The sequence below is a fragment of the Glutamicibacter sp. NPDC090743 genome (assembly GCF_044769125.1).
Taxonomy (GTDB): domain Bacteria; phylum Actinomycetota; class Actinomycetes; order Actinomycetales; family Micrococcaceae; genus Glutamicibacter.
Window position 1 is genome coordinate 1 of the sequence record NZ_JBIVXE010000002.1, and the last position, 57,671, is coordinate 57,671.

46 protein-coding genes and 1 pseudogene are annotated in these 57,671 nt (G+C 62.8%); 17 read left to right on the top strand and 30 right to left on the bottom strand.

Annotation, left to right across the window (positions count from 1 at the left end):
- Positions 1-314: 314 nt before the first annotated feature.
- The 6 genes from ACIQTS_RS03350 to ACIQTS_RS03375 all read right to left on the bottom strand — a co-directional run bounded on the left by ACIQTS_RS03350 (position 315) and on the right by ACIQTS_RS03375 (position 4,370).
- Positions 315-815, bottom strand: a complete 501-nt coding sequence (locus ACIQTS_RS03350; protein WP_402471226.1) for a hypothetical protein — start codon at positions 813-815, stop codon at positions 315-317.
- 116 nt (positions 816-931) lie between these two features.
- Positions 932-1,534 (bottom strand): hypothetical protein, encoded by a 603-nt coding sequence (locus ACIQTS_RS03355; RefSeq protein ID WP_402471228.1) that lies wholly within the window; start codon positions 1,532-1,534, stop codon positions 932-934.
- Positions 1,531-2,157, bottom strand: coding sequence for a hypothetical protein (locus ACIQTS_RS03360; protein WP_402471231.1), 627 nt, complete (start codon positions 2,155-2,157; stop codon positions 1,531-1,533). The genes ACIQTS_RS03355 and ACIQTS_RS03360 overlap by 4 nt, the downstream gene beginning before the upstream one ends.
- A gap of 64 nt (positions 2,158-2,221) precedes the next feature.
- A complete protein-coding gene (locus tag ACIQTS_RS03365) occupies positions 2,222-3,607 on the bottom strand; it encodes a hypothetical protein (RefSeq protein WP_402471233.1) in 1,386 nt (461 codons plus the stop codon).
- Positions 3,608-3,625: 18 nt separating this feature from the next.
- Positions 3,626-3,949: a hypothetical protein gene (locus ACIQTS_RS03370; RefSeq protein WP_105656206.1), complete on the bottom strand. Its 324-nt coding sequence runs from the start codon at positions 3,947-3,949 to the stop codon at positions 3,626-3,628.
- Between the two features lie 133 nt (positions 3,950-4,082).
- Positions 4,083-4,370, bottom strand: coding sequence for a WXG100 family type VII secretion target (locus ACIQTS_RS03375; protein ID WP_066141890.1), 288 nt, complete (start codon positions 4,368-4,370; stop codon positions 4,083-4,085).
- A 145-nt stretch (positions 4,371-4,515) separates the two neighbouring features.
- Between ACIQTS_RS03375 and ACIQTS_RS03380 the strand changes: the two genes are divergently transcribed.
- Together ACIQTS_RS03380 and ACIQTS_RS03385 are read left to right on the top strand one after the other, a co-directional pair.
- Entirely contained in the window at positions 4,516-5,562 is a 1,047-nt protein-coding gene (locus ACIQTS_RS03380) for an RDD family protein (RefSeq protein WP_332595097.1), read from the top strand.
- Positions 5,559-10,013 (top strand): FtsK/SpoIIIE domain-containing protein, encoded by a 4,455-nt coding sequence (locus ACIQTS_RS03385; protein WP_402471236.1) that lies wholly within the window; start codon positions 5,559-5,561, stop codon positions 10,011-10,013. The genes ACIQTS_RS03380 and ACIQTS_RS03385 overlap by 4 nt, the downstream gene beginning before the upstream one ends.
- Before the next feature lie 22 nt (positions 10,014-10,035).
- On the opposite strand, the gene ACIQTS_RS03390 is transcribed toward ACIQTS_RS03385, so the two are convergent.
- Positions 10,036-11,484 carry an amino acid permease gene (locus ACIQTS_RS03390; protein ID WP_402471239.1) on the bottom strand — a complete coding sequence of 483 codons (1,449 nt, stop codon included), beginning with the start codon at positions 11,482-11,484 and terminating at the stop codon, positions 10,036-10,038.
- A gap of 130 nt (positions 11,485-11,614) precedes the next feature.
- On the opposite strand from ACIQTS_RS03390, the gene mmuM reads away from it, so the two are divergent.
- Positions 11,615-12,562, top strand: a complete 948-nt coding sequence (mmuM, locus tag ACIQTS_RS03395) for a homocysteine S-methyltransferase (RefSeq protein ID WP_402471240.1) — start codon at positions 11,615-11,617, stop codon at positions 12,560-12,562.
- 114 nt (positions 12,563-12,676) lie between these two features.
- Here the strand turns inward: mmuM and ACIQTS_RS03400 are convergent, their stop codons facing one another.
- The 6 genes from ACIQTS_RS03400 to ACIQTS_RS03425 form a co-directional block, all read right to left on the bottom strand.
- Entirely contained in the window at positions 12,677-13,441 is a 765-nt protein-coding gene (locus tag ACIQTS_RS03400; RefSeq protein WP_402471243.1) for a hypothetical protein, read from the bottom strand.
- A 126-nt stretch (positions 13,442-13,567) separates the two neighbouring features.
- On the bottom strand, positions 13,568-14,386 hold the full coding sequence (xdhC, locus tag ACIQTS_RS03405) for a xanthine dehydrogenase accessory protein XdhC (protein ID WP_402471245.1): 819 nt from the start codon (positions 14,384-14,386) through the stop codon (positions 13,568-13,570).
- 2 nt (positions 14,387-14,388) lie between these two features.
- Entirely contained in the window at positions 14,389-16,722 is a 2,334-nt protein-coding gene (gene xdhB, locus ACIQTS_RS03410) for a xanthine dehydrogenase molybdopterin binding subunit (RefSeq protein ID WP_402471247.1), read from the bottom strand.
- Complete coding sequence (locus ACIQTS_RS03415) at positions 16,719-18,224, bottom strand: xanthine dehydrogenase small subunit (protein WP_402471249.1); 1,506 nt, start codon at positions 18,222-18,224, stop codon at positions 16,719-16,721. The genes xdhB and ACIQTS_RS03415 overlap by 4 nt, the downstream gene beginning before the upstream one ends.
- 272 nt (positions 18,225-18,496) lie before the next feature.
- Positions 18,497-19,999, bottom strand: a complete 1,503-nt coding sequence (locus ACIQTS_RS03420) for an NCS2 family permease (protein ID WP_402471252.1) — start codon at positions 19,997-19,999, stop codon at positions 18,497-18,499.
- A 12-nt stretch (positions 20,000-20,011) separates the two neighbouring features.
- Entirely contained in the window at positions 20,012-20,497 is a 486-nt protein-coding gene (locus ACIQTS_RS03425) for a nucleoside deaminase (RefSeq protein WP_105656196.1), read from the bottom strand.
- A 435-nt stretch (positions 20,498-20,932) separates the two neighbouring features.
- On the opposite strand from ACIQTS_RS03425, the gene ACIQTS_RS03430 reads away from it, so the two are divergent.
- Genes ACIQTS_RS03430 through ACIQTS_RS03440 form a run of 3 tightly spaced genes read left to right on the top strand, consistent with a single transcriptional unit; the run spans position 20,933 to position 25,969 of the window.
- The gene (locus ACIQTS_RS03430) at positions 20,933-22,342 is read left to right on the top strand and encodes an MFS transporter (protein WP_133834109.1); all 1,410 of its coding nucleotides are present in this window, start codon (positions 20,933-20,935) and stop codon (positions 22,340-22,342) included.
- A 1-nt stretch (position 22,343) separates the two neighbouring features.
- Positions 22,344-24,479, top strand: a complete 2,136-nt coding sequence (locus tag ACIQTS_RS03435) for a molybdopterin oxidoreductase family protein (RefSeq protein ID WP_402471256.1) — start codon at positions 22,344-22,346, stop codon at positions 24,477-24,479.
- Positions 24,476-25,969 (top strand): FAD-dependent oxidoreductase, encoded by a 1,494-nt coding sequence (locus tag ACIQTS_RS03440; RefSeq protein ID WP_402471259.1) that lies wholly within the window; start codon positions 24,476-24,478, stop codon positions 25,967-25,969. The genes ACIQTS_RS03435 and ACIQTS_RS03440 overlap by 4 nt, the downstream gene beginning before the upstream one ends.
- A 260-nt stretch (positions 25,970-26,229) precedes the next feature.
- On the opposite strand, the gene nirD is transcribed toward ACIQTS_RS03440, so the two are convergent.
- A complete protein-coding gene (gene nirD / locus ACIQTS_RS03445) occupies positions 26,230-26,607 on the bottom strand; it encodes a nitrite reductase small subunit NirD (RefSeq protein WP_105662151.1) in 378 nt (125 codons plus the stop codon).
- A 358-nt stretch (positions 26,608-26,965) separates the two neighbouring features.
- Between nirD and nirB the strand changes: the two genes are divergently transcribed.
- A complete protein-coding gene (gene nirB, locus ACIQTS_RS03450; RefSeq protein WP_402471262.1) occupies positions 26,966-29,581 on the top strand; it encodes a nitrite reductase large subunit NirB in 2,616 nt (871 codons plus the stop codon).
- Positions 29,582-29,603: 22 nt separating this feature from the next.
- On the opposite strand, the gene ACIQTS_RS03455 is transcribed toward nirB, so the two are convergent.
- Positions 29,604-30,593 carry an aldo/keto reductase gene (locus tag ACIQTS_RS03455; protein ID WP_402471264.1) on the bottom strand — a complete coding sequence of 330 codons (990 nt, stop codon included), beginning with the start codon at positions 30,591-30,593 and terminating at the stop codon, positions 29,604-29,606.
- A 133-nt stretch (positions 30,594-30,726) separates the two neighbouring features.
- On the opposite strand from ACIQTS_RS03455, the gene ACIQTS_RS03460 reads away from it, so the two are divergent.
- Complete coding sequence (locus tag ACIQTS_RS03460) at positions 30,727-31,617, top strand: SPFH domain-containing protein (RefSeq protein WP_105656190.1); 891 nt, start codon at positions 30,727-30,729, stop codon at positions 31,615-31,617.
- Positions 31,618-31,690: 73 nt separating this feature from the next.
- Here the strand turns inward: ACIQTS_RS03460 and ACIQTS_RS03465 are convergent, their stop codons facing one another.
- The 5 genes from ACIQTS_RS03465 to ACIQTS_RS03485 form a co-directional block, all read right to left on the bottom strand.
- Positions 31,691-33,172 (bottom strand): nucleobase:cation symporter-2 family protein, encoded by a 1,482-nt coding sequence (locus ACIQTS_RS03465; protein WP_105656189.1) that lies wholly within the window; start codon positions 33,170-33,172, stop codon positions 31,691-31,693.
- 158 nt (positions 33,173-33,330) lie between these two features.
- A complete protein-coding gene (locus ACIQTS_RS03470) occupies positions 33,331-35,652 on the bottom strand; it encodes an FdhF/YdeP family oxidoreductase (protein ID WP_365942740.1) in 2,322 nt (773 codons plus the stop codon).
- 57 nt (positions 35,653-35,709) lie between these two features.
- A complete protein-coding gene (gene fdhD, locus ACIQTS_RS03475; RefSeq protein ID WP_402471267.1) occupies positions 35,710-36,537 on the bottom strand; it encodes a formate dehydrogenase accessory sulfurtransferase FdhD in 828 nt (275 codons plus the stop codon).
- A 170-nt stretch (positions 36,538-36,707) separates the two neighbouring features.
- Positions 36,708-38,366 (bottom strand): BCCT family transporter, encoded by a 1,659-nt coding sequence (locus ACIQTS_RS03480; protein ID WP_402471270.1) that lies wholly within the window; start codon positions 38,364-38,366, stop codon positions 36,708-36,710.
- A 44-nt stretch (positions 38,367-38,410) separates the two neighbouring features.
- The gene (locus ACIQTS_RS03485) at positions 38,411-39,385 is read right to left on the bottom strand and encodes a flavin reductase (RefSeq protein WP_402471272.1); all 975 of its coding nucleotides are present in this window, start codon (positions 39,383-39,385) and stop codon (positions 38,411-38,413) included.
- Between the two features lie 128 nt (positions 39,386-39,513).
- Here ACIQTS_RS03485 and ACIQTS_RS03490 point away from each other — a divergent pair, with 128 nt between their 5' ends.
- From ACIQTS_RS03490 to ACIQTS_RS03520, 7 genes and pseudogenes are all read left to right on the top strand, one after another.
- Complete coding sequence (locus ACIQTS_RS03490) at positions 39,514-40,212, top strand: GntR family transcriptional regulator (protein WP_105656184.1); 699 nt, start codon at positions 39,514-39,516, stop codon at positions 40,210-40,212.
- A 30-nt stretch (positions 40,213-40,242) separates the two neighbouring features.
- Complete coding sequence (locus ACIQTS_RS03495; RefSeq protein WP_105656183.1) at positions 40,243-40,911, top strand: amino acid synthesis family protein; 669 nt, start codon at positions 40,243-40,245, stop codon at positions 40,909-40,911.
- Entirely contained in the window at positions 40,908-41,459 is a 552-nt protein-coding gene (locus tag ACIQTS_RS03500) for an amino acid synthesis family protein (protein WP_133834116.1), read from the top strand. The genes ACIQTS_RS03495 and ACIQTS_RS03500 overlap by 4 nt, the downstream gene beginning before the upstream one ends.
- A 34-nt stretch (positions 41,460-41,493) precedes the next feature.
- Positions 41,494-42,246, top strand: coding sequence for an alpha/beta fold hydrolase (locus tag ACIQTS_RS03505; RefSeq protein ID WP_402471276.1), 753 nt, complete (start codon positions 41,494-41,496; stop codon positions 42,244-42,246).
- Positions 42,247-42,257: 11 nt separating this feature from the next.
- Positions 42,258-43,727: pseudogene (locus ACIQTS_RS03510) on the top strand (aldehyde dehydrogenase).
- Between the two features lie 14 nt (positions 43,728-43,741).
- A complete protein-coding gene (locus tag ACIQTS_RS03515; RefSeq protein WP_286172207.1) occupies positions 43,742-43,948 on the top strand; it encodes a tautomerase family protein in 207 nt (68 codons plus the stop codon).
- 30 nt (positions 43,949-43,978) lie between these two features.
- Positions 43,979-45,025, top strand: a complete 1,047-nt coding sequence (locus ACIQTS_RS03520; protein WP_402471280.1) for an LLM class flavin-dependent oxidoreductase — start codon at positions 43,979-43,981, stop codon at positions 45,023-45,025.
- 68 nt (positions 45,026-45,093) lie between these two features.
- On the opposite strand, the gene ACIQTS_RS03525 is transcribed toward ACIQTS_RS03520, so the two are convergent.
- Positions 45,094-45,879, bottom strand: coding sequence for a VOC family protein (locus tag ACIQTS_RS03525; RefSeq protein WP_402471283.1), 786 nt, complete (start codon positions 45,877-45,879; stop codon positions 45,094-45,096).
- Between the two features lie 191 nt (positions 45,880-46,070).
- Between ACIQTS_RS03525 and ACIQTS_RS03530 the strand changes: the two genes are divergently transcribed.
- The gene (locus ACIQTS_RS03530) at positions 46,071-47,630 is read left to right on the top strand and encodes a long-chain fatty acid--CoA ligase (protein WP_402471285.1); all 1,560 of its coding nucleotides are present in this window, start codon (positions 46,071-46,073) and stop codon (positions 47,628-47,630) included.
- Between the two features lie 6 nt (positions 47,631-47,636).
- Here ACIQTS_RS03530 and ACIQTS_RS03535 read toward each other — a convergent pair whose 3' ends face one another.
- The 5 genes from ACIQTS_RS03535 to ACIQTS_RS03555 all read right to left on the bottom strand — a co-directional run bounded on the left by ACIQTS_RS03535 (position 47,637) and on the right by ACIQTS_RS03555 (position 53,312).
- Positions 47,637-48,431 (bottom strand): enoyl-CoA hydratase/isomerase family protein, encoded by a 795-nt coding sequence (locus ACIQTS_RS03535; RefSeq protein ID WP_402471287.1) that lies wholly within the window; start codon positions 48,429-48,431, stop codon positions 47,637-47,639.
- Between the two features lie 213 nt (positions 48,432-48,644).
- Entirely contained in the window at positions 48,645-49,634 is a 990-nt protein-coding gene (gene yjfF, locus ACIQTS_RS03540) for a galactofuranose ABC transporter, permease protein YjfF (protein WP_402471289.1), read from the bottom strand.
- On the bottom strand, positions 49,631-50,653 hold the full coding sequence (locus ACIQTS_RS03545; protein WP_332499296.1) for an ABC transporter permease: 1,023 nt from the start codon (positions 50,651-50,653) through the stop codon (positions 49,631-49,633). The genes yjfF and ACIQTS_RS03545 overlap by 4 nt, the downstream gene beginning before the upstream one ends.
- Positions 50,650-52,212 (bottom strand): sugar ABC transporter ATP-binding protein, encoded by a 1,563-nt coding sequence (locus ACIQTS_RS03550; RefSeq protein WP_402471291.1) that lies wholly within the window; start codon positions 52,210-52,212, stop codon positions 50,650-50,652. The genes ACIQTS_RS03545 and ACIQTS_RS03550 overlap by 4 nt, the downstream gene beginning before the upstream one ends.
- Positions 52,213-52,322: 110 nt before the next feature.
- On the bottom strand, positions 52,323-53,312 hold the full coding sequence (locus ACIQTS_RS03555; RefSeq protein ID WP_402471294.1) for an ABC transporter substrate-binding protein: 990 nt from the start codon (positions 53,310-53,312) through the stop codon (positions 52,323-52,325).
- A gap of 336 nt (positions 53,313-53,648) precedes the next feature.
- Between ACIQTS_RS03555 and ACIQTS_RS03560 the strand changes: the two genes are divergently transcribed.
- Positions 53,649-54,149 carry a DUF456 domain-containing protein gene (locus tag ACIQTS_RS03560; protein ID WP_208294262.1) on the top strand — a complete coding sequence of 167 codons (501 nt, stop codon included), beginning with the start codon at positions 53,649-53,651 and terminating at the stop codon, positions 54,147-54,149.
- Here the strand turns inward: ACIQTS_RS03560 and ACIQTS_RS03565 are convergent.
- Genes ACIQTS_RS03565 through ACIQTS_RS03580 form a run of 4 tightly spaced genes read right to left on the bottom strand, consistent with a single transcriptional unit; the run spans position 54,146 to position 57,568 of the window.
- Positions 54,146-54,751 (bottom strand): response regulator transcription factor, encoded by a 606-nt coding sequence (locus ACIQTS_RS03565; RefSeq protein ID WP_105656169.1) that lies wholly within the window; start codon positions 54,749-54,751, stop codon positions 54,146-54,148. The two genes, ACIQTS_RS03560 and ACIQTS_RS03565, sit on opposite strands and share 4 nt — an antisense overlap.
- A complete protein-coding gene (locus tag ACIQTS_RS03570; protein ID WP_365942749.1) occupies positions 54,748-55,902 on the bottom strand; it encodes a histidine kinase in 1,155 nt (384 codons plus the stop codon). Before ACIQTS_RS03570 ends, ACIQTS_RS03565 begins: the two co-directional genes overlap by 4 nt.
- A complete protein-coding gene (locus ACIQTS_RS03575; RefSeq protein ID WP_402471298.1) occupies positions 55,899-56,654 on the bottom strand; it encodes an ABC transporter permease in 756 nt (251 codons plus the stop codon). Before ACIQTS_RS03575 ends, ACIQTS_RS03570 begins: the two co-directional genes overlap by 4 nt.
- A complete protein-coding gene (locus tag ACIQTS_RS03580) occupies positions 56,651-57,568 on the bottom strand; it encodes an ABC transporter ATP-binding protein (protein ID WP_402471301.1) in 918 nt (305 codons plus the stop codon). The genes ACIQTS_RS03575 and ACIQTS_RS03580 overlap by 4 nt, the downstream gene beginning before the upstream one ends.
- Positions 57,569-57,671: the final 103 nt, after the last annotated feature.

Below are 57,671 nucleotides of genomic sequence, written 5' to 3' on the forward strand. Positions count from 1 at the left end.
GCCCGTCCCTCTAGCTAACCCAACCAAAACAATCCCACAATATAACCCCCCCCCCCCCCCCCCCCGCGCCGCGCCCCCCCCCCCCCCCCCCCCCCCCCCCCCGCTTCTGTCGTAATGCATGTCGGGCATGATGGCTCAGAACTGCTTGCGTTCGATCAGTGTGCTTTCGATTTTGTGAAACCGACAGCGGACCGCTCCGCTTCTAGCAACGTGCTGAGCCGCAGACCATTACAGCCCCGGGCGTTTTGCAGGATTCTCAACCGCTTGAAATAACGGTTAGCGGCATCGGCGATGGAGCTCCAGTACGCGGAGATTCAGAACTGCGTAGCTCGTGCCTCGAATACAAGGGGTATGCCGCGTTTTTCGAATTGGTCCAGCATTTGCTCATAAAGGGTCCGGTACTCTATGGCAGGGTAATGGCGAAGCGAAACCCGAACGTATGTCGTTCCATCCTTGGAGTTTCCAATGGGGCCATCCACGGAATCATCAACATAAATTTCCAATGACCGGTTCAGATCGGCTCGGTCCCAAAGGACTTTGACTTTCGCATTATTTACATGCTCGATACCTGTCACCGAGGTAATCGAATCCCAGTTGATCTTGCGACCGCCCCGAACGGTCAGGCCGCTGGCTTTGAATCTCAGGTCGATCGCCTCGTTGCCCTTGCGTGCCGCGCCTTTTAGTGCGGTGACAAGTGCGACGACTCCGAAAATAGCAAGAATGGCTCCGATCACGGTCGGAATTCCTTGCAAAACAATCTGGGATAGATAACTTGATGTCGAGGGTAAATCATTCGCGATTAGATAGATTCCCACGATGCACAGAATCCCGCCCAACAGCACTAGGGAAAACCCCTTGTCGATTCTTGGATATAGATGCAAGGAGTTAGTTACAAAATCTTTGTGTTCGGGGAGCCTGGATCTGGCAGTATTCAATTCTCATCCATTTCACTATCGAATTCATCCTCTTCAAAGTTGACGGCTTCGAAAAAGTCGATCATAGGGTCCATCATGAAGCTCAACGCAGACAGGTCCGAGTCGTAGGCTTCCAGCAGGAATACCAGCCCGTGCGAACGCGCAACGGTCCTCACATGCCCTACGGCAGGCATGACTGCTGTGTCCGCATCTCCTGACCGCGCGTCCATCGCTATGACCGACGTCAACTGGAGAATCTGGCCAACCGACTCCGATTGGTATTCGCTGGTTTGGACAGGCGTGGCTGGCTCGTAAATCGGCATGGCCAATTCCGCCAAGCTCTTTTCTGGCTCATCGTCCAGAACTATCAAGTGGGCAGTGCCCAGTGCGTGTCCATCTTCAGGCGAAAACCAGAGTGTATGCTCGGCTTCGGCTATCTGGTTGTTCGCCACGTCCAAAGCCAGCTGCTCATAGACCTTCCGCAGCTCAGGATCTTCCGGGATGGCCAATTCCGCAAGGTCCTGTGCCCATTGCTCCGCCGTCTCCCAATTATCTTCAGGAAATGAGCGAGGTACTGGAATCCAGAATTCCAGATCCGGTTCAATCTCGTATGTTGTCATTGAATTGGCACCCATTTGAAAGTTCCCAGTATCGACAAGCCCAACGACCTTAATCCTTCGGCGAATGCCTCACCATTCTCCGACTCAACGTGCGCGTAGGAATAAAGCAACCACAATCCAGCTTTTGGATCCGGATCGATGCTTCCATCCGGCAAAGGACGAGGAACAACCATGTTCAGGCCATTGTTCTTGAGCTCGGGAGCTTCGGCGGTTTGCTCCGCGGAAGACCAGAGGTACCAGTCTGCTCCGTCGGCATCTTCGATTTCGATCTGGTTGCCGCCTGCGGCCTTTCGCGCAGCATCCAGCAAAGTGCCGGAGGGCCCCACCTTGAGTGGTGTCAGGATCACGGAAACCGGCATTGCACCGACGGCAAGTTTCTCTACCGGCATTGCGAAACCAAGTGATCCACGGCGCCTCAAGTACTCGAATGTCTGGTGCATTTGCCGTCGAAGCATCAATACCAGGTCTGCGCGCCCAAGTGCCTTGGGCTCAGCAGTCACCAGCTTCGTCAAAGCCTGCTCGTGCTCCACACTGCTGTTGAATTCGCGCCAACCTGCCGGATAAAGCAAGCTATATCCGATGCCTCGGGGACGCGCCATCGACGCTGGTGGTGTTGCGCTCATCGTTTCTCCCGCCAATTCAATGTGTAGCTCGGATGTTCACTTTACGGATTGCTCCGCGCCGAAGCTACTTCTCGCGAGTCAGGTCCCAGAGGCTAGGAGGCGCGGTTACTATGACGTTGCCCCGGTCTTCCCAGTTCCCGTGCTTCGCAATCTTTTCCGCCCAGGCTCTGGCCTGAGGACCCATGTCGTCAGGGTTCTTCAGTATGTAGGCAGCCATTTCGCGATGCTTTGTTGCGCTTCCCTCCGAGATGTACTTAACGTATGTCTTCCAGTCGCCTTTGAATTCCTTATTGAAACCATCCAAATACTTATTGCTCTTGCCGGAAACGGTCTGCTGGTACTTTTGCTCGATCTTGCGGTTATTTCGCCGGATCTTGGCTTTGGTCGGACGGTTTCCACGGATCGTAGTTTTCGGTGGGCGCTTGGTGCCCGACTTGATGGAAGACCTGACAATGCCGCGCCCCGTGCTGGAACGCGTTTTGCTAAAGGCCTTGATGATGTTCCGAGGTCCTGCTTTGGATCCTGCCTTGATCCCCGAGGGAAATGCCTTGCTTAAGCCGGAGAAGGCTTTTCCAGCAAAACGGCCGAAGGGGATAATTCCGACTACCGCTATCAGCAAACTGGTCCAGTCGCCATCGCCTTGGACCATCTTGATGACCTCGATTGCCACCACGGCAACGGCAGCGATCACCGCAATTGCTGATGCGATCGGTCCCCACACCGGCGAAGTGATGAACAAGGCCGCAATACCCACGCCCAAGGCAATCCAGCCTAGAACCGAACCCAGGGTGGAGAGGAACTTGTCATCGTTGTCCGCGGCTTTGAAGGCATCCTCGATTTCGCCGACTGCCTCATCGTAGGCATCTTCCCAATAGGAAACGCGACCGTCGAATTTGCCCCACAGCTCACGCAGTTCTTCTTCGGCTTCTTCGCGCGCAGCGGTTGCTTCTGTCAGGTCGCTTTTGGCTTCCGCTTTTTCCTCGTCGGTCCCTTCGCTGAAGCCGAGGAATCCGTCGGCATCATCTACCGCGCCTTCGGCAGTGTCTTCTTGGCTTCTCTTGGTTTGCACGCTCTGGTGCGCATCCTCGATGTCCGTGATCAGCGCGTTCAAGCTCGTGTACGAATCCACTCCGCCCTCAGCGGTGCACATTTGGAGCGCGCCTTGGACCCGGTCCAAAGCATAGGAATATTTCTTCAGGGCCTGGCCTGTGCCGTCGTATCGGATGGCCGCCTTGCGCAACTCGGGAAATACGTCTCCAGCGTTCTCACGCAGCTTGGCGATAGCTTCAGACTTCAGATCCGACGTCCCGTTACTGATGTCTTCCAGCCTGGCCGCAGAGCGTTCCATCTCCTCGCCCGAGGTGATCAAGTCCTTGGCGCTCCGGAGCAGGTCATCAGGATTTCCGTCGATGAGCTGCAGGGTTGTACCCTTTGGCGATTCCAAGGTCATGTCGTCAACTCTCTCAGTTTACTTAGCTTCTTTGGGGGCATCGGAAGCACGTGAATTCAAGAAGGCCTTCTTCGTTTCCAGATCCCACTCTTCGAATCCATCCTTGATGTCCTTCAAGCCGGTATGCACTCCTTCAAGATTCTTGAGGAGGTCATCTCGGGTATCGTTCCAGTTGTCTTCGAAGTCCTTGACTCGGTCTTTCAGATCGCCTTTGCCCATCGGGTCTCCCACTGAGCCGGCCATGCCCTTGGCAAAGTCAGACGCATTCTCGAAATCCTTAATACTATTGCCTAGCTCCGTGACAATTTCTTCCAGGCGCGCCAAATAGATTTCATCGGCCATAGTGCAAACGACTCCTCAGGTATCCAGCGACGACGCTGCAGGACAATTCGGTATTCAAGGATCAGGCGGTGCAAGAAAAATGTGGCCGCCCGTAATTTCCCAAGGCGGCCACATTACCCCGTAAAAAACGGTCCTACTTGCCAGCCATGGAACGGTCGGTGTCCTGGATCTGCTCCATCATGTCGCGCAGGGCGATGGCCATGTCATTAATGCCGTCGAAAGCCTTCTTCAAGCCATCGTTCAGGTCCTTGTAGCCTTCGCCGAACTGGCCCGAAGCGTGCTCGGTGGTGAAGTCTTCGCCCAGCAGCTTGTCCACGCCGGACTGCAGCTGCTCAAGAACGCCATCCAGGTCTTCGCGCCCGGTATCAAGCTTCGATGCCATGGCTTCCATTTCGCCGTAATTGGCCTTGAAATCAGTCACAACAATGCTCCTCAACTCGTCGACTGGCCCGCTTGCCGGGCCACTCTAGTTCGTTCACAGTCTAGAATAATGTGGCAGATGGCCTCCGTTCAATGGGGAGAACTCCCCGTGGCAGGCCGGCATTGAACTGAAGTAGAAAGGTCCCATGGACGTCGTTTCAGCAGCAGCCCTCGCCAAATCCTCCACCCTCGGAATGCGGCCGGCCGAAGCACGCCTGCGCATTTGGTCCTACCTTATCGACTACGCTATTTCGCTGGCTGCATTGCTGCCCGCCGGCATCGGCTACGTGATTTTCCGGGTGACTGGGCAGTACTCCACCGTTCCGCTGGTCCTGTCCGCGGTCAGCGCCCTGCTATTGCTGGTCTACCTGATTGTCTTGCTCACGATGAACAGCCGCAAGGGCTCTTCGCCCGGCAAGTCCGCCATGCGACTGCGCGCCACCGGACTGGGCCGCTTCGCCGCACCGGGTATCCCCCGCGTTATGGCCGCGTCTTTCGCCTTCCTGCTCAGCCATCTCATCCCGCTCATCGGCCCCGTCCTGCTACTGGTCTCCTGCCTGTTCGACAAGGAGCACGGCCGCGGCTGGCTGGACAAGATTGCCCAGACCTATGTGGTCGATATCCGCAATGGACTGGACCCCACCAACCCGCGGGCGCTGGCCCGTGCCGAATACCTGCTCTCGCGCCCGGACCGGGACATTTCCGAGCATCTGCCGCCGCTGGGCACGATCGAAGATGACGCCGGGCGCGAAGAGGCCGCCGTGCCTTCGCGTGCCCGGTCCACCGCTGGCATTGTCGGAGCGCAAAACAGCGACTGGCATTCGCCTTCGGAGCAAGGGCTGGGAATCGTCCGCCGCGCGGCCTTCGCCTTCGACGACGGGTCCTACATCCCGGTTCCCGAATCCGGGCTGATCGGGCGTGCGCCCCAGGCCACCGCGGGCACCGGCAATGAACTGCTGGTCGCGCTGAAGGACCCGGAACGTCTGATGTCCAAAACGCACCTGGCCTTCGGCTGCGACGGGGCGAATGCCTGGATCATGGACCTGGGATCCAGCAATGGCACCCAGGTCATCGTCGCCTCCCGCGCCCCTCACAATGCACCGCCCCATGTCCGCCTGCATCTGAATGACGGTGACGTCGTCCAAGTCGGCAGCCGCACCTTCCGCATTACCTTCCAGGAGACCGCCAAGTGAAAATCAAGGCCACGCTCAGGCGACCGGACACCAGCACCGTGGACGTCATCCTGACCTGCGATGCGACCGCCACCGTGGGAGATGCCGCCCGCGCCCTGGCCGGGGAGCAGGTTCCCGAGCATCCCACGCTGCTGGCCACGGCCACCGGCACCGCCCCGGTGCAGCTCGATCCGCACACCCCGCTGGCCGAAGCGGAACTGGGTTCGGGCTTCGCCATCGAAGTCGTGCCGACTACCGACGCCTTCGTCTCGGGCGGCTCGGCGGCCGCGGTGCTGCGCGTGGCCAACGGCCCGGATGCCGGCATGGCCTTCGCGCTGCCCGCCGGCACCTCCTATGTGGGGCGCTCGGAGAAGGCCACCGTGGTGCTCAACGACCGCATGGTCTCCACCCGGCATGCGCGCATCGAGGTGGGCAGCAAGATCGAGCTGGTCGACCTGAACTCCGCCAATGGCATCCTGGTGGATGGCGGGCTGGCCCAGCGCGTCTCGGTGATCCCCGGCCAGCTGATCACCCTGGGCGCCACGGATGTCTACTTCGAGCTGCTGCAGGCGAACACCACCGGGCAGTCCCCGGTTTACGAGAAGGGCGGCTCGATCCTCTTCAACCGCTCGCCGCGGGTGGAGATCCGCTACCCCGGCGAGGAACTGCCTCGCCCGGCGATCCCGCAGGAAGCCAGCCCCAAGCTCTTCCCCTGGCCGATGATCTTCGCACCGCTGATCATGGGCCTGACCATTTTCTCGCTGACCCAGCGAGCGCTGTCGCTGATCGTGGTGCTGGTCTCGCCGCTGATGATGCTGGGCAACCTGATCGGCCAGCGCACCCAGAACAACAACAAGCTGCGCCTGGAAATCGAGACCTTCGAACGGCAATTCGAAGTGCTGGAAGATGACCTGCTGGCCGGGGAGGAAGCCGAACGCTCCCACCGGCGCAGCGAAGCCCCAGCCACCGCAACGGTCTTCGAGCAGGCCGAGTCCCTGGGCCAGCTGCTCTGGACCCGGCGCCCGGAGCACTGGAACTTCCTCTCCCTGCGGCTGGGCTCGGGAACCGCCCGCAGCCGCACCACCGTGGCCCCGCTGGCGGACCGGGCAGGACTGCAGGAATACGTCGAACGGGTCGAAGAGCTCACCGAGCAATACCGGATGATCGACGATGTGCCGATCATCGAGCTGCTGCCCTCTGCCGGCGCCATCGGCATTGCCGGGCCCCGGTTGCAGTCCGCCGATGTCCTGCGCTCGCTGGCCGTGCAGCTTTTCGGCCTGCACGCCCCCAACGACCTGTGCACCGCCGCGATCATCGACCCGGCCTGGACCGGGGACCTGGAATGGTTCAAGTGGCTGCCGCACACCACCGGGCCGCGCTCCCCGCTGGCCCAGCTGGCGCTGGCCGATACCCAGACCTCGGGCACCGTGCTGCTCAACGCCCTGGAAGAGCTCATCGCCCGGCGCAACGACCCGGCTTCCTACCGGCTGGGCCCGCTGTCCACCCGCAATTCCTCCATGGAGCTGGGCAAGGAAGCCGGCGAGCAGAACACCAGCGTGCCGTTAGCCAAGGACCTCTCGCTGGTGCTGTTCGTCAGCAATGACGCCCCGGTGGACCGCGCTCGGCTCTCGCAGATCATCGAGCGGGGACCGGCCGTGGGCATCTACACGATTTTCGTGGCCCCCACCGTCCAGTCCCTGCCCGCGGCCTGCCGCACCTTCGTGGATGTCACCCGGGGCCTGGAGGATGCCCGCGTGGGCTGGGTGCGCGCCGGCGAAGAAGCCCGCCAGGTGACCGTGGAAGGAGTCTCGCGCGAGCATGCAGAGCACTTCGCCCGTCGGCTGGCTCCGATCGTTGACTCCAGCTCGCTGGTCCCGGACTCTTCGGATATCCCGGACTCGGTGTCGCTGCTGCGCATCCTGGGCACTGATCTGGCCGAAGCACCGGACGCGGTGCTCGAGCGCTGGAAGCAGAACAACTCGGTGATCGACCGCGCCTCCACCGGGCCCCGGCCGCGGCTCAAGCGCGCCGGAACCCTGCGCGCCTACATCGGCCAGAGCACCCCGGATGCGATGAGCCTGGATCTGCGCACCCAGGGCCCGCACGCCCTGGTAGGCGGCACCACCGGCTCGGGCAAGTCCGAATTCCTGCAGGCCTGGGTGCTGGCGATGGCCGCCGAATACAGCCCCGACCGGGTCACCTTCCTCTTCGTGGATTACAAGGGCGGCTCGGCCTTCGCCGACTGCGTGGAGCTGCCGCACTGCGTCGGGCTGGTCACTGATCTCTCCCCGCACCTGGTCCGCCGCGCGCTGACCAGCCTGCGTGCCGAGCTGCACCACCGCGAGAAGCTCTTCCACCGCAAGAAGGCCAAGGACCTGCTGGAGCTGGAAAAGCGCCAGGACCCGGAGACCCCTCCAGCGCTGGTCCTGGTGGTCGACGAGTTCGCCGCCCTGGCCGGGGAGGTCCCGGAATTCGTGGACGGCGTAGTGGACATCGCCCAGCGCGGCCGTTCATTGGGCATCCACCTGATCCTGGCCACCCAGCGCCCGGCCGGGGTGATCAAGGACAACCTGCGCGCCAACACCAACCTGCGCGTGGCCCTGCGCATGGCCGACGCCGCCGACTCCAATGACGTGGTGGAGGACCCCATCGCCGCCGGCTTCGATCCGTCGTTGCCCGGCCGCGGCATCGCCAAGACCGGCCCGGGCCGGCTGGTGCCCTTCCAATCCGGCTACGCCGGAGGCTGGACCACCGATGAGCCCGAAGCGGCCGAAGTGCGGGTTGAGGACCTGCGCTTCGGCGGCGCGCGCGTCTGGGAGCAGCCTGATGCGGGGTCCGAGGAAATCGAGGAGAACAGCGGCCCGAACGACCAGAAGCGCCTGGTCTCCAGCTTCATCGCCGCATCCAACGGGGCCGGGATCCCGGCACCCCGCCGGCCCTGGCTCGATGACCTCTCGGCCACTGTGGACTTGCGCGAGCTCGCCCCGGACTCGGACAGCCGGATCCCGCTGGCCCTGGCCGACATCCCCGAGCACCAGGCCCAGGAAACCGCCTGGTTCAAACCCGATACCGACGGCCACCTGCTGGTCTACGGCACCTCCGGCGCGGGCAAGTCTGCGGCCCTGCGCAGCATCGCGATCGCCGCGGGAGCCAACCCTTCGGCCGGCACCGCAGCGGTGTACGCACTGGAATTCGGCACCAGCTCGCTGCGGTCGCTCGATCCGCTGCCGCATGTCGGCGCGGTGATTGGCGGCGATGACGTGGAGCGCATCCAGCGCGTCTTCCGCATCCTGGCCGAGCACCTCGATGAGCGCTCGGCCCGGTACGCGGCCGCAAACGCCGCCTCTCTGAGCGAATACCGCCAGGTCACCGGAGACTTGTCCGAGCCGCGCATCTTCTTGCTGATCGACGGCTTCGGCCAGTTCCGCAGCGACTGGGAGCTGGGCCACGGCCGCGGCGAGTACTACCAGGTGTTCATGCGCATCGTGGGCGAAGGCCGCCCGCTAGGCGTGCACGTGGTCACCACCGCCGACCGCTTCGGCGCGGTGCCCACCGCGATCAGCGCGAACATCACCCAGCGCGTGGTGCTGCGCATGGCCGACGAGCAGGCCTACAACGTGCTGGGCGTGGCCAAGGATGTGCTGGGCGAACGCAGTGCCCCGGGTCGCGCCATCATCAAGGGCCACGAGGCGCAGATCGCCGTGCTGGGCGGCACCGCGAACGTGGCCGAGCAGACCGCGCTGACCACCAGCTGGGCCCAAGAGCTGGCAGCTTCCGGTGCCCCGCAGGCGGCCGGAGTCGAGTCGCTGCCGCAGGAATTCTCCGCGGCGGCGCTGCCCGACACGGTCAACGGGCAGCCGGCCATCGGTCTGTCGGATGCCACCCTCGCACCCTGCGGCTTCGAGCCCATCGGCACCTTCGTCATCGCCGGGCCGCCGCAAAGCGGGAAGACCAACACCATGCGCGCCATGGTCACCGCGCTGGAACGCGCCAACCCGGCCACCCAGTTCTTCCACATTGGCGGCCGGCGCGCCGAGCTGCGCGGCTGGCGGACTTGGAACGGCGCGGCCTCGGGCCCGGCCGAGACCCGGCAGTTCGCCAAGGACATGCTGGATCTGGTCGCCGACGATTCCATGCCGGGCAAGATCGTGTTCGTTGTGGAGAACTTCACCGAGTTCGCCGATTCGGATGCCGAGCGCCCGCTCAAGGAACTGCTCAAGGCCATCAACCGCTCCGACCACTTGTTGATCGCCGACGGAGACATCAACGCGTTCTCCTCCAGCTTCGGACTGCTCGGCGAACTGAAGTCCAACCGCCACGGCATCGCGCTCAAGCCCGACGCCTACGACGGGGACTCGCTGTTCAAGGTGCCCTTCCCGCGCGTCAAGCGCCACGAATTCCCGCCGGGCCGCGGATTCATGGTGCAAAACGGGCAACGCACCCTGGTCCACCTTCCACTCGTGGAACAGTAGGGCCGCAGGACTCTGCGCCGGTTCAGTTTCCCGCGAACGATCCCGCACTTTCGGCTTCACGCTGCGGGCTGAACACCCCAGCGCCATGGCGCCAGCGGTAATAGGCCAAGCAGGCAAGCGTGAACGGAACACCGAAGTACAGTGCTGGACGCTGCACTGGATCAAAAGCCACGCCCACCAGCGAAGTGCCAAGCAGCACCAAGGCGATGATCGGCAGAATCGGGAACAACGGTGCCCGATAGGGCAGGGAATCGGTGGATCCATGCAGGGCAACGTAGTGCCGGCGGAACGACAGGTGCGATGCGCAGATCACGATCCACACCGCTACTACCGCAAACCCGGCAATGGATACCAAAGCCATGAAGAGCGACTGCGCCGCGATAAAGCTGGAGAACAGCGATACCAGTCCGCCGAGGATCGACAGGCTCAGGGCCAGCATCGGAATGCCCCTGCTGTTGGTCTTGGACAGGGCCTTGGGCGCCTGGCCTGCGGCTCCCATGGAATGCAGCATGCGAGCGCATGAGTACAGTCCGGAGTTTCCTGCCGAGAGCAGGGCGGTGATGATCACGAAGTTCATGATGTCCGCACCGGCTGGCAGGCCGGCGACATCCAGGACCGTGACGAAGGGACTTTCATTCGCGCCCGCCTCGGCAAACGGGATGATTGCGGCTACGACCACGATGGCACCGATGAAGAACACCGCCAGGCGAACAACGGCGGTGCGGATGGCCCGCGGAATGCTCAGCTGCGGGTTCTTCGCCTCGCCGGCAGCTACGCCGATCAGCTCGGTACCGCTGAATGCGTAGAACACCGACAGGACAGTGAGCAGTACTCCGGTAATCCCCGCAGGGAACAGTCCCCCTTCGGTGCTGAAGTTGGACAGGCCAATCACGCCGGCGTCACTGGCTGGGTTGATGCCGATGATCGTGGCGGCGCCAACGACAATCACCAGCAGCACCGCCACCACCTTGATCAGCGCAAACCAGAATTCGGTTTCGCCGAAGACCCGCGATGAAGTCGCATTCAGCGCAAATAGCAAAGCAGCGAAAACCAGTGAGAAAACCCAGACGGAAATCGAGGGGAACCAACGTTGCATCAGCAGCCCGGCTGCGGTGAATTCGCTGGCCAGGGCTACCGCCCAGCACAGCCAGTAGAGCCACGCCGTGGCAAAACCCCACGCTGGTCCAAGATCACGGGTGGCGTGTGCATGGAATCCTCCTGCCACCGGATGCCGCGCCGACAGCTCTCCCAGCCCGCTCATCACCATGTAGGCCACCAAGGCTCCGACTGCATAGGCCAGCACCGCGCCCAGCGGCCCGGCTTGGGCAATGGTGTATCCGGAGGAAACGAACAGGCCCGAACCGATCACCCCGCCCAAAGCGATCATCACCAGATGACGCGAGGTCATGGTTCTTAGCAGTCCGGAATCGGCTGGTGCAGTCTCGTTGGTGCTGACGATGCTCTCGGTCATGGGGCTCCTTGTGGAATGAATGCGCTTGCAGGATATCGAGCTTGGACGGCAGTCCCGGACGGGCATGTCATCTGTGGTCACACGGCGTCAAGGTCGGTCATCCAAGCACTCGGCGTGTACCCTCGATGACGTGCATATCCCAAACCACCCCAGCAATTTCCGTGACGCATTGTGCGCCGAAGGCAGCCCGCCAATCATCCTCGACGGCGGTCTCGGCACCCATCTGGCCGATCGCGGCAATGACGTGACCGGGCACCTGTGGTCAGCGCAGATCCTCATGGACCGTCCCGAAGAGGTCCGCGCGGCGCACCAGGACTTTTTCGCTGCCGGTGCCCAAGTTGCCACGACCTGCTCCTACCAGGTCAGCTATGACGGCCTGGCTCAGGTGGGCTCCGAGCAGCAGATGGAACAAATGCTGCGCACCAGCGTGCGCCTGGCGCGAGAAGCCTCCAGCGTTGGGAGCGCGGACGCAGCACGCTGGGTGGCCGCCTCGGTGGGTCCCTACGGTGCCGGACCGGGCGCCGGGACCGAATACGACGGCGCCTATCGCAAGACGGCCTCCGAGCTGGCCAACTGGCACCGCAAGCGCTTGGAAATCCTGGCTGATGCCGGTGCCGATCTGGTCATCTTTGAAACCGTGCCAAGCCTGGGAGAAGCAGAAGCATTGACCGTATTGGCTCGGGAGCTGCAGCTGCCGGCGTTGCTCAGCCTTGCGGTGCGCGCCGATGACCAAGGCCGAGTGGTTCTGGGCGATGGCACCGATCTTCGAGTCGTAGCCGGAATCGTTCAGGAATCCGGCGTGTGGGACGCAGTCGGCGTGAACTGCTGCCCGGTACCCCAAGCGGTGGCCGCATTGCAGATCCTGGGAGAAGAAACCGGCTTGCCGCTGTCGGCCTACCCGAATAGCGGAGAAATTTGGGACCACGAAGCTCGTGTGTGGGTCCCAGGAACTGAAGGCAATGATTTGCCCGGAGCGGTTCCCGAACTCGTGGCCGCAGGCGCTCGTCTGATCGGCGGTTGCTGCCAGGTCACCCCGGGACAGATCACCCGGGTCCGCGAAGCCATCCAGCCCGGCTAAGGCCCGTCCAGGCACTTCGGCTTCCGCTGAACCAGCGGCTTGTCCGCAGGCCTGGACAGCGCGCGAAAAAGCCGGCAGCAACACGCAGTTGCTGCCGGCTTGAGACCGGTTGCTTTAGAACTCGAAGTCGCCGAAGTCCCCACCGGCGCCGCCCAGGAAGTCCCCGAACATGCCTTCGGCCTGGCCGCCCAGGCCTTCACCGGCCGCGGAGAGCTGTTCCCCGGCACCGGATACGGTATCGCCCAGACCCTCGGCCATGGAACCGAACTCTTCGCCGATACCGGCAAAACCGTCAAGCAGCGGTCCGGCAATGGCCGTGCCGATGAACGCACCTGCCACGCCGCCGAGCAGGCCAACACCCAAGCCGCCGGCCGCGCCGGCAGCCATGCCCAAGCCCCGTCCCTTGCCGCCGGAACCCAAGATCTTGTCCATGAACCCGGGACGCGACATCTCCGCGCGGGTTGCCGAACGGGCCAGGTCCCTTGGGTCCTGGCTCATCGGGCGTTCTGCCGGCGGCAACTGCTCGGAGAGTTCATGATGCAGCAGTTCGCGTTGCTGCGGGGTCAGCCGGGCGAAAGCCTCGGCGTGGGCGCGTTCCATATCCTGCGGCGGAGCGGTACGGAGCATGTAGCGGTACTTCTCGATCGCGGCCTGATCCTCGCGCGACGGTGCCGAGGCCGGCTGGTTGCCGTAGCCGCGCTCGCCGTAGTTCTGGTGCTGCGGCTGCTGCTGGTAGCCGCCGGGATTCTGCTGGTAGCCGCGTTGCTGGTTATTGGAGCCGCGCTGATTGCTATTGGAGCCGCGCTGGTTGAGCTGTTCCCGGACGTACTCGCCGGCCATTTGCTTGCCCTTGCGCAGCAGCTTGTCGAACATGGACATGGAATTGGCCTCCTAGACGTTGCGGGCGCGGTGCACGAAGCACCGCTCTCCCCTGTTTAAACTCCCCGGCATTGCTCCTTGTTCCCCACGTTAGACAATTCTCATAATCGCCCGTCGGCCCCGCATCTAGGCGCTGCGCACCGGCTGCTTTGCCCCGGACGTGATCCTCGCCAGCAAGTCGGCAGCCACGGACACCGCAATCACCGCCGGCTGCTTGCCCCGCACCAGCTCGATCCCAATGGGGCACTGGATCGCCGCGATCTGTTCGTCGCTGAAGCCGCTGGCACGCAGATTCTTCTGGAAGCGGGCCCACTTGGCACTCGACCCGATCAATCCAATCGATCCCAAGCCCGGGTGGCGCAACGCGGCATCGCACAGGTGGAAATCCTCGGCATGATCGTGCGTCATGATCAGCACGTGCGTTCCCCCAGGCAGGCAGCTGAGCACCTGCTCCCCGAGCACCGCCACCGCTGAATGGATCCGCGCCACGCTGGGTTCAAGGGCCGGCAGGTCCTCCAGGAATTCCGGGCGCGAATCAACCAGATGCAGCTCCAGGTCATGGCGGGCGAGAATGCGGGCCAATTCCATGCCCACATTTCCCACCCCGAAGATCGCCACCGTGGCAGGAACCGGCAAGGGCTCTAGCAGCACCGTGATCTCGCCGCCGCAGCATTGCCTGCCGTACTTGGCCGGGGCCTTGTCGCTGAGCTTCATGGTGATGCTCTGCGGCTGGTTCCCGCCCGCGCTGATCATCTGCCGGGCCCGTTCCATGGCCGCCATTTCCAGGTTGCCCCCGCCGATGGTTCCGAAGATCTCCTGGCTGGCAATCACCATTTTCGCGCCGGCCTCGCGTGGGGCATGCCCGCGCACCGCGGTGATGGTGGCCAGCACCGCGGGACGCCGTTCATTGCGCAGCGCGGTGACAGCTTCAATCCATGACAGCATGGCTACCTCTCCTCCCGCGCCGCTTCGATCGCCCAGAACACCGCTTCCGGAGTCGCCGGGGACGCCAGCGGCACCGGACGCCCGGAGCGGCCGAAGGAGGCAATGGCCTGCCGCAGTGCCTCGCGCACCGAGAAGGCGAGCATCAGCGGCGGTTCTCCCACGGCCTTGGAACCGTAGACCGCGCCTTCCTCATGCGCCTTGTCCAGCAAGCTGACGTTGAAGACGTCAGGCATCTCGGAGAAGCTCGGGATCTTGTAGGTGCTCGCGGCCTGGGTGGCCACCCGTCCGCGGCCCGGGCCATCGGAGGTGTCCCAGCGCAAATCCTCCAGGGTCAGCCAGCCAGCCCCCTGCACGAACCCTCCCTCGATCTGCCCCAGATCCACCAGCGGCGAGAGCGAATCGCCCACATCATGGACGACATCCACGCGGCGCAGCACATAGGAGCCGTCAAAGCCGCTGACTTCCACCTCGCTGGCCGCCACCCCGTAGGAGAAGTACTTGAACGGGCTGCCCGTCATCCGCGACAGGTCCCAATGCAGCCCTTCGGTCCGGTAGAAGCCGGCGGCCGAAAGCTGGACCCGCTGGAAGTACGCGGCGTTGACCACTTCTTCCCAACCCAGCGATTCGCTCTTGCCCAGCGCGGTGACCCTGCCGCGGCTGAAGCGCAGATCTTGCGCCGGAACCCCCAATTTTCCGGCGGCCACCTGCGCGAGCCGGCCGCGGATCTGCTCGCACGCATCCTTGACCGCGCCGCCGTTCAGGTCGCTGCCCGAACTGGCTGCGGTGGCCGAGGTATTGGGCACCTTGTCGGTGCGCGTAGGGGCAATGCGCACCTTGGATAGCGGCACGCCCAAGGCGGTGGCGGCCACCTGCAGCATCTTGGTATGCAGGCCCTGTCCCATTTCGGTGCCGCCGTGGTTGACCAGCACCGAACCGTCCTTGTAGACCAGCACCAACGCGCCACCCTGGTTGAAGGCGGTGAGGTTGAAGGAGATGCCGAATTTCACCGGCGTCATCGCCAGCGCCCTTTTGGCGTGCTCGTGCCCGGCATTGAATTCTGCGATCTGCTCCTCGCGCGCGGCGATATCTGCCGAGCCGAGCAGCTGGCTCCAAGCTGCCTCCAAGCGCTCGGGATGCCGGACCGGCTGGTAGTACGGGGTGTCCTGTCCCTGGGTGTAGAAATTGCGGCGGCGCAGTTCCCGGGCGTCCAATCCCAGCTGCGGGGCCACCCGGCCCAGGATGTCTTCCATGACCAGCATGCCCTGCGGACCGCCGAAGCCGCGGAACGCGGTCTGCGAGGTCTTATGGCATTTGGCGATGCGCCCGTTGACCCTGATATTCGGGATCCAATAGGAATTGTCGATATGGCACATCGCGCGGGTCAGCACCGGTTCGGACAGATCCAGGCTCCACCCGCCGTCAGCGGTCAGCTGGGCCTGCAGGGCCAGGATCTTGCCCTGCCCGTCGAAGCCGATTTTCCAGGTTGCATGGAATCCGTGGCGCTTGCCGGTCATGGTCATGTCCAGGGTGCGGTCCAGCCGCACCCGCACCGGCCGTCCGGTGAGCACCGCACCGAGGGCCGCCACCGCGGCATAGCCATGGGGCTGCATTTCCTTGCCGCCGAAGCCTCCTCCCATGCGCAATACCTGCACGGTGACCTCGTGGGCACCAATGCCCAGCACATGCGAGACGATGTCCTGGGTTTCGGTGGGATGCTGGGTGGAGCAGTGGATCATGATCTGCCCGCTCTCATCCACCATGGCCAGCGAGTTCTGCGTTTCCAGATAAAAGTGCTCCTGGCCGGCGAACTCGAAATCGCCCTCGAAAACATGGGCCGCCTGCGCGAAGGCTGCCTCCGGATCTCCCTTGGAGATCTCGGGCTGGATGCCGTGGAAGCTGTTGGCCCCGATCGCGTCCTTGATGGTGATCAGCGAATCCAGTGGTTCGTACTCCACGCGCACCGCCTTGGCCCCGGCCTTGGCAGCTTCCAGGTCTTCGCCCAGGACCCACGCCACCGGCTGGCCGAAGAACATGACTTCTTCCACCGGGAGCAGCGGTTCGTCGTGCTTGGCGCCCTGGTCATTGACCCCGGGGATGTCTTTCACGGTGATGACCCGGACCACCCCGGGTACCTGCTGCGCCGCGCTGGCATCCAGGCCCAGGATTTTTCCATGGGCGCAGGTGGACTGCACCGGGTAGGCATGCAGGACCCCGGCCAGACGCGCAGCCAGGTCGTCGGTATACAGCGCGGTGCCGGTGACGTGCGCGGCCGCCGATTCGTGGCGGTGGCGCTGGCCGACTACCGGAGCGTCGGGGCGTTGGGATAGCTGGCTCATGAGTTCTGCTCCTGTCCTGCTTCAAAGCGGCGTTCAAGCTGCTGGGCATAGAACCGTTCAAGCGAGGAGGCCAGCATGGCCTTGCGGTAGTTGGCGCTGGCCCGGTGGTCATCCATCGGGGTTCCTTCGGTGCCCATGGTGCGCGCGGCGGCCCGGATGGTTTCCAGGTTCCACGGCTGGCCTTCCAGCTCGGCTTCGGTGGCCACGGCGCGCAGCGGGGTGGCGGCCACGCCGCCCAGCCCGATCCTCGCCGTGGTAATCATGCCGTCCGACACCGTGAGCGCATAGCCGATGGCTACCGAGGAAATGTCATCGAAGCGCCGCTTGGAAATCTTCTGGAAGCTGGTCAGCGGTGCCAGCGGCAGCGGGATGCGGATCGCGGTGATCATCTCCCCCGGCTCGCGCACGGTCTGCCGGTAGCCGGTGAAGTAGTCCGAAAGCGCCACCATCCGGTTGCCGCGGATGCTGGAAAGCACCAGCTCGGCCTCCAGCGCCAGCAGCGCCGGCGGGGTGTCGCCAATGGGCGATCCGGTCCCCAGATTGCCGCCGATGGTTGCGCTATTGCGGATCAGCCTTGACGCGAACTGCCCGAAGAGCTGGGAGAGCAGCGGAACCTGCCCGGCGAGCTTGCGTTCCAGTTCGCTCAGGGTGCAGCCTGCACCCAATTCAAGGTACTGCTCGTTCCAGTGGATCTGGCGCAGCTCGGGCAGCCGGTCGATGGCCAGCACCGAGCGGGCGCGGGCGCCCTTGATGTTGACCTCCACGCCCCAGTCGGTGGCACCGGACACCAGTACGGTCTGCGGTTCGGTTGACAGGATCTGCAGTGCCTGGTCCAGGTCCGCCGGCCGGCGGAAGCGGCCCAGGTCCCCGGTAGGGGTATCGGCGCGCTGGATGTCGGTGGCCACCGGTGCCGGGGCCCGGTGCTGGGTCCGGGCAGTCAGCGGGTCATCCGGCTCAGGCTCGCCCAGCGCGTAGGCGGCGTCGCGGATCGGGCGGTATCCGGTGCAGCGGCAGAGATTGCCCGACAGCGCGTGCAGGTCGAATCCATTCGGTCCGCACTCGTGCTCCCCGCCATCACCCGCGCTGACTGCGGGATTGGCGGTCCGCTCGGGGCGGTAGTATTCGGCGGCCATGGAGCAGACGAATCCGGGGGTGCAATAACCGCACTGGGATCCGCCGCGGTTGGCCATCTCTTCCTGCACCGGATGCAGCGCCGCGACGCTGCCCAGCCCTTCGGAGGTGATGATTTCCTGGCCGTCGAGCGCCGCGGCCGGCAGCAGGCAGGCGTTGACCGCCGTCCACCTGCTGCCTTCCCCATCGCTGCGGGCCACCAGGATCGAGCAGGCGCCGCACTCGCCCTCGGCACAGCCTTCCTTGCATCCGATCAATTGCTGCCCGCGCAGGAAATCCAGCGCGTTGGTATGCGGCGGCCCGTCGAATTCCCGGACCTTTCCGTTGACCGTAACCTGGCATTTCGTCTCTTGCGTTGCCTCGGCGCTCATGCCGTTGACACCTCCTGCGCCCGGGTATCGCCCGGCGCACCATGAATGAATTGGATAATGGGTGGGATCTGGCGCCCTGCCGGAAGTTCCAGGCTCGTCCAGGGCGCCGCCGCGTGCTGCGGCGGGATCAGTTTCCGTGCGCTATCTGGCCCTTGGACCAGGCGAGGCATCCGCCCATGATTACCCTCCAGAATTCGGATCATTCACATCCATGCAAACCATCAAGGTGAGCCACCTCACCTCAGTGGATCCTTACTATAGCCCGTATCAGCTCAGGCCAGTAGGGCCGTAATCGGGCCCCGTGCGAAGTACACCAGGAAGCCCAGCGCCACCACCCACAGCAGCGGGTGGATCTTGGCGTACCGCCCGGCCGCGGTGTTCACCACCACCCAGGCGATGAACCCTGCGCCAATGCCATTGGCAATGGAGTAGGTCAGCGGCATGGTGATCAGGGTGAGGAACGCCGGCATGGCGCTGGAGAACCGCTTGAAGTTGATCTCGCGGATCTGCGCGCACATCAAGGTGCCCACCAGAACCAGTGCCGCGGCAGCCACCTCGATGGGAACCACGGAGGTCAGCGGCGTGAAGAACATCGAACCCAGGAACAGCACGCCGGTGATGACCGAAGCCAGCCCGGTGCGCGCTCCTTCCCCGATGCCGGCCGCCGAATCCACGTAGACGGTATTGGAGGAGGACGAGCCCATGCCTCCGGCCACCGCGCCCAGGCCCTCGACCACGAACGCGGCCTTCAGCCGCGGGAAGGTTCCGTCCTTGCGCGCCAGACCGGCATTCTTGGCCAGTCCGGTCATGGTGCCCATGGCGTCGAAGAAGTTCGTGAACACCAAGGTGAACACCAGCATCGTGGCCGCCAGCGCGCCGATCCGCCCGAAGGAGCCGAACAGGTCGAACTCCCCGGCCAGCGACAAATCCGGCAACGAGACGATATTTCCCTGCAGCACCGGCATGTTCAGGTGCCAGCCATGCGGGTTATCCGCGCCGGCTGGCCCGATCCTGAACACCAGCTCGGCGATCATCGCCAGCACCGTGGAGATCACGATGCCGATCAGGATCGCGCCCTGCACCCCGCGGGCCACCAGCGCACCCATGATCAGCAACCCCACCACGAAGACCATGGTCGGGATCGAGACGATCGACCCGCCATCGCCCAGCTGCACCGGAGGCCCGGCGGCGGTACGGGTAACGAAGCCGGAGTCCACGAACCCGATGAAGGTGATGAACAGCCCGATGCCCACCGTAATGGCGGCCTTCAGGTCCTTGGGGATGGCCCGGAAGATCGCGGTGCGCACCCCGGTCATCCCGAACAGGACGATCAGCACGCCGTTGACCACCACCAGTCCCATGGCCTCGGGCCAGGTGACGTCCTGGATCACCGAGACGGCCAGGAAGGAGTTGATGCCCAGCCCGGCGGCCAGGCCGAAGGGCAGGTTGGCGATCAGCCCGAACAGGATGGTCATGGCCCCGGCAGTCAGCGAGGTCATGGCCCCGACCTGCGCGGCCGGAAGCCAGTTGCCGGCCACATCCACGGGTGCGGCCTCGGCGCTGAATCCGCCGAGGATCAGCGGGTTGAGGATCACGATGTAGGCCATCGTGAAGAAGGTGACGATCCCGCCGCGCAATTCCCGCGCCAGCGTGGACCCGCGTTCGGTGATGCTGAAGAACGCATCCAGGATGCCGCCCGGCCCACCCGGCCGGCGCGGCTTGCTGCCGCGCTGCGCGCCCTGGGGGCCAGCTGGCCAGCGACTTGTCGTGGTCATGGTCCTGGACCTTTAGTAGTCGGTCCGGGATTCTTGCGAATCCCATGCCTTGAACGGCAACAGGTGCTCGCCGCCTTCGGACTGGAAGCAGTTCACCGGCATCAGCGAGCGGTTGGATTTTGCTTCGAAATAGTCGTAGAACACCGCGTCGTCGAATCCGGCGGCAGCCGCATCATGCCTGTTGGCCGCGAAGAAGACCTTGCCGATGCGGGCCCACAGCGAGGTGGCCAGGCACATCGGGCAGGGTTCGCAGCTGCTGTAGAGCACGCAGCCGCTCAAGTCGAAGGTCCCCAAGGCGGCGGCCGCGGTGCGGATGGCCACCACTTCGGCGTGCGCCGATGGATCATTGTTGGCCGTGACGCGGTTGACCCCTTCGAAGACCTGGCCGTCGGGGGCGACAACGACGGCGCCGAAAGGCCCGCCGGCGTTGTGGACATTTGTGGTGGCAATATCGATGGCCATCGAAAGATAGTCTTGGCCAGTGGTAGTAACGCTCATCGCGTGGCTCCTCATGCTTTGGACAAGAGAACCGCAGCGCGCTGCTTGGCGCTAGCTACCGGTTGCGCTTGTCACCTGAAATCGATCAGTTGCATGCCCGGTAGATAGCGACCCATCAGGTGGGTGCCCGCCATAGACAGCTACGAGATTATCAGCGGATTGTGACGCACGCAACACTTCTTTTGAAATCTCTTTTTCGCATCATGAACAAAAACTTGCCGTCTTGCCGCTCATCCCCTCTCCCACTTGCAGCGATCCGACGGGACTGGCCCTCCCTCCAGCACCGCGAATCCCGAAGCTGGATCGTTGCCCCGGGGCTCGGGTTTCCAACACATTACAGCCGCCTATCGGCGCACCGATCCGGCGGGTGAATTTAAGTTCCCTTCGGCGCAACAACCTGAGCACCTAGGCGAAATACCTCTTTGAGAAGCTCAGATGCATCAAGTGCTAGAGAAGGGATCGGATAACGTGAGCGCACAGCTAGAAGCATCTGACACATCGCAGGCACTGCAAGTGCAACCGGGACGCTGGGTCAGCAATTGGACCCCGGAGGATCCAGAATTCTGGAAGCGCACCGGATCTGCGGTAGCCAGCCAAAACCTCAAGTGGTCCATCTTCGCCGAGTTCCTCGGATTCAGCGTTTGGCAGCTTTTCGCCATTGTCGTGGTCTATCTTCCAGTAGCGGGATTCAGCTACAGCACCACGCAGCTGTTCTGGCTGATCTCCATCCCGAGCCTCGTCGGTGCCACACTGCGCATCCCCTACACGTTCATGGTGGCCCGTTTCGGCGGGCGCAACTGGACGGTCATTTCCGCGCTGCTCCTGCTGATTCCGGCCGGCGGCATTTCCCTGGCCCTGGCTGATCCGTCCACGCCATTCTGGGTCATGCTCAGCCTTGCGGCGCTGACCGGCTTCGGCGGCGGAAACTTCGCTTCCTCGATGGCTAATATCACCTATTTCTACCCCGCTTCCCGCAAGGGATGGGCGTTGGGCCTCAACGCCGCCGGCGGCAACCTCGGCGCGGCGGTCGCCCAGCTGCTTGTACCGGTCATTGTCACGGTCTTCGCCGCCGGGGCGTTGCAGCTACCGCTGGCAGGGATGCTCTGGATCCCGTTGATTCTGCTCTCCGCATGGGGTGCCTGGAAATACATGCACAACCTGTCATCGGCCCGCTCAGATATCCGCGGCGCCATTGCCTGCCTGAAGGTAAAGCACCTGTGGATCATCTCCGCACTGTATGTGGGAACCTTCGGCTCCTTCATTGGATTCTCGGCAGTATTCCCCAAGCTGATCGTTGACACCTTCCCCGAATACGCGGCCTTGCCGTTGGGCACCGCAACCATCACCCTGGCCTTCCTCGGCCCGCTGGTCGCTTCCCTGGCGCGTCCGTACGGTGGCAAGATCGCTGACAAACTCGGTGGCGCACGCATCACGGTGGCGACCTTCGGAGCCATGGCCTTGATTACCGCTGCGCTGGTGCTCAGCCTGCCACGGGCCAACTTCTGGATGTTTCTATTCCTGTTCTTGCTGCTCTTCACCGCAAGCGGCATCGGCAATGGCTCGACCTACCGCATGATCCCGGCAGTCTTTGCCCTGAGCGACGAGGGAAAACAGGCAAGCCAGGTGGATTCTTCGCGCAAGGCAGCCGCCGCCCTCGGTTTGATCTCGGCCATTGGCGCCTACGGCGGCTTCCTGATTCCCCAGGCCTTGGGACTGTCCGTATCCAGCACCGGCGCCTACACCACGGCGTTCATCATCTTCATCGCGGTCTACCTGCTGCTCATGGCCACCGCATGGTTCGCCTATGCACGCTCAGGCACCCGTTTCGCCCAGCACGGAGTCTAGGATGACCGACACTCATTGCCCCTATTGCGCCCTGCAGTGCGGCATCACCTTGGAAGCCAACCAGCAGGATCACGGCACCGAACCGGTGAGCCTGAAGGGACGGGACTTCGAGACCAATGGCGGGGCCCTGTGCCGCAAAGGCTATAGCGCCGCCACGCTGCTCGATCACCCAGAACGCCTGCAATCACCCCTGCTCCGCCAGCCCGATGGAAGCTTTGCCCCGGTTAGCTGGGAGCATGCGCTGGATCTGGTTGCCGAAAAGGCGCTGGGCATCCGAGCCGAATCCGGAGCCGACGCACTCGCGGTCTTCGGTTCCGGTTCGCTGACCAATGAAAAGGCCTACCAGCTGGGCAAGTTCGCGCGGCTGGCCCTAGGTACCTCGCGGATCGACTACAACGGACGGTTCTGCATGTCCTCGGCAGCCGCCGGCACCAACCGCGCCTTCGGCTTGGACCGGGGATTGCCTTTCCCGCTGGCTGATCTGGATTCGGCCGGGATGATCCTGATGCTCGGTTCCAATGTGGCCGATACCATGCCGCCCTTTGTCCGGCATCTGGCCGGAGCCCGTGAGAACGGCGGGCTGATCGTGGTTGATCCTCGCCGTTCTGCAACAGCCAAGCTCTGCGCCGATAATGCTGGCTGGCACCTGCAGCCGACCCCGGCCACCGACCTACCGCTGCTGCTGGGCTTGGCCCACGTGCTGGTGGCCGAGTCCCTGGCCGATACCAGCTACTTGGCCGCCCGCACCAACGGTTTCGATGCAGTGAAAGCCTCCTTGGCCAGCTGGTGGCCAGAACGCACCGCCCAGGTCACCGGTGTTCCTGCCGAGCAGATCCGGCGCACCGCCCGGGCCCTGGCCCAGGCGGCCAGCGAAGCGAAGGCCGGCGGCAAGCCCGTCTACATCCTCACCGGCCGCGGCATCGAGCAGCATTCCAACGGCACCGATACGGTCACCGCCGCGATCAACCTCGCGCTGCTGCTCGGCTTGCCCGGAACCCTGGCCGGCGGCTACGGCACCATCACCGGCCAGGGCAACGGGCAGGGCGGTCGGGAACACGGGCAAAAGTGCGACCAGCTTCCCGGCTACCGCAAGATCACCGACCCGGAACACCGTGCACAGGTTGCCCGCGTCTGGGGCGTTGCCCCAGAAACCATTCCCGGTCCCGGGCTTCCCGCCGTTGAACTCCTTGACGCGCTAGGTACCCCCACCGGTCCGCGCATGCTGATGGTCCACGGGGCCAACCCGGTGATCTCCGCACCCGATGCGTCGCGCGTGATCCACGCACTGTCCAGGCTGGATTTCCTGGTGGTCTGCGACTTCTTCCTCTCGGAGACTGCAGCCCGAGCGGACCTGGTCTTGCCGGTGCTGCAATGGGCTGAAGAAGAAGGCAGCATGACCAACTTGGAGGGGCGGATCCTGCGCCGCCGCGCTGCCTTGGCGGCACCGGAACATGCGCGCGGCGAACTGTGGATCCTCGCCCAGCTCGCCCAGCGGCTGGATGCTCCCGGCCACTTCTCCCCCGATCCGGGGGAAGTTTTCGAAGAACTCAAAGAAGCGTCAGCCGGTGGCCTGGCGGACTACTCGGGGGTGAGCTGGGATGACCTCGATGCCGGGGCGGTCATCTACTGGCCGTGCCCTGCAGGCACCGAAGTGAAGGCCGAGCGCGGCATCCGCAATGGAACCCCTCGGCTATTCCTTGACGGTTTTGCGCATGCGGATCGGCGTGCAGTGCTGGTGCCAGTTGCTTTCCAACCGGAACCCCGGAAGAACAACGCGGCCGTGTCCCTGGTGACCGGCCGGCTGCTGGAGCACTACCAGTCTGGCGCCCAGACGCGCCGGGTCCCCGAGCTGGCCCAGGCCGCTCCGGAACCGCTGCTGGAAATCCATCCGGCCACAGCCCTAGCCCACCAGATTGCCCAAGGACAAAAGGTCGTGATCAGCAATGAACGCGGGGAAGTCACCGCCCGCGCGCTGCTGACCGCTGATGCCCGGCTGGACACGGTCTTCCTGCCCTTCCACTACCCGGATTCCGGTACCGCAAACCTGCTGACCGAGGCGAAGGTCGACCCGCACAGCAAGATGCCGGAATTCAAGCACGCCCATGTTTCGCTGAGCGCTGTGAAAGAGGAACAATGAACGAGCAACGCCCGCAACGCATTATCATCATTGGCTTCGGCCCCGTCGCCGCGTCCCTTGTCGAAGGGCTGCTCCCGGCAACGGCGGCCGGCCACTGCGCCATCACCATCATCAGCGCCGAAGACCACCTGGCCTACAACCGTGTGCTGCTCGCTGAACTGGCAGCGGGAGCCGCCGAGTTCGAACACCTGGGCATGGTGGATCCGCAGCGCTTGGCCGATGCCGGAGTCGACGTGCGCTTGGGCGTGCAGGCTACCGGCATCGATCGCTCACGGCGCCGGATCCATCTGGGCGGCAATGACTATGTGTCCTACGACCGGCTTGTGTTCGCCACCGGCGCCCGGGCGGTGATCCCCACGCTCAACGGCCTGAATTTCGATCCGCACGCTGATGCTTCACTGCCAGCCGGAGTCTTCGCCCTGCGCACGGTGGATGACGCCCACCAGCTGCGCAAATCAATCGATCTTGGCCAGCGCATTTTGATTCTCGGCGGCGGAGTTCTGGGTATCGAGGCGGCCTTGGCCATTGCGCGCACCGGCGCGCAACCGGTGCTGGTGCATCATGGTCCGGCTCCCTTGGGACGCGTCGTGGATGCGGATGGAGGGGCGCTGCTGACACGTAATCTGCGTGAAGCGGGTGTCGAGGTGATCCCCGGTGCGAAGGCCAGTGGCATTCAGAAGGATGCACAGGGTTTCACCGGCCTGATGACTTCCACCCACGGACTGATCCAGGCTGATGCCCTGCTCATTTCCACGGGTGTGAGAGCCAGAACAGAGCTGGCCTCGGGCTGCGGATTACCGGTGGGCCGCGGTATTAAGACTGATGAATTCCTTTGCGCCGATACCGAGCAGCGAATTTTCGCCGTCGGTGACTGTGCCGAAGTTGCAGGACAGCCACCGGTCGGATTGCTGGCCCCGGGCTGGGCCCAAGCCGCATGGTTGTCCCAGCAATTGTTGCGGCTGACTGGTTCTGGGGCATCCGATCCGTTTGTTGCCCCGGACTTCTCTGCTTCTGATGTATTGATGTTCAAGGGGCAAGGCATCGAGCTGACCGCCGCCGGCGATATCAGCGCCGGTTATTGGGACGATACCGATCTGCAGGCAACAATCTATGCGGACCCTGCGCGCGGACGCTATCTGAAGATCGTCACCCGGCAGGATACGGTCACCGGATTCCTGGCCATGGGATTGCCGCAAACCAGTGCCGAACTCGTGCTGGCGTATGAACGGGCCACCGCCTTGCCTGAAGACCGCTCCAACCTGTTGCGGCTGGATGATCCGGCAACGGATCAAATCGCTGCTATCCCCAGCGATGATGATCAGCTGTGCCGCTGTTCGGGCGCTACCTACGGCCAGGTAGCCCATGCTGTAGGCGCTGGTTGCACCACCGTCGCCGAGGTCGGCGAGAACTGCCGTGCGGGCACCGGATGCGGCGGGTGCAAAGCGAAGATCGAAGAGTTGCTGGCCAAGGCGCCTGCTCTGGCGCAATGACTCCAATGGGCAGTCGGCTCCCAGCGAGCTGGCCGCCTTTGCCTATGCCCGGCCGGAACGCAAAGACGCAGGGACGAAAGCCATGAGCTTTCGTCCCTGCGTTTGGATGATGATGCGAGTTGCCTTATTCTTGCACGCCACCGCTGGAAAACGCGATAGCCGGAGCTAATTGGTTGCAAGCGAATCCGTCTCGTCGTTCAGTTCGTACCAGCCTTGCCAGGCCGAATGCTCTACGTTCAGGCTGCGATCTGATCTGATACTCATTTGCTCTGCTCCATCCATAGCTGTCCCTCGATTTCCATGAGCCGCTGCACTGGCAGCGGCAGCGAATCGGCGTTCAGGCATTCGCCGGTATCCAGTCGGTACACTTCCTTGTGCAGCGGGCAGGCAACGGTGGCCACGCTGGTTCCTTCGACCATGGTGTCGCCCAGAATGCCGCGGGCCATGACCTTCGCGCCGCTGTTCGGGCAGTGATGCGAGGTTGCGTAGAAGGCATCTTCTTCGGTACGGAACAGGGCTAGCTGTGTGGCCTCAAGCCACAGCGCTTCTCCCCACCCACGCTCCAGCTCTGCACTGCGGCAAAGCGGAGCCAAGCTCAAAGTAGCTTCACGGGTGTCTTCTGCAATTTGCGTGCTCATGAACGTAAGCCCTTCGTGGTTGGCATCTGCTGACATACCGAGCTTAGAAGCCGCATGTTTCGCCCGATGCTTCCAGCCGTTGCCAGTCCGTAAAGCATGCCTAACAGCAAAAATGGGCACCGTGAATCCTGGATTCTCCCGGAAATCCGCTGGTTTATCATGTCCTTTTCCCTTTGCACAGCGATTGCCCATTGCGAATGATTCGAATATGTTTCAGCCGCTTCACCCGGCTTTCGTCTGATGGTGGAGAGAATTGCTCCGGCCGAAACACAAGGGTAATTGCGGCGCAAAGCATGCTTTCTACAGTGGACTCATCAGCCTGAAACTCACCGTTTCCCAGCGAAAGTCGAAATTGATCATGGGTACTCCACACAATGCACGCCACATCCTGGTTATCGGCGGCGGTCCCGCAGCCCACCGCTTCACCGAAGCCCTGGCCAGCCGCGGACCGCAGGATCTGAGCATCACGGTATTGACCGAAGAAACCCACCTTCCCTATGATCGCGTGGCGCTCTCCCAGGCGTTAACCAACCCCGGAGTCGATCTCACCCTCGGCGATCCGAAGCTCTGGGAAGCCGAGCATGTCACCTTGGAAACCAACGCCAAGGCCATCGCTATCGACAGCACCAAGCGCACGGTCACCACGGAAGACGGACGCATCTTCAGCTACGACGAATTGGTGCTGGCCACCGGTTCCAACGCGGCCACGTTGCCCATTGCCGGCAACGAGCACACCTTTGTGTACCGCACGCTGGAAGATGTCTGGTCCATCGCGCAGAAGGTCAAGGAACTTTCAGCTTCCCTGGACCGCACCCCGGTGGTAGCTACCATCGGTGGCGGGCTGCTCGGTTTGGAAGCTGCCGCGGGTGCCCAAGCACTGGGTGCGGAGGCAGTAGTCATTGATGGCGGCAAATGGCTGATGGGCACCCAGCTGGATGAAGGCGCTGGCCAGGCCATGGGCCGGCTCATCGAGCAAACCGGATTCACCGTCCACAACGGCGTTTTCCCGCAAGAAATCCTGACCAGCCAGGAGTCTGGCAGCACGGCTGTCACCGGCGTGCTGATGGCTGATGAACGCACCATCGATGCGGATATGGTGGTCGTTTCGATCGGTGTTCGTCCCCGCGATGAGCTGATCCGCAATTACAACGCGGCCCTTGACGAAGCAGGCAGCCCGGCACCCCGTTTCGGCATGGGCCCCCGCGGCGGCGTGGTCATCGACGCGCATTGCGCCACCGATATCGAGCACATCTGGGCTATCGGCGAGGTCGCGAACTACGACGGTTTCTGCATCGGCCTGGTCGCTCCGGCCAACGCCATGGCGGAAATCGTGGCCGAACAGCTGGCCGGGGGCGAAGCCGAATTCGCCGGCTTCGACACCGCCACCAAGCTCAAGCTCTCCGGTGTGGACGTGGCCAGCTTCGGCGATGGCTTCGCCCGCGCCGAGGGGGCGCTGGAAGTGGTCTATGCCGATGCCCCGCGTGGCCTGTACCAGAAGCTCGTGGTCTCCTCCGATGCCAAGACACTGCTCGGCGGCATTTTCGTTGGCGATGCCACCCCGTACCAGTCGTTGCGCCCGCTGCTCGGCCGGGAACTGCCCGGCGAGCCGGGAGCGTACCTCAGCGCCCTGGGCGGCGAGGCCCCAGAAGGCGAACTGCCCGATGATGCGGTGCTGTGCTCCTGCAATTCGGTCACCGCCGGCACCATCCGCGATGCCGTCTCGGGTTGCGGCTGCTTCGAGGGCGAAGCGCCGGTCACCACCGTCTCCGGGCTGAAGGGGTGCACCCGTGCCGGCACCCAGTGCGGGTCATGCGTGCCGATGCTCAAGAAGCTCATGGAAGCGCAGATGCTCAAGGACGGCGCGGAAGTGTCCACCGCCCTATGCGAGCATATTTCCTTCTCCCGTCCGGAACTCTACGAAGCCATCCGCGTGGCCGGGTTGCAGGCCTTCGGCGAGGTGATGGAACGTTTCGGCAGCGGCCAGGGCTGCGATATCTGCAAGCCGGTGATCGCCAATATCCTCTCCTCGCAGACCAGCGCCCACCCGATGGATGCAGGTCTTGCCGGCGCCCAGGACACCAACGACCGCGTGCTGGCCAATATGCAGAAGGACGGCACCTATTCGGTGGTGCCGCGCATCCCGGGCGGGGAGATCACCCCCGAGAAGCTCGGCGTGATTGCCGCGGTGGCGCAGAAATACGGCCTGTACACCAAGCTCACCGGCGGCCTGCGCATCGACATGTTCGGCGCCCGCTTGGAGCAGCTGCCCGAGATCTGGCGTGAGCTGGTGGACGCCGGCTTCGAATCGGGCCAGGCCTACGGCAAGTCGTTGCGCAATGTGAAGACCTGCGTCGGTTCATCCTGGTGCCGATACGGCATGCTCGATTCCACCGCGCTGGGCATCGAAATGGAGCTGCGCTACCGGGGCCTGCGGGCACCGCACAAGCTGAAGATGGGCGTTTCGGGCTGTGCCCGCGAGTGCGCCGAGGCCCGCGCCAAGGACATCGGCGTGATCGCCACCACCGATGGCTGGAACCTGTATGTGGGCGGCAACGGTGGCGCCAACCCGGCCCATGCCCAACTGCTGGCCGGCGGGCTGGATGATCAAACGCTGATCAAGTACATCGACCGCTACCTGATGTACTACATCCGCACCGCTGACAAGCTGCAGCGCACCGCGCATTGGCTGCAGGACCTGGATGGCGGATTGGAACGGGCCAAGCAGGTGGTGATCGAGGATTCGCTGGGCCTGGCCGACGAGTTGGAAGCGGCCATGGAAACCCACGTGGCCAACTACGAGGACGAGTGGGCCGCTACCTTGGCCGACCCGGTGAAGCTCAAGCGCTTCCGTTCCTTCGTGAACACCGCCGCACCGGATACCGAGCTGGAATATGTTTCCGAGCGGGGACAGCAGCGCCCCGCCGAGCCGGTGGCACTAGGTGCCAGCATCCCGGTCGGGGCGCCGCAAGGCTAGGAACGGCATCCCACCCGTGCTGCTACCAGCGCGGGTGGATCTGTTCGCGCAGCTTGGCGTCGTAGAGATCGCGGACCGAGGCGTTGAATCCCTCGGAAATCTGCAGCGAACCGGCGGCCGCGTTGGCGCGGGCCTGCTGCGCATTGCGGGCTCCGGGGATGATGGTGCTCACCCCGTCCTGGGCGGCCAGCCAAGCCAAAGCCACCTGGGCACTGGTGGCTTCGGGCGCCTCGGCGGCAGCCAGCTTGGCGAACTCGCCAGCGGCTTGAAGACCGGTGGCGTAGTCCACGCCGGAGAAGGTCTCCCCGACGTCGAAGGAGGAGCCGTCGCGGTTGAAGTTGCGGTGGTCGTCCTTGGCGAACTCGGTCTGCAGGGTGTAGCGGTTGGTCAGCAATCCGCTGGCCAGCGGCACCCGGGCGATGATCCCCACCCCTGCCTCTCGGGCTGCCGGAAGCACGGTTTCCAGCGGCTTGTGGCGGAAGGCGTTGATGATGATCTGCACGGTGGCAATGTTCGGGCGGGCAATAGCCGCCAGCGCCTCGTCCACGGTTTCCACCGAAACGCCGTAGTTGGCCATCCGGCCTTCATCCACCATGGTGTCCAGCGCATCGTAGATCGCATCGGTGGAGTACACCGGGGTTGGCGGGCAGTGCAGTTGGACCAGGTCCAGGGTGTCCACGCCCAGATTCTCGCGGGAGCGGTCATTCCACGCGCGGAAGGCATCCAGGTTGTAGTTCTCCGGCAGCTGCTCGACACGGCGGCCCATTTTGGTGGCCACGGTGACCCCGGCATCCGGGTTGGCCTTCAGCCAAGTGCCGATCAGCTGCTCGCTGCGGCCATCGCCGTAGACATCGGCGGTGTCGAAGAAGCTCACGCCGGCTTCATAGGCGGCATCGAGTACGGCTAGAGCGTCGGTCTCGTCTACCGAGCCCCAGTCAGCGCCTAGTTGCCAGGTGCCCAGGCCAATGGCCGACACGTTGCGGTGGGTACGTCCAAGTTCTCGTTTTTGCATGCCTCCGAGTCTAGCGCCCGAAGTGCCTATTTCCGGTCGATGGCAGATCATTCTGCTGTGTTGCGGTGTCTGAATTTGTTCTCAATTATCTAAACGATAGAATATAAATTACCGTCACACCATCGAGGAGATCATGTTCCCCACTATTCTTGCGGTCATTTGCGCCGTCGTAGGATTGCTCGTCATGCTTGCCAGCAAATCCATGAAGCCAGAAAACAAGAACCGCTCTTCCACGCGCTTCACCGGAATCAGCATCTTCATCGTCTCGCTGATCGTGCTGGCCATCATGTCCACCACCATCGTGCAGCCACGCACTGTAGGCGTGAAGGTCGCGCTGGGCAAGCCGACCTCCGTGGTGAGCAACGGCTTCCACCTGAAGTGGCCATGGGAAAAGGTCGAGAAGCTGGATGGCTCGGTGCAGAACGACGTCTACTCCGCCAGCAGCGCCATCCCGGTTCGCCTGGGCAACAACGGCCGAGCCGACGTTGACGCCTCGATCCAGTGGCAGCTGAAGACCGACGATGCGATGGACGTGTTCCTGGATTACCGCACCTTCGAGGGCATCCAGTCCAACCTCGTCGACCGCAACTTCCGCGCCGCTTTGAACGAGGTCATGGCCACCTATGATCCGCTGGAATACGGCGAACCGGCCAGCGGCGGCCAGGACCTGGAAGGCCTGGCGAAGTCCGTCCAGGAAAAGATGCAGGCCAAGGTCAAGACCCAGATCGAGATCCGCTCGGTTACCTTGCCGATCATCAACTTCGACGAGCCGACGCAGAACCGCATCAACGAACTGCAGGCGGAAACCGCCAAAACCCGCGTGGCCCAGCAGCGCAAGCAGACCAGCACCGCTGAAGCCGAAGCCAATAAGATCCTGGAACGCTCGCTGACTCCGGAAACCTTGACGTCCAAGTGCCTGGATATCGTCGCCGAATCCGGCCAGAGCCCTATCGGCTGCTTCCCGAATTCAGGGGTCCAGCCCATCACCATGACCGGTGACAAGCAGAAGGACTCCAACCAGTAGCAGCCTTCACGCCAAACGCCCCAGTTCACGCTTGTGAACTGGGGCATTTCGCTATTCGGATTCGGAGTTGCCGCTAGCCCTGCGGCATCGGACGATCACCGGCGTGGCCTGGCTGCTCCGAGATGACCTGGATTTCCAGGCCCTTCGAGTCGTACAGCTTGCCATCGATCAGGCGGTCGCCGTCTTCAAGGCCGGCCAGCTGGTACTTGTAGACGGTGCGCAGCGACGTTTCCTTCTTGCCCCAGTTCAGCTCGTTGAAGATGATGTTCAGCAGCACCGCCATGATGGTTGCCGAGGAGATGCTGGACTGGAAGATGGTGCCAACCCAGGCAGGGAATTCGGCGTAGAAGTCGGGCTTGACCATGGGAATGCAGCCGAAGGCCAGCGAGGTCGCGATGATCAGCATGTTCATGTTGTCATCCTTGGCCTTGGCCAAGGTGCGGATGCCTGCGGCCGCTACCGAGCCGAACAGCACCACGCCGGCCCCGCCCAGCACCGGGGAGGGGATGGAGGCGACCACGCGGCCAAGCACTGGCAGCAGGCCGAGGACCACCAGGATGCCGCCACCGGCGGCCACCACGAAGCGGCTCTTCACACCGGTAATGGCCACCAGCCCGACGTTCTGCGCGAAGGCCGACTGGGTGAAGGTGTTGAAGATCGGGGCGACGGTGGAGGAGAGCATGTCGGCGCGCAGGCCGTTGGCGATGCGCCGCGAATCCACCTTGGATCCGGTCACCTCGGCCACGGCGAGCATGTCTGCGGTGGTTTCGGTATAGGTCACCAGGATGACGATCATCATCGAGATGATGGCGCCGATCTCGAAGACCGGGGCGCCGAAGGCGAACGGAGTGGGAACCGCGAAAATGTCGCCGGTGAGCACCTGCGAGAAATCGGCCATGCCCATGAACACTGCCACCAGGGTGCCCAACGCAATGGACAGCAGGATGGACAGCCGCGAGAGCGCAGGGATGCCGGACTTGGACAGCGCCAGCAGGATCAGCAGGGTAATGGCGGCCAGGGCGATGTTCTTGATCGAGCCATAGGAATCCCCTGCGCCCGCCCCGCCCATGGCCCAGTCGGCGGTGACCGGGAAGAGCGAGACGCCGATAATCGTAATCACCACGCCGGTGACCACCGGCGGGAAGAAGCGCAGCAGCTTGGCGAAGAACGGGGCAATGACGATGCCTATGGCGCCCGAGGCGAGCACCGCGCCGAAGACTGCCGGCATGCCTCCCCCGCCGTTGAGGATGGCGATCATGGTGGCCACCCCGGAGAAGGACGTGCCCTGGACCAGCGGCAGCTGGGCGCCGAAGAATGGCACGCCCAGGGTTTGCAGGATGGTGGCCAGGCCGCCGATGAACAGGCAGCTGGCGACGAGCACGCCCATTTCGGCCGTGTCCATTCCCGCAGCCCCGCCCATCACCAGCGGCGGAGCGATGATGCCGCCGTACATGGTCAGCACATGCTGGAAACCGTAGGCCACGGTTTTCGGCGCGGGCAGGCGTTCGTCTTCGGGTCTGATGCTCTCAGCGGATTGGCTGCGGGCAGCACTCATGGGGAATTTCCTCTTCGGTGGACTGCGGATTGGCGCACCCCATGCGTTCGGGATGCGCCCCGCCGTCAATTCTCCCGCACAAGCCTGCCAGGTTGACAGCTGGTGAAGCGCAAATGGCTGCGAGGTGCATTACGTCAAGCGCTTAGCACTGCTCCAGGTCAGCTATCCAGCGTGCGTCCGGGCTGCTGGGTGTGCTCGACGAAACGCACCATCATCGCCTTGAAACCCGGCGTATTGGACTCGCGGGCCACCAGATCGCGGTGTACCAGCGCGTTGGCCTCCGGGTAGTAGGCCGCCACGCAGCCCTTGGCCGTCGGGTAGGACACCAGGCGGAAACGGTTGGCACGGCGCTCGGAGCCGGCGAAGGTGGAGATCACGTCCACCAGGTCCCGGTCGCTGTACCCGGTCTCGGCCAGGTCCTCCGGGTTGATCAGGATGACCCGGCGGCCGTCCTTGATCCCGCGGTAGCGGTCATCGAGCCCGTAGAAGGTGGTGTTGTACTGGTCGTGGCTGCGCATGGTCTGCAGGATCAGGTGGCCTTCGGGAGCTTCCAGCGCTTCAAAGTCCGACACGGTGAAGCGGCCTTTGCCGATGTCCGTGGCGAAGGAGCGGGTATCGCGCGGCGGATTGGGCAGCACGAAGCCGTTCTTCTCCCGCACCCGGGTGTTGAAGTCCTCGAAGCCGGGCAGCACCTTCTCGATGTGGTCGCGGATCACGTCGTAGTCCTCGGCCATGGCACGCCAGTTGACCGGGTGCCCATCGCCCAGGATGGCCTGGGCCATGCGGGCAACGATGACCGGCTCGGCCAGCAGGTGCTCGGAGACCGGGGTGAGCCGGCCGCGGGTGGACTTGATCACCGACATGGAGTCCTCCACCGAAAGGAACTGCGCACCGGTGGGGTGCTTGTCGTCCTTGTCGGTGCGGCCCAGGGTCGGCAGGATCAGCGAGGTCTTGCCGTGCACCACATGCGAGCGGTTGGGCTTGGTGGAGATGTGCACGGTCAGCTTGGCACGCTGCATGCCCGCCTCCAGCGCTTCGGTGTCCGAGTTGGCCAGGGCGAAGTTGCCGCCCATGGAGACGAACACGTCCACTTCGTCCTTCTCGAAGGCATGCAGGGCCTCGGTGGAATCGTAGCCGTGGGCGCGCGGGGATTCGATGCCGAATTCGGCATCCAGCGCTTCGAGCAGCTGCTCGCCGGGCTTCTCCCAGATGCCCATGGTGCGATCGCCCTGCACATTGGAGTGCCCGCGCACCGGGCAGGCGCCAGCGCCTGGCTTGCCGAAGTTGCCCTGCAAAAGCAGCAGGTTGATGATTTCCTTCAGCGTCGGCACCGAGTGCGGCTGCTGGGTCAAGCCCAGCGCCCAGCAGATGATGGTGGCCTTGGACTTGGCCAGCAGCATCGCGATCTCGGTGATCTGGGTGCGGGTCAGGCCGGTGGCTTCCTCGGTAGCTTCCCAATCCAAGGTGGCGCGCGCGGCTTGGTAGGCCTCGAACCCGTCGGTGACCCCGGCGATGAACTCGTGGTCCACCACGGTGCCCGGATGCTTCTTCTCTTCTTCGAGCAGCAGGTGGCCGAAGGCCTGGAACAGGGCCAGGTCGCCGCCGACCTTGATCTGCAGGAAGTCGCTGGAAATCGGGTCGGCCTTGCCCAGCATGCCGCCCACGGTCTGCGGGTCCTTGAACCCGAAGAAGCCTGCCTCCGGCAGCGGGTTCACGGCAACGATGCGGGCGCCGCGCTTGCGCGCATCGGCCAGCGCGGAGAGCATGCGCGGATGGTTGGTGCCGGGGTTCTGGCCCACCACGAAGATCAGGTCCGCATGATCGAAGTCTTCCAATGACACGGTGCCCTTGCCGATGCCGATGGTCGGGTTCAGCGCGCTGCCCGAGGATTCGTGGCACATGTTCGAGCAGTCGGGCAGGTTGTTGGTGCCCAGCGAGCGGGCGAGCAGCTGGTACATGAACGCGGTCTCGTTCGCGGTGCGCCCGGAGGTGTAGAACACGCACTTGTCCGGGGTGGTCGCGTTCACGTGCTCGGCGATGGTCGAGAAGGCCTGCGCCCAGCTGATCGGGGAGTAATGGGTCTCCCCCTCGCGAATGATCATCGGAGCGGTGATCCGGCCCTGCGAGCCCAGCCAGTATTCGGTCTTGTCGCGCAGGTCCTCGATGGAGTGCTGCGCAAACCACTCCGGGGTGACGGTGCGGGCGCTGGCTTCCTCGGCGATGGCCTTGGCGCCGTTCTCGCAGAACTCGGCGGGCTTGCGCTTGCCGGTGATGGATTCAGGCCACGCGCAGCCCGGGCAGTCGAAGCCGTCGTGCTGGTTGACGCGCAGCATCGAACGCAGCGTACGCGACGGGCCGGCTTCGGCGAAGCCGCGCTCCATGGATACCATCACGGCCTTGAGGCCGGCGGCGGCGTGCTTGGGTTCGCTGACCTTCAGTTCATCTTCGTTGATGTCCTTTTTGGGTGCCGAACGATGCATGAGACCCTCCTATTGGTAGCGCGGCCGGTACTGATATCCAGCTCACATATTACAAGGCTACGCCCTGATCACCCGATCCGCATGTGTATAAATGTTCACGCTGTGCCTGCGGGAAAAAGCGGCCAGCGTCAGACCCGATTCCTCGGCCAGGTCAGCGGCCAGCGACGAGGGCGCACTGACCGCTGCGAGCACCGGAATTCCAGCCATCGCGGCCTTCTGCACCAGCTCGAAGGAGGCGCGTCCGGAGACCTGCAGGACGGTGTCGCCCAGCGGCAGCAACCCGTCGCGCAGGGCCGCTCCGATGACCTTGTCCACCGCATTATGACGCCCGACGTCTTCGCGCAGGATCAGCAATTCCCCGGCGGTGGAGAACAACCCGGCCGCGTGCACTCCCCCGGTAGCGGAGAACAGCTGCTGCGATTCGCGCAAGGTGTCAGGCATGCCCAGCAGCGTTTCCAGCCCAACCCGCCCCGATTCCGGGGAGGGTACGAAGGCGGCTTTCTTGCGCACTTCGTCAATGGAGTTGGTGCCGCAGATCCCGCATGCTGAACTGGTGACCACATTGCGGGCAGCCAGGAGATCAGGATGCTTCGCCCCCGCGCCCAGCTGCACCTCGATGACGTTATAGGTCTGGTTGCCTGCTTCATCGGTGCCGGCGCAGTAGCGCAGGGAGGCCAGATGCTCGGGCGCGGAAATGATTCCCTCGCCCACCAGGAATCCGGTGACCATGTCGAAGTCGTCGCCCGGGGTGCGCATGGAGGTGGTGTAGGAGGTATGGCCGAAGCGGATCTCCAGCGGCTCCTCGCCGGCCAGCTTTTCCTCGCGGACGCGGGAGCCCTCCAGCGTTGCCCTGACCACGCGGCGGCGCACGATCTTGCGACCCATTTAAACGCTCCTTGTGCTACATCTTGCGGCTTCCGCCGCTTGCCGCATACTGCTAGAGGACACTCTACGTTTACAGACCCCGGCTCGGCCAACCCCCATGCTGGATTGAGGCAAATCCAAGGCTCCACCGGGGCCGCAATTCGCTGGGCCCAACTATTTCGCGGTGCTGCCTAGCCTGCTTCGTTGCCGTCTCCACTCGGCGCTGCAGCTTCCAGCAAAGGTGCCTGCAGGCGCGTGTCGCAGCGCAGCTCCCTCATAAGCGACATCCCCAGCAGCGTCACAATCACCGTGAACGGCACCGCCGAGAGGATGGCTGCCTGTTGCAGGGCCTCGAGCCCGCCCACCAGCAGCAACACGATCGCGCAGACGCCGGTGAGAAGTCCCCAGACCGCTAGGACCGGCCTCTTGGGGTACATATTTCCGCCGGAGGTCAGCGTGCCCAGAACATAGGTATTGGAATCCGCGCCGGTAATGAAGAACAGCACCACGAGAATTACTGTGAATGCCGAGGTCACTTCCGGTATCGGCAGTTCGGCCAGCATCGCGAAGAAGGTGCTGTTGGTGTCTTCCAACGTTGCCTGGCCGATCCCAGAGCTGCCGGTCATCTCCTGGTGGATCGAGGTGCCACCGAAAATGCTGAACCAGATGCTGAAGACCAGAGACGGGACACCCATCACCGCAAGAACGAATTCGCGAATGGTCCGGCCCTTGGAAATCCGCGCCAGGAAGATGCCGACGAAGGCGCCCCAGCTCAACCACCAGGCCATCATGAAGTACGTCCACCATTGCATCCACTGCAAGTCTTCGGCTCCAGAGGGAGTCAGCAGCGCCACGGCCGGGAACTCGCCCAGGAACTGCCCCATGGAACGGAAATAGATGTTGGAAATAAATCCGGTGGGACCGGAAACCAGGACGAAAACCCCGATGGCGGCGGCACCGATCATGGTGCCCTGGCTGAGCCATTTGATGCCCTTGCCAACGCCGGAAAGCGCCGAGAGAGTGAATACGATGGTAACGCCTGCAATGATCACGATCTTGACGAACAGATCCGTGGGAATCCCGAACAGGCTGTTCAGCCCCTCGGCGATTTGCGAAGCGCCCAAGCCCAGGGAAGTGGTCGTGCCGAAGAGGGTGGCCAGCACGGTGAACACGTCAATGGTCTTCCCGAGCCATCCGTCCATGGATTTTCCAAGAACTGGCCTGAGCATCACCGAGACGAGTCCCGAATTGCCCCGGCGGTGCGTCGAGTAGGCAATGGCCAGGCCGAACACGCCGAACAAGGCCCAGGCGTTCGGACCCCAGTCGAAGTACGAGAACTGCAAGGCCAGCACTGCCGCATCCATGCTTTCCGGCTCCGCCCGTCCGTGCGGAGGGACCATGAAGTGGCTCATGGGTTCGGCCGCGCCATAGCTGATCAACCCGATGCCCATCACGGCACCGAGAATCATCGCGATCCAGGCCCATGTGGAGAACTCGGGTCGGTCCGCGTCCTTGCCCAGCCTGATGCCTCCGTAGCGCGAAAAGGCCAGGAACAGCATCAGCACGATGCAGCCGAGAGTCACCAACAGGTAGCTCCAGCCAATGTACTGCGCTGACCAGGTGGATGCCCCGGACATCAGTTCATTGAGCCGGCCCGGTGCAATAGCCGCCCAGAGCACGAACACCACGACCAGCGCCAGCGAAACGAAAAGGACACTGCCCGGACGCTGGAGTTGCTTGTAGACCTGTTTCGATTCGTTCTTGTCCGCGGCCCGACGCAATTTGCCGCCGGTGAGCGTGGGCCCTCCGCGTGGCCCCTTGCCCTGCTTTTCGTTGGTTTCGGTTTTCATGGCTCTCACACTTCGTTGTATTGGAGGAATCTGCCGACGCCGGGCTATAGCGCGGTCAGTTCGGCGCCGTCGTAGAACCGGCCGGCCTTGTAGACCATCGGCTCAAGCTGGGCGACTTCGGAATGCTTTACCTTGGCGATGAACACGGTATGGGTCTTGGCATGGAAGCGCTCCTTGATTTCTGCTTCGATGGAAGCGGCCGAGCCATCGATCAGCGGGCTGCCGTTCGGCCCCTGATGCCATTCGAGCTCGGCGAACTTGTCATCACCCTTGGAAGCGAAGGTGCCCACGGTGTCGCGCTGCCCGTTGCTCATGATGTTGATGCCCAGATGGGTGGACTTGAACAGCGATGCATAGGTGCTGGTGGTCTTCTGCACGCACACCAGCACCAAAGGCGGCTCGAGCGAAACTGACACGTATGAATTTGCGGCTAGCCCGCGAGGCTTGCCATGTTCATCCATGGTGGTCACGACAGTCACGCCGGTAACGAATTGGCGGTTGAACCCCTTGAGCGCATCGAGATTCGGCACGCCGCTCAAATCGTCCACTACCACGCCATCATCCGTGGACTCGAAGGCGGACTTGAGCGATGGGACCCCCACGTCTTCGAGCAGCTCGCTCTGGTCCCAAGTCACCTGCTCCGAGATGATTTTCCCGTCCTGGATTTCCATCAGGTTGGAACCGCGGGTTTCCACGGTGTTGCCCGTGGCCGGCACACCCTGCAGATCGTTGGTGAACGTTCCGGTGGTGTGCCAGAAAATCGCGATGGACTGCTCCTGCTCATCCACGAGCAGATGGTCGATTTTTGTCACCAGATCAGGGAAGGCCTCCCGCACGGACAAAATCTCCTGCTTCAGCTCTCGGATGGTGGTGACGTTTTTGGATTTCTTGCTGATTCGCCGGAAGTCCGCGTGGAAGATCTCGTCCAGTGCATCGACCTGGCCCCGATCCCATGCCGCTTCCCAGGCGTTGACGAGTGATTCTTTGAAAGGCTGGAGTGAATTTACAATTTGTTGCATGCAAGAAATGCTAGCAAAGGTTGTGACTGAGTCAACATGTTTCAGGAAATTCTCTTAAATTTAGCGGATTCAAGGCAATTCCTTGAATTTCTGTTGCATACAAGAGAATCTATGGATAGAGTTCTTGTATGCAAGAGAGTTCAAGCGTGGAATCAAAAACCAGGAGCACCCCGGAGACGCCGTTGCTGGGCCGGCTCCGTCAAATGATCGTCACTGGAGTTGTTCAACCCGGAGACCTATTGGCAGAGACAGCCCTGGCGCAAGACTTCGAGGTCAGCCGTACTCCAATTCGAGAAGCATTGAAGCAGCTGGAGCGCGAGGGCCTAGTTGAGGTGCGTTCGCGGGTTGGAACATTCGTCAGGAAGCCCACCCAGCGCGAAATTCACGAGATGTTTTCCCTGAAGGAGGCCTTCGAGGGACTAGCCGCTGGCCTGCTGGCCAGACGTGGAGCCGTACCTGAATTGGAGCAGCTCAAGGAAAACGTTGCACGCAGCCAACGGGCCGTCGAGCGCGGCGACGCGGAACTCTATTCGCAACTGGTCCATGAATTCCACAGCACGTTGGTTGCCGGGGCTGACAACAGGAAGCTCACCGAGCACTATGACCTGTTGATGAACCAGCTGGCCTACCATCGCATCGTTTCGCAGACCCTGAGCTTGCCCGGGCGCTTGCAGAATTCGAAGGACGAGCACCAGGCAATCATCGACGCCATCAGCTCCAAAGATCCGTTGGCCGCAGAACTTGTGATGCGCAGGCATGTTGCCGCATCAAGCCAGTCGGCGGCCCTGGCCGCAATGAAAGAAGAAGACGAAGAACAACCGGGTTAGCCCCAAAATAGCCATGCAAAGGAATACCAGATGAATTCTCCACTGGCCCAGCCTCCTCAGCTCATTGATTTGAGCACCCGATCAACGCTCGAAGACTACCAGGATTTGGCCCAGGCCATTGGTTTGCGCAAAATCTCGTGCACGGTGGAAGAAGTTCCCCACCACGAATTAGGCAGCATCACCCGCGCGACCGCCACCGCAGTCATCCCCAATCCTTGGCTCGGCACTGGAACGTCGCAAGATTTATCCGAGCGGACCGAGGCCATCGCCCCATTGCTCGCCAAGCTGCTGTCGGATCGCCTGCTCAATGCCCTGGGCGGAGCCGAACAAGTTGAAGCTTTCGGCAAGGCCGCATTGGTTGGCAGCGATGGGGAATTGGAGCATGCCGGAGCGCTGATCCACACCCCGTTCTTCGGCAACCTGCTGCGCGAAGCCCTCGGCGGCACCTCGATCATCTGCTTTGTCGACGGCCGCGGCGTTCCTGGTGAATCCCTGCGAGTACCGATGTGGCATAAGACCGCAGCTGCCACCCGAACCCACTACCAAACCCTGGAGCTGTCCTTGCCCGATGCCCCGCATGCTGGCGAGATCGCGGTCATTGCCGCGGCATCAAGCGGCCCCCGGCCACATGCACGCATCGGCGATCGAACCACCGACCGAACGGTCACTTCCGAAATACTGAAGGGAATACAACTATGAACTACCGCAAACTGGTAACCATCGTCGAGGAAATTGCCACAGAGGGCGGACGCCCGGTGGATCCGGTAGCCCGCGTGGTCATTGTCGCCGCCGTATTCGACAACCCGTGGGCAGGGCAAGGATTCGTCGAGGACTTGAACCCGGGAATCGACTCGGTCGCCTCGGACCTCGGAGCGCTGCTGGCACCGCGGGTCATCGAAGCGCTGGGCGCCCCGCTCCAGGCCTATGGCAAGGCTGCAATCGTCGGCCTTGACGGTGAAGTCGAGCACGGCTCGGCCCTGATCCACACCCTGAAATTCGGCAACCACTTCCGCGACGCAGCCAAGGCCACCACCTTGCTGCCGGCCGTGGAAAAGCGCGGACAGGCCGGAGTGCAGTTCGACATCCCGCTCAAGCATTTCACCGATGCCACGATCCGCTCGCACCACCAGAGCGTCGAGGCCAGGATCGCCGATGCTCCGCATCCTGGCGAAATCCTGATCGCCCTGGCCGGCGCAACCCGTGGCCGGCCGCAGGAACGCCTGGCCCCGCTGTCCACCGAACAGTAGCAGAGCGCATCAGCCGGAACGGAGCGAAGCACGCATGACAAGCACGAAGCAGCCATTGGTTGTCCTCCTGCATGGAGTCGGATTGGACCGGACCATGTGGAAGCCGCTGCGCGAGCAGCTGGCGCACGAATCAGTGGCCCTGGACCTGCCTGGGCACGGGTTACGCCCGCCCCTGCGCAGCGAGCAGAATCTGGCGAGCTTGGCCGTCGATGTGCTCGAACGCCTTGAAACTCGCGACCCTGTGCATCTTGTGGGATTCTCGCTCGGTGCCTTGGTTGCCCAGTACCTTGCGCGCTTCGCTCCCGGGCGCGTGCTGACCTTGTCTGCGGTGAACTCCGTATGCCGGCGCACCGCCGAAGAGTCGACCGCGGTGGAAGAGCGCCTGGCTACCGCCGGCACGAACTTCTCCCAGGGAGTGGACCGCGCCATCGAACGCTGGTTCCCGGCCGCGGCCACCACGGTGGACGCGCAGCTCATCGAGGCTACGCGCCAAACTATGGCGGGCAACGATCTCGAATCCTATCTGCACGCCTACGCGGTTTTCGCCCGCGGTGACCAGGAGATTGCCGGCGAACTCGATGCGATCAAGCAGCCGACACTGGCCATCACCGGCGAGCTGGATCCCGGATCGACCCCGGAAATGTCCCGCCGGCTGGTTGCCGCTGTGCCGCAGGGGCGGCTGCGCATCATCCCCGGAGCACGGCATATGCTTCCGGTCGAGAATCCGCTGGCCTTGGCCGCGGAATTGAACAGTTTTTTCAGCGATAACGAAGGGAAACAGGCATGAGCGAGCGTTACATGCATTTCATCAACGGAGAGCACATCGCTCCCAGCGAAGACCGTTTCTTCACCAGCTCCAACCCGGCAACCCTCGAAGATCTTTACGAGGCCGCGCGCGGCAATGCTGAAGATGTGGACCGTGCTGTCAAAGCCGCCCATAAGGCATTCTCCGCGCCCTCGTGGAGCGCCCTGAGCGCCACCGCCCGTGGACATCTGCTGCGCCGCCTAGGCGATCTAATCGGTGAGAATGCCGAGAAGTTGGCCCGCTACGAATCCTTGGACAACGGCAAGCTGCTGCGCGAAATGCGGGGCCAGCTGGCCACCCTGCCGGAGTACCTCTACTACTATGCCGGGCTGGCCGACAAAGTGCAGGGTTCCCAGATCCCAAGCATGAATCCGGCGATTCTAAACTACACCCAGCGCGAAGCGCTCGGCGTGGTCGGGGCTATCACCCCGTGGAACTCGCCTCTGACTTTGACCACTTCGAAGATCGCCCCTGCGCTGGCTGCCGGGAACACTGTGGTGATCAAGCCCAGCGAATACACCTCGCGCACGGTGCTGCTGCTGGCTGAGCTGGCTGAGCAGGCCGGATTCCCTCCGGGCGTCATCAACGTGGTCACCGGGTTCGGGGCCGAGGCCGGCGCGGCGCTAGTCAGCCACCCACTGCTGGCCAAGATCTCCTTCACTGGTTCTACGGCCACCGGCTCGAAGATCGCCGCCGAGGCGGCCGGCCGCTTCATCGGCTGCACCTTGGAGCTGGGTGGCAAGAGCCCGAACATCGTCTTCGACGACGCCAACGTCGCCAACGCGGCTATGGGCGTGGTGGCCGGCATCTACGCCGCGGCCGGCCAGACCTGCATTGCCGGCAGCCGGGTCTTCGCCCACAGGTCTGTCTACGACGAGCTGCTGGAACGGGTTACCGAACGTGCCAAGTCCATTGTCATCGGAGACCCGCTCTTGGATGCCACCGAGCTAGGCCCGCTGGCGTTCGCCGACCAATTGGAAAAGGTCGCTTCCTATGTGAAGATCGGCGCAGACGAGGGCGCCAAAGTACTGGCCGGCGGCACCCGCCCCGAAGGCCTGGACCTGCCGGGCTACTATTTCTCCCCCACTGTGCTCACCGACGTCAATAACGACATGCGCGTGGTCCGCGAGGAGATCTTCGGCCCGGTGGCCGCGATCATGCCCTTCGAGCACGAAGACGAGCTGCTGTCCATGGCCAATGACACCGAGTACGGGCTGGCCGCCGGCGTGTGAACGCAGAACCTTGCCCGCGCCCATCGCATGGCCCGGAGGCTGGAGGCCGGCACGATCTGGGTGAACACCTACCGCGCGATGTCCCCGATGTCCCCTCGCCAAGGCTTCAAGAACTCGGGCGTCGGCATCGAGCACGGCCTCGAATCCATGAACGAATACACCCGCCTCAAGAGCGTATGGATCAACACGGACGAGTCCCCCGTCGCAGATCCGTTTGTGATGCGCGGCTAAGGAAAGGGAGCCCCATGCCACTGATCGATGTATCCATTGCCAAGGGCCGCAGTTCCCAGCAGCTGCGCGCCCTGATCGACGCCTTGCACCGGGCCGCCGAAGAAACCGTTGATGCGGCCCCCGAAAACATCACGGTCATCGTGCGCGAAGTCGATCATGAGCATTGGTCCCGGACCAATCAAACCATCGCCGAACGCAACAGCACCCAGGCAACTGCCTAAGGGCAGCAGAGCAACGAAAGAAGGACAGATATGCGCTTTTCACTGTTCATCCACATGGAACGCTATGACGACTCGATCAGCCACGCACAGCATTTCGAGAACCTCGTCGAACTGACTCAAATGGCCGAAGCCGGTGGCTTCTCCACAGTCTGGATCGGCGAACACCACTCGATGGAATACACCGTCTCCCCGAACCCGATCCCGCAGCTTGCTTACCTCGCGGCTCGGACCTCCACGATCCGGCTCGGAGCCGGCACCATCATCGCACCATTCTGGAACCCGATCCGAGCAGCCGGCGAACTCGCGCTGCTCGATGTCATCAGCAATGGCCGTGCCGAATTAGGCGTGGCACGCGGTGCCTACCAATTCGAATTCGATCGCATGACCGATGGCATGAAGGCCACCGACGGCGGTGCCTCCATGCAGGAGCTCATCCCCGCAGTCAAGAAGCTGTGGGAGGGAGATTACGCCCACGACGGTGAAGTCTGGCAGTTCCCGACGTCCACCTCGGTGCCCAAGCCAACACAAAAGCAGATCCCTGTCTGGGTTGCCGCCCGCAGCCCCGAGTCGCACGAGTATGCTGTGGCCAACGGGTGCCATGTCATGGTGACTCCGCTGATGAAGGGCGACGAAGAAGTCGAATCATTAGTCCAGAAGTACGAAGCCGCCATCTCTGCCCACCCGGAGGTGAAACAGCGTCCTGACATCATGGTGCTTCGCCACACTTATCTGCACTCCGCCAACGAGCCAGAGGCCTGGCGCCCTGCTGCCGAAGGCATCAACAAGTTCTACCGCACCTTCGATGCGGTCTTCGGCAACAAGGTGGAGCCGGTCAACGGATTCATCGATCCCAGCCCGGAGGAGAAGTTCTCTGAACGCGAGGAGTTCACGCCTGAGTCCCTGCACCGCACCGCAATGATCGGCACGCCGGACGTGGTTGTTGAGCGCCTGCGCCGCTACGAAGATCTGGGCGTCAGCGAATACAGCTTCTGGAGCGACAACGCCCTGAGCCACGAGGAAAAGAAACGCTCGCTGAAGTTGTTCATTGACGAAGTTGTGCCGAATTTCGTGAAGTAGGCTGCGGAGGACCAGCCCGAACCGAGGCCGCCGTGCATCCGATTTTTCGGTGCCGGCGGCCTTTGCCGTCAGGCTTCAGATTCCTGTTTGCGCGACGGAGCGATGATCGCGAACTCTGCGCCGGTGACGTCGCTGAGCACGGCCATGCGGCCAAAGTAGGAATCATGGGGCTCATGGATGGTCGTGCCGCCGAGCTTCTCGGCGAGCGCCACGGTCTGTTCGGCATCCGCCACCGCGAAGTAGGCGCGCCAACCGGCCTTGGAATCCGGATAGCTGGAGATGTCGAAGATTCCGGCCACCGCCTCGGAACCTTGGCCGTAGGTGTGGTAGCGGAATTCGTCCGTGTCCGAGACCGGGGACAGGCACCAGCCCAGTGCTACACGGTAGAAGCGGGCCACCGCCTCGAAGTGCCTGGTGTGCAGCTCGTTCCAGATGCGGGTGCCCGGTGCACGGCTGGCGGTTGTGTCTGCTGATTGGAATGCCTGGAAGAGTCCAACCCCGGTTCCCGCTGGATCCCCGATGATGGCCATGGTTCCCTGGCCGGGAATGTCGATGGGCTTGAGGTAGACCTTGCCGCCGTGCATCTTGGTGGCATAGGCGGCGGCGTGCACATCGGTCACATTCAGGTAGGTAGTCCAGGCATCTTGCACCTCGGAATCCGGGTCATTGGCAATGAAGCCGGTGACCATTTCCCCGTTGAGGTAGACCTCGGCATATCCCTCGTCGCGGGTTTCCTCGTCATGGCGGACTTCCCAACCGAAAAGCTGCCCGTAGAACTGCGTGGAGCCCTCCATGTCGCTGGTGAGCAAATCGACCCAGCACGGCTCGGCTCGAGGATCCTTTGGTGCCGGCATCGCTTCCCCATTCCACAATTCATCCAGCTCGTTTGGGCTGAGTCTATGTCCTTTTTACCCAGATCAGCAACGGAAATTTTCCATTGTTCAAGATATTTCGAAACTCAATACCTCGTACTGAACCGCAGTTCCAATATGGTTTAATGTGACACAACACACAATGCACTGCTGGGCGACCCGAGGAGTTCACCATGAGCGTTTCCACATCCAATCTCACTGTTTCAGTGGCGGCCATCCTCGCAGAAGGGGCTGCCCGCTACGGCGAGCTGAACGCCATCACCGTCGATGGCCGCAGCACCACCTATGAGCAGCTGTGGGAGCAGGCCCGGCAATACGCCGGAGCCCTGCAAGCCCAAGGCATCGAGGCGGGCGACCGGGTGGCCTTGCTCATTCCCAACGTCACGGACTTCGCCCGCGCCTACTACGCGGTTCTGGCCCTGGGCGCCGTAGCGGTACCGGTCCACGCGCTGCTCAAGGCGCGCGAGATCTCCTACATCCTGGAGGATTCCGAAGCCAAGCTGATGATCTGCGCCGCACCGCTGCTCGCAGAAGGAGCAGCGGGGGCCGCCGCTTCCGGGGTGCCGGTGCTCAGCGTGCTGGCTCCGGAGGAATCGGGCGCAATCCGGTTGGAAGACCTGGCCCGGAACGCCGCGCCGATTGGCACCTACCTGCCGCGCCGCCCCGAAGACCTGGCCACGATCCTGTACACCTCGGGCACCACCGGCAAGCCCAAGGGTGCGCTGGGCACGCATCTGGCGTTGATCGAGCAGACCCACACCACGTTGCTGAACACCATGGAATTGCGCCGCGGCGACAAGCTCTTCGGCGGGTTGCCGCTGTTCCACACCTTCGGCCAGACCTGCGTGCTCAATACCGGGCTGCGGGTGGGGGCCGAGGTCATGCTGTTACCCAAATTCACCGCCGAAGGGGCCCTGGAACTGTTGCTGGAGGCTGGCATCGACGTCTTCTTCGGGGTGCCCACGATGTATGTGGCCCTGCTCGAAGCGGGCAAGCAGCGCGAAGGGATGCCGGAAAAACTGCGCTACGCCATTTCCGGAGGGGCCTCGCTTCCGGTATCCATCCTCACCGCCTTCGAGCAGCGCTTCGGCGCGCGGATCCACGAGGGCTACGGGCTGACCGAGACCTCTCCGGTGGCTTGCTTCAACCATGTGGGCGTCGACCCGCGGCCCGGGACCGTGGGCACCCCGGTCTGGGGCGTGGATGTGGAAATCGCCGACCCTGCCTGCCCCGATGAAATCCGGCTGCTGCCGCGCGGGGAGCTGGGCGAGCTGGTGGTGCGCGGGCACAACTTGTTCTCCGGCTACCTGAACCGGCCCGAGGCCACGGCCGAAGCGGTGGTCGATGGCTGGTTCCGCACCGGGGATCTGGGAACCAAGGACGAAGATGGCTACCTGCGCATCCTGGACCGGACCAAGGACATGATCCTGCGCAACGGCTACAACGTGTACCCGCGCGAAATCGAAGAGGTACTGGTTTCCCATCCGGAGATTTCCAATGCCGCCGTGTACGGGGTGCCGCACGAAACCCACGGACAGGAGATTGCCGCCTCGGTGACCTTGGAGGCCGGCTCCACGCTGGGCGCGCAGGAGCTGGTGGCGTGGGCCAGCAAGCAGATGGCCGCGTACAAGTATCCGCGGCTGATCGAGATCGTCCAGGAATTCCCGCTGGGTCCCAGCGGGAAGATCCTCAAGCGCGAACTGGTTGCGCAGTTCACTGCCGAGCAGGACTAGCGAACACTACTGGGGCAGTCCACCGTAATCCGGTGTGCGGCGTGAGTAGAACGCGGATCTGCCTTCGGCCAGGTCCGCGTTCGCCCCGTTCTCTTCCCACATCGCTTCCCACCAGCCCTCGGTGGCTTCTCCCTGGCGCACCAAGTTGATTGCCTCATTGGTGCGCGCAATGGAATACGGCGAGTTCGCCGCCAGCTTGCCCAGCAATGCGGCCAGCTCTTCTTCGAGCCGCCCCTGGGCAATCACCCGGGTGAACATGCCCCAGCGTTCCGCCTCGGCAATGGAAATCTCCGCGCCGGAAAACAGCAGGTACTTGGCCCGGTGCTCCCCCACGGTACGCACCAGCCGTTCGATGCCCGGGCGCGGGAAAACCAATCCGATTCTTGCTGGGGTGATCGCCAGGCGCACGTTATCCGAGGCCAACTGGATATCGCAGGCCGAGGCCAGCTGCCAGGCCCCGCCAAAGCAATGGCCTTCCACCACCGCGATGGTGGTTTTCGGGCAGCCCACGATGATCTTGTCGAGCAGGTCGAAATGGTTGATCAGCTCCCCGTCCGCGTCCCGGTCGAAGAGCACCTGGTCCATCTCGTCGATGGCAATTCCAGCGCAGAAGTTCCCCGCCGCGCCGCGAACCACAATGGAACTGACCTCGTCGTTGGTCGAAAGGCCGGCAAAGGCGCCCACCAGCTGCAGGCACATGTCCTTGGTGAGCGCGTTGAGTTGGCCCGGGTTATCCAGCAGCACTACGGCAGTGGACCCGGCTATTTCTACGCTGACCCGTGCTTCATTGTCCTTGCCCATCAGGTTCCTCCCAGTCGCGTGCAAGCTGCAGAAGTTCGAGGGGCAATAGCAATGCCCCCACTTCGCAATCTATCGCGAAATCGGGGGCAAGCTGTTGTCCAGGCTGGAAATTATTACTTCCCGGTTCGTTGTACGCGAATTGGAGCTAGGTGGCTGGATACGGCCCAGGGCCCGGTACGCTAATACCGGGCCCTGGGCCCTTCCCTTCCGGGCTTAATTTCGCCGCAAGGTAAGAATTCGTTGCAAGACCACGAAGATCAGCAGCAAACCGCCGATCACGATCTTGGTCCACCAGGAACTCAAGGTTCCCTCGAAAGTGATGATGGTTTGGATCAGTCCCAGCACCATCACTCCAACCACCGAGCCGAGAATGAAGCCCATGCCGCCGACTAGCAGTGTTCCACCGATAACCACTGCGGCGATCGCGTCGAGTTCCATACCCACACCGGTCAGCGCATAGCCCGAGCGCGAGAACATGGCGAAGAGGATTCCGCCCAGCGCCGCACAGGTGCCGGAGATGACGTAGACAACCACCTTGGTGCGTGCCACACGCAATCCCATCAAGGTGGCTGATTGCTCTCCGCCGCCCACCGCGTAAACGGTGCGGCCGAAACGGGTGCGGTGCAGCACCCACCAGGACCCGGCAATCACCAGCACGGCGATGACCACGGCGGCGGTCAACCGCCAGCGCCCCGCAGAAACGCCCCAGCTCGACAGCGCCACGAAACCCTCATTGCGGATCGGCACGGATTCCGGGGCGAAGATGAAGCACAGGCCGCGGGCCAAGAACATGCCGGCCAGGGTAGCCACGAAGGGCTGCACCTCGAAGTACTGGATCATCACTCCCATGCCCAGGCCGATGATCGATCCGCTGAGAATCGCGATAGGCAGCACCAGGGACAACGGGATCCCTGCATTGAGCATGGTTGCGGTGATGACCGAGGACAGCGCCAGCACCGCACCGACGGACAGGTCGATGCCGCCGGTGAGAATCACGAACGTCATTCCTGCTGCCAGCACGATCAGGTGGGCATTGTTGATGAACAGGTTGGACAGTACAGTGGGCGAAAGGAAATTCTCGTAGCGCACTCCGCCGATGACGAGCATCAGCCCGAAGACGACCACAGTGCCCAGAACCGGCAGGTAGCGCCGGTCCACATTCAATTTGGATATGGACTTGCGCGGAACACTGAGGATGCTCATGCTCCCACCTCCTGGTAGCGGCGGCGTTCGCGCAAGGAACCGAGCATGGCGCGCAGCCGGGTTGACATCATCAAGGTCACGGCAATGACCACGATGGCTTTGAATAGCGAAGTGACCAGCGGTGAAACGCCCAGGACGGTCACGGCCAGGCTCAGGGTGGTAATGATCAGCACGCCAATCATGGTGCCCGCGAGGTTGAACTTGCCGCCGGCCAGGGACGTGCCGCCAATAACCACGGCGAGAATGGCATCCAGCTCTATGAACAGTCCTGCATTGTTGGCATCAGCGGCCATGGTGTTGCCGGCGAAGATCAGTCCAGCCAGGCCCGATAGCAGGCCGCACAACACATAGACGGTGAATACCAGAGTTTTTGATTTCACCCCTGAGAGCCGGCTGGCTTCCGGGTTGATGCCTACCGCTTCGAGCAGCATGCCCAGTGCAGTACGCCGTACCACGAGGGCCACCACCGCAAACACGCCGTAAGCGATGAGCGCGGCCACCGGCAGGCCCAGCACATAGCCCGAGGCCAGTTTGCTGAAAGGTGCGCTATTGACCGTGGTGATCTGGCCGTTGGTGATCAGCATGGCCACACCGCGGCCGGCGGTCATCAGGATCAGCGTGGCGACGATCGGCTGGATGCCGAAGTTCGCCACCAGCACGCCGTTGAATGCGCCGAGGATCAGGCACAACCCCAATGCCACGATGACGGCGCCGACGGCTGTACCTGCGGATCCCGGATTTGCCGAGCTGGCGATGAACGTCAGCGCCACGGCTCCGGAGATCGCGACGGTGGCACCCACTGACAGGTCGATGCCGCGGGTGGCGATCACCAGAGTCATGCCCAGGGCGACCAGCAGCAGCGGCGAGCTATTGCGCAGGATGTCTATGGGGGCGCCGAACAGGTGCCCGTCCAGCACGCTGATGCCCAGGATGTCCGGGCGCTTGATGGTGCAGGCTAGCAGCAGCGCGAGCAGCGCAATCGCTGGCCAAAACAGGCGATGCTTGTAAATACGGGTCATTTGTTTTCTTCCCCGGTGGCGATGATTTCGATCAGGCGTGGCACATCCACATCTGGAGTGCTTGGAATTTCGGCAACCTTGGCGTGATCGCGCATCACAACGATGCGATCCGAGAGGCGCAGGACTTCTTCTAGCTCAGCGGAGATGAAGACCACCGACATGCCCTGTTCAGCTAGTTCGGAGACCATGTTCATGATTTCGGTCTTCGCGCCGATGTCGATTCCGCGGGTGGGCTCATCGAGGAGCAACAGCTTCGGAGCGGTGGCGAGCCAGCGGGCCAGCAGAACTTTCTGCTGATTCCCGCCCGAGAGGTTCTTGAGCAGGGCGTTCGGATTGGCCGGACGGACGCCCAGTGCCTTGATATAGGCGTCCACGATTTGGGTGGCTTTGGTCTTGGGCAGCGGGCGGATCCATCCGCGCGCTGCCTGCAGGCCGAGGATGATGTTCTCGGCCACGGTCAGCTCGCCCACAACCCCTTCGCCCTTGCGGTCTTCGGATGTGTAGGCGATTTTTCGGCCCAGGGCCTGCCGGGGAGTTCGCAGCTTCACCGGTTTCCCGCCCAGCTTGATCACCCCTTCATCTGCCTTGTCCGCTCCGTAAAGCAGGCGCGCGAGTTCGGTACGGCCTGAGCCCAGCAGGCCGGCCAAGCCGATGACTTCCCCGGGATAGAGGTCCAGATCGAAAGGCTGCACCGCTCCCTTGCGCCCGAGTCCCACTGCCTGCAGCAACGGTTCAGCGTCGGCCGCGCGTTCGGTTGCGGCGGTGCGTTCGTTGGCGCCGCCCACGTGGGCATCGGAGGTGCCAGCGATCATCAGCGAGACCAGTTCGCGTTGCGTCAGCTGGTCCTTCTTTCGTTCTTCTACCAATTGCCCGTTGCGCAGCACGGTGATGCGGTCGGCAATGGCGTAGATCTGGTCCAGGAAGTGCGACACGAAGAGGATCGCCACACCGTCATCACGCAACTTCCGCATGACCTCGAAGAGCTGGGCCACCTCGTCGGTATCCAGGCTCGAGGTCGGTTCATCGAGAATCAGTACCTTGGCGTCGACCACCATGGCGCGGCTGATGGCCACCAGCTGCTGGACTGCCAGTGAATGGGACCCCAGCGAGCTGGCCGGGTCTATCTTCAGCCCCATCCGCTCCAGATAGGTTTTGGCCTGGCGCCGCATGGTTCGCCAGTCAAGACCACCGAAACGGCGAGGCTCGCTGCCGAGCATGATGTTTTCGGCCACGGTGAGATTGGTGCAGAGATTCACCTCTTGGTACACCGTGGAGATGCCGCGTTCGCGGGCATCGGCGGGGCCGGTGAAGCGGGTGTCGTTGCCGTTAACCGTGATGGTTCCGGAAGCGATCGGATTCACGCCAGTCAGGGCTTTGATCAGGGTCGACTTTCCAGCGCCGTTCTCCCCCATCAAGGCGTGGACTTCACCGGGAAAAAGCCGGAAGCCAACGTTGTCCAGTGCTTTGACCCCGGGGAACTCCACGGAAATTCCAGCCATTTGAACGATGGGCTTCGTTGTAGGGGAATGCTGCACGGTGATTTCCTCAGTCCGTGACATGGGTGTTGAATCAATCATTAACTTGCCTCTGCGAGTTGCTTGTCCTGCCACCTGGTGGTGAACCGGCGGGCCAGCCTGTGGCCCGCCGGCTCGTGCTCTTGCCTGCGTCCCTAGTAGGTGCGATCGGCCAGGACCTCGGCCGCTTCATCCTGGGTGAAGGCGGCGTCTTCAACGACGATGCGCTTCTCTACAGATTCGCCGGCTACTACCTTCTTGGCGATTTCTGCCAAATCCTCACCTAGCAGCGGGTTGCATTCGACGATGTAGCTGATCTTGCCGTCAACCAATGCCTGCATGCCGTCCTTGACCGCATCAATGGTGACAATCTTGATGTCCTCGCCTGGCTTCTTGCCGGCTGCCTCGATGGCTTCAATGGCGCCCAAGCCCATGTCGTCGTTATGGGCGAAGACCAAATCGATATCGTCATGGGAGTTCAGGAAACCTTCCATGACCTGCTTGCCGCCTGCACGGGTGAAGTCACCGGTCTGCGAGTCGATAATCTCGATGTCCGTGCCCTCAATGGCCTTCCCGAAGCCTTCCTTGCGGTCGATGGCCGGTGCTGAGCCGGTGGTTCCCTGCAGTTCGACAACTTTCAGGTCCTTGTCCAGATTCTCCACAACCCAATCTCCGGCCCGCTGTCCTTCTTCAATGAAGTCGGAGCCGATGAACGAGGCAAAGAGCGTGTCATCGGTGGTGTCAACGGCGCGGTCGGTGAGGATCACGGGGATGTTGGCGCTCTTGGCTTCTTGCAGCACAGCATCCCAGCCCGTTTCTACCACTGGGGAAAAGGCCAGGACGTCAACGCCTTGCGCGATGTACGAACGCAGAGCCTGGATCTGGTTCTCCTGCTTCTGCTGGGCATCAGAGAAGCTGAGCTTGAAGCCGTTTTCTTCGGTCAGGGTGTCTTGGATGTCCTTGGTATTTGCCGCGCGCCACCCGGACTCGGCGCCAACCTGCGAGAAACCGATGGTAATGGTCTCAGAACCCGAACCTCCTCCTTCGCTGCCACTGGAATCCGAGCCGGCGCATGCGCTCATGGCTGCCATAGCTGCGATGCTGAGCGTTGCCAAGCCAGTGCGCAAAAAGGTCTGTCGTTTCATCGTGAGTTCCTCCTCGTGGGTCCCCGCCGGATAATGGTGGAGTGAATGGTCTCCGGCACCAGAACAATGTGTCGATGGTCACAATGTTAGCGCTAACAATTTAGGGTGTGAAGAGCCTTCCGGCTTTTGATTTCTTTTTCCATTGCCAACGGGTGACGGTTTTCAATCTAAATCGATATCCGACTAGGTAAAAAGGAATCAATGAGAGAAGGGAAATTATCCGGATTTAATCAATTGTTTGTTCGTCAGCTCGGCAATTCGGTACAAATATCCCTGAATTCTTGTCCTGCTTGACGGTGCGCCTCATGTAAGGATGCAGTGTGCGAAACTGGGCATGTGGATGCACAAATTATTTACACGATCATCGCCGGGCTGCTGCTAGTCGTATCGGCGTTGGGCACCATCTTCCCGGTGCTGCCCGGCTCGTTGCTGACGATCGGCACGCTTTTGGGCTGGGGCTGGCTGCTGGGTTCCGGTGCTTCCTGGTGGGCGGCCGGCCTGGGCATGGCGATCGCCCTGCTGGGCTGGTCCGCCTCTGCGATCCTGACCGGCAAGAAACTCAAGGAACATCAGATCCCCAAGGGTTCCATTCTCTTTGCGGTCGTGGGTGCCATCGCCGGTGCTTTCCTCATTCCCGTGATCGGCATGTTCGTCGGTTTCGCAGTGGGCCTATTCGCCGGTGAAAGCGTGCGCCGGCGCGAAGTCTCCGGCGCACTCGGCTCATCCTGGGCTGCGTTGAAGGCCATGGGCCTGGGCATCGTCGTGGAATTCGGCTGCGTGCTGCTGGCCTCCTCCATTTGGGTCATCGGCCTGATTACCCACTTCGTAACGCGCTAGATCCAGCCCATCTCGCGGGCGTAGCGCGCGGCCTCGATGCGGTTGGCAGTGCTGGTTTTGCCGATCGCATTGGACAGGTGGTTGCGCACAGTTCCCACCGAGAGGTGCACCGCCGAGGCAATCTGCGATACCGGCGAGCCGGAGGCGGCCAGTGAAAGGATCTCGCGCTCACGCCCGGTTAGCGGGTTGCTGCGGCTCTCCACGCTGAGCATGGCACGCTGCGGATCCACTACCTTGTCCCCGCAATAGACCCTGCGGATGGCGGCAATCAGCTCGGCCGGCGGAGAATCCTTGACCAGGAAGCCGTGCGCTCCAGCTTCGAAGGCCTGGCGGAAATATCCGGGACGGTCAAAGGTGGTCAGGATCAGCACCTTCACCTCGGCGTGGCTGGCCTTGAGTTCTGCTGCGGTGCGCAGCCCGTCGTGCCGTGGCATCTGCACATCCAGCAACGCGATGTCGGCAGGGTGCGCGTCCAGTGCGGCGGCGACCTCGTCACCATCGGCGCATTGCGCAACGACGTGGATGTCTTCTTCGAGGTTCAGCAAGGCTGCCAGCGCGCCCCGGACCAGGTGCTGGTCATCGGCGATGAGTATCCGGATCACGCTGCACTCCCCTCTGCCTCGAAGGCCACTTGCACGCTGGTTCCGCCCAGCCGCGATGCCCCTACTGTACAACTGGCACCGAATTGCTTGGCGCGTTCCTGCATTCCCCGGATGCCGTGGCCTGGCGTGCTGGCTTGCAGGCCATCCCCGTCGTCATCGACGCTGACTTTTCCGGGTTCCAGATGCAGCACGATGGTGCTGGCGTGCGCGTGGCGCAGCACATTGGTGACCGCTTCGCGCAGGATCCATGCCACATGCGAACGCAGCTGCATCGGGACTTGCTCGGCGGTTCCTGCCACCGTGAATTCGAGGTTGTTGTCGTCGCACGCCTGCTGCAGCTCGGCCAGCTCCCCGGCCAGGTCCTGGCGGCTGAGCCCCTGCACCGTCGTGCGCACGGAGTCCAGCGCGTCCACGGCCAGGGCGCTGAGTTGTTCCAGTTCTCCGCGGGCCTGGGCGTACTGTTCCTGGTCCATCAGGCGCAGGGCCAGCTGCGCCTTCAAATTCAATGCGGTCAGCGAATGCCCGATGCCATCATGCACGTCCCTGGCCACGCGCTCCTGCTCGGCGACCAGCAGGTAGTCGCTGCGGATCTTTTCTGCTGCGGCCGAGCGCCGAATGGCGGCCACGGTAATCGCGTACACCACCATCAGCACGAGGTTCAGGCCGATCAGGAAGATCGCGTCCATGAACTGCCCGAAGATGATGGGCAGCGCGAAACTGAGCACCAGCACCGCGGCATAGGCCGCGATGGCCCATTTCCTGTTCAGCAAGAAGATCGCGAAGGAGGTGATGAAGGGGAAGAGCCCCATGGCGGTCAACCCGATGACCGGAATGCCCAGGGCGATAATCGCGCAGAGGACCAGGAAGTTCGCATGCGCCCGGCGAGCGCTGGTTCCGCCCTGCCCGATCTTCTGGGAGAACCTGGCGTAGGACTGCAGGTAAACGGCGGCGAAGAGGGCGATCAGCGCCAAGCCGATGATCCGGGTGGGCAGCGCGTAGTCTTCGATAACCAGGTCCAGCACCGGGAAGACCAGGAAAATCACCCAGACGCCGGCGACCAGCCAACCTCGGCGATCCCAGAATTTCTGGTCCTCGTCGATCTCGCAGAGCGGATCGTCCGCTGGCGCGGTGCTGGGCAGTTTGCGGCTCACTGGCGTGCCTTGGCCTTCCTGGTGGCGAGTACCGCGAAGAGAACGAAGATGAGTGCCCATGCCACTAGGTTAGCGGTTGGGATCCACAACGCGTCCGGGGCCATTTCTACTCCGGCGGGCATGTCCTTGAGCAACGGGTAGCGGGCCAGGGCTACGTAGCCGTACATCGGGGTGAAGCGGGCCGCGTCGAGCATGCCTCCTTCCAGGGGCATGAAGACATTGCCGAAGAAGGCGAAGAACACCATCAGGCCTGAGGCCAGGCCCAGGGCCGATTCGGATTTGAACACCATGCCCACCCCGATGCCGTAGCAGGCGAAGACCATGGCGCCGAGCAGGATGATCAGGTAGCTCGCTCCCCAGATCCAGCCTTCTTGCACTTCGGCTCCAGTCGCGGCGCCCAGGGCGAAGACTACTGCTGCCGAGGCACCGGCTACGGTGGCCGCGACGATCATCTTGCTGCTGACGAACATGGCCGGCGGCATTTTGGTCAAGGCTATTTGCCTGCCCCATCCCTGGATGGTTTCGGTGGCCACGGTCCCGGCGATTGCCACAGTGCTGACCGCCGCCCCGTAGGCTGCCATGGAAATCATCAGATAGAACTTCACGTTGCCTGCGCCCAGCTCGAACTCGGTGTAGCTGGGGATGTTGCCGAACAGGATGTACATGGCGGCGGGCAGCAGCAGGGCGAAGATCAGGTTGTACCCATCGCGGAAGTGCCGTGCGAATTCCACGCGGATGTAGGTGCTCATCATGATGCGTCCTTGGTCAGCTGGATGAAGGCCTCTTCCAGGCTCGGCGAGGAAATTTCCAGGTCGTAGCCCTGGTAGTCGGCGAGCAGGGCGGCCGCGAAGCGGTCCGAATCGACGCTGTGGAAAGCGAAGCGCAATCCGTTGCGTTCGGCTACCTGCACCGAATTATCAAAAGCTCCGGCTCGTTCGGCATGCTCCGCCGAGGGGAAGGAAGCGCTGACGGTGCGTCCGGAGATGAGCTTGCGCAGCTCTTCGGTGGCGCCGTCGGCGACAATGCGGCCTTGGCTCATCAGCACGGTGCGTTCTGCGAAGTTCTGGGCTTCTTCCAGATAGTGCGTGGCGAAAATGACGGTGCGCCCGTCGGTAGCTTCTTCTCGCATCGTGGCCCAGAAATCCCGGCGGGCCATCACGTCCATTCCGGCAGTTGGCTCATCGAGGATCAGTACATCCGGGTCGGGCAGCAGAGCCAAAGCGAACTTGATGCGCTGCTGCTCGCCGCCAGAGCATTTGCCCACGCGCCGCTTGGCGATTTTATCCAGCCCCGTGCGTTCCATGACCGGCCCAATGCGATCTGCTTGCTCATGCATGTGGGCGATGACTGACACTGTCTCCTTGACGGTCATATCGCGCAGCAACCCACCGGTTTGCAAGACGGCAGAGACCCTCCCAGCGGAGACGGCTTGGCGCGGATCCAAGCCGAGGATTTCCACCGACCCTCCTGTGGGTTGGGTCAGGCCCAGGATCATGTCCACGGTTGTCGTCTTGCCAGCTCCGTTGGGTCCTAGGAAGGCCACGATCTGTCCGGTCTGGATCTGCAGGTCAATGCCCTTGACTGCTTCAACTTTGCTGCGCGGCGTTGAGAAGGTCTTCTTCAAGCCGCTGAGCGAAACTGCATTCGTTCTAATCAGCGTTTCCATGCTTCTTAGTCTTCCCCCTTTGCCGGGTGTGCAGAAGAGCAGAAAGTCATGCGTTGCCCATGACCGTTGTCATGGACCGAATCCAGGTGGCTCGATGCAACCT

Coding starts and splice junctions, on each gene's coding strand:
- ACIQTS_RS03360 (WP_402471231.1), bottom strand. CDS start 2,157: ATGAGCGCAACACCACCAGCGTCGATGGCGCGTCCCCGAGGCATCGGA.
- ACIQTS_RS03515 (WP_286172207.1), top strand. CDS start 43,742: ATGCCACTGATCGATGTATCCATTGCCAAGGGCCGCAGTTCCCAGCAG.
- ACIQTS_RS03435 (WP_402471256.1), top strand. CDS start 22,344: ATGACCGACACTCATTGCCCCTATTGCGCCCTGCAGTGCGGCATCACC.
- xdhB (WP_402471247.1), bottom strand. CDS start 16,722: ATGAGCCAGCTATCCCAACGCCCCGACGCTCCGGTAGTCGGCCAGCGC.
- ACIQTS_RS03530 (WP_402471285.1), top strand. CDS start 46,071: ATGAGCGTTTCCACATCCAATCTCACTGTTTCAGTGGCGGCCATCCTC.
- xdhC (WP_402471245.1), bottom strand. CDS start 14,386: ATGCTGTCATGGATTGAAGCTGTCACCGCGCTGCGCAATGAACGGCGT.
- ACIQTS_RS03555 (WP_402471294.1), bottom strand. CDS start 53,312: ATGAAACGACAGACCTTTTTGCGCACTGGCTTGGCAACGCTCAGCATC.
- ACIQTS_RS03500 (WP_133834116.1), top strand. CDS start 40,908: ATGAACTACCGCAAACTGGTAACCATCGTCGAGGAAATTGCCACAGAG.
- ACIQTS_RS03415 (WP_402471249.1), bottom strand. CDS start 18,224: ATGAGCGCCGAGGCAACGCAAGAGACGAAATGCCAGGTTACGGTCAAC.
- ACIQTS_RS03525 (WP_402471283.1), bottom strand. CDS start 45,879: ATGCCGGCACCAAAGGATCCTCGAGCCGAGCCGTGCTGGGTCGATTTG.
- ACIQTS_RS03440 (WP_402471259.1), top strand. CDS start 24,476: ATGAACGAGCAACGCCCGCAACGCATTATCATCATTGGCTTCGGCCCC.
- yjfF (WP_402471289.1), bottom strand. CDS start 49,634: ATGAGCATCCTCAGTGTTCCGCGCAAGTCCATATCCAAATTGAATGTG.
- ACIQTS_RS03460 (WP_105656190.1), top strand. CDS start 30,727: ATGTTCCCCACTATTCTTGCGGTCATTTGCGCCGTCGTAGGATTGCTC.
- ACIQTS_RS03465 (WP_105656189.1), bottom strand. CDS start 33,172: ATGAGTGCTGCCCGCAGCCAATCCGCTGAGAGCATCAGACCCGAAGAC.
- ACIQTS_RS03430 (WP_133834109.1), top strand. CDS start 20,933: ATGCATCAAGTGCTAGAGAAGGGATCGGATAACGTGAGCGCACAGCTA.
- ACIQTS_RS03575 (WP_402471298.1), bottom strand. CDS start 56,654: ATGATGAGCACCTACATCCGCGTGGAATTCGCACGGCACTTCCGCGAT.
- ACIQTS_RS03480 (WP_402471270.1), bottom strand. CDS start 38,366: ATGAAAACCGAAACCAACGAAAAGCAGGGCAAGGGGCCACGCGGAGGG.
- ACIQTS_RS03520 (WP_402471280.1), top strand. CDS start 43,979: ATGCGCTTTTCACTGTTCATCCACATGGAACGCTATGACGACTCGATC.
- ACIQTS_RS03380 (WP_332595097.1), top strand. CDS start 4,516: ATGGACGTCGTTTCAGCAGCAGCCCTCGCCAAATCCTCCACCCTCGGA.
- ACIQTS_RS03370 (WP_105656206.1), bottom strand. CDS start 3,949: ATGGCCGATGAAATCTATTTGGCGCGCCTGGAAGAAATTGTCACGGAG.
- nirD (WP_105662151.1), bottom strand. CDS start 26,607: ATGAGCACGCAAATTGCAGAAGACACCCGTGAAGCTACTTTGAGCTTG.
- fdhD (WP_402471267.1), bottom strand. CDS start 36,537: ATGGGTCGCAAGATCGTGCGCCGCCGCGTGGTCAGGGCAACGCTGGAG.
- ACIQTS_RS03390 (WP_402471239.1), bottom strand. CDS start 11,484: ATGACCGAGAGCATCGTCAGCACCAACGAGACTGCACCAGCCGATTCC.
- ACIQTS_RS03365 (WP_402471233.1), bottom strand. CDS start 3,607: ATGACCTTGGAATCGCCAAAGGGTACAACCCTGCAGCTCATCGACGGA.
- ACIQTS_RS03545 (WP_332499296.1), bottom strand. CDS start 50,653: ATGACCCGTATTTACAAGCATCGCCTGTTTTGGCCAGCGATTGCGCTG.
- ACIQTS_RS03495 (WP_105656183.1), top strand. CDS start 40,243: ATGAATTCTCCACTGGCCCAGCCTCCTCAGCTCATTGATTTGAGCACC.
- ACIQTS_RS03490 (WP_105656184.1), top strand. CDS start 39,514: ATGCAAGAGAGTTCAAGCGTGGAATCAAAAACCAGGAGCACCCCGGAG.
- ACIQTS_RS03535 (WP_402471287.1), bottom strand. CDS start 48,431: ATGGGCAAGGACAATGAAGCACGGGTCAGCGTAGAAATAGCCGGGTCC.
- ACIQTS_RS03470 (WP_365942740.1), bottom strand. CDS start 35,652: ATGCATCGTTCGGCACCCAAAAAGGACATCAACGAAGATGAACTGAAG.
- ACIQTS_RS03580 (WP_402471301.1), bottom strand. CDS start 57,568: ATGGAAACGCTGATTAGAACGAATGCAGTTTCGCTCAGCGGCTTGAAG.
- ACIQTS_RS03485 (WP_402471272.1), bottom strand. CDS start 39,385: ATGCAACAAATTGTAAATTCACTCCAGCCTTTCAAAGAATCACTCGTC.
- ACIQTS_RS03550 (WP_402471291.1), bottom strand. CDS start 52,212: ATGTCACGGACTGAGGAAATCACCGTGCAGCATTCCCCTACAACGAAG.
- ACIQTS_RS03425 (WP_105656196.1), bottom strand. CDS start 20,497: ATGAGCGTTACTACCACTGGCCAAGACTATCTTTCGATGGCCATCGAT.
- ACIQTS_RS03455 (WP_402471264.1), bottom strand. CDS start 30,593: ATGCAAAAACGAGAACTTGGACGTACCCACCGCAACGTGTCGGCCATT.
- nirB (WP_402471262.1), top strand. CDS start 26,966: ATGGGTACTCCACACAATGCACGCCACATCCTGGTTATCGGCGGCGGT.
- ACIQTS_RS03355 (WP_402471228.1), bottom strand. CDS start 1,534: ATGACAACATACGAGATTGAACCGGATCTGGAATTCTGGATTCCAGTA.
- ACIQTS_RS03505 (WP_402471276.1), top strand. CDS start 41,494: ATGACAAGCACGAAGCAGCCATTGGTTGTCCTCCTGCATGGAGTCGGA.
- ACIQTS_RS03420 (WP_402471252.1), bottom strand. CDS start 19,999: ATGACCACGACAAGTCGCTGGCCAGCTGGCCCCCAGGGCGCGCAGCGC.
- ACIQTS_RS03400 (WP_402471243.1), bottom strand. CDS start 13,441: ATGTCCATGTTCGACAAGCTGCTGCGCAAGGGCAAGCAAATGGCCGGC.